This window comes from uncultured Pseudoflavonifractor sp., assembly GCF_944387275.1.
GTDB lineage: Bacteria > Bacillota > Clostridia > Oscillospirales > Oscillospiraceae > Pseudoflavonifractor > Pseudoflavonifractor intestinihominis.
Genome location: NZ_CALXEG010000017.1, coordinates 1 through 54291, shown reverse-complemented (window position 1 = coordinate 54291; position 54291 = coordinate 1). Strand labels below are relative to the sequence as shown.

Genomic DNA, 54291 nt, shown 5'->3' with positions numbered 1-54291 from the left:
TTTCTGCTACCCCCTTATGGTTATCCCACCTAAAGGGTAGCGTTTATTTCAGGTGCTGACAATGGCTCTTTTTATTTGCCATTGGGGTGCTCACTTTTTGAGTACCATTTGCTACATTTTCATTTTACCGAAAACAACCTTGTCAATGGATAAGTGGGGATTTTTCAAAATTTTTCATAGATTTTTGACTCAAACAGGTCATTTGAGGAAAATAAAAGCGAAATCCTTATTAAGCTCCTGTTTTTTCCATGTAGAATCAAATGGATCAGGAGACTGCACAGGTATATGAGCCTGTGATCCGTAAATACAGGGGCCATCCCAAGCTGGATGGTCTGGCATGCAAACTGCTGCACCGTACCAAAAGCGGGGTCTCCGGCATGCTGCCGGAGACCCCGCTTTTTCTCGTTTTCTCTTTATACCCCGCGCTTTTTGTCCTCCCAGTCTTTACGCTGGGCCGCCTCCTCGTAGAGACGGACATAGCTTGCGTGTCTGCTGGGCGCAATCTTTCCCTCTTTCAGGGCCGCAAGCACGGCACAGCCCTTTTCCTTCACATGTGCGCAGCCTGTGAACTGGCACTGGTCAAGGTAGGGGGCAAATTCCTGGAAGGTAGCCGCCAGGTCCTCTTTCCGGCAGCCCTCCATCTGCTCCGTGTCAAAGGAGGAGAAACCCGGCGTATCCGCCACAATGGCGCCGTTCTTCAGCCGGAACAGTTCCACATGTCGGGTGGTGTGCCGGCCGCGCCCCAGCTTGTCGCTGACCGCTCCCACCGGAAGACCGAAGCCGGGCTCCAGCGCGTTGAGAATACTGGATTTTCCCACACCCGAGTTTCCGGTAAAGGCAGATACTTTCCCTGCGATCATCTCCGCAAGGGCATCGATTCCCTCCCCCGTCTCAGCGCTGACCCGCAGCGTGGGAAATCCGGCGGACCGATAGATCTGGTAGAGAGACTGGGCGGAGTCCAGGTCGCATTTGTTGAGGCACACAATGCTGCTGCATCCCTTCCAGGCTGCCAGGGAGATCATGCGGTCGATCAGGAACGGGTCGGTCACCGGAATGGCGCCGGAGGCGATGATCACCATCTGGTCAATATTGGCCACCGCCGGACGCTGGAACTGGTTGCGGCGGGGCAGGATCTCATCCACCGAGCCGCTTCCGTCCGGAAGTTTGGTAAACTGTACGCGGTCCCCTACAAGGGGCGAAATTCTGGCGTGGCGGAAGCGGCCTCTGGCCCGGCAGGCCGTAGGAGGGGCGCCGCTGCCGTCGTCCACGTAATAGAAGCCGCTGAGGGCTTTTAAGATAATTCCTTCACTCATTTGACAAAATCAATATAGGTCGTACTCTGGAGCTGGTCGTCCAGGTAGACACACACCTCCGCCTGCATGGTGCCTTCCGGCGCGCTGAGGGGTGGCGTAATCACCCGGAACACAGTGTCCACGGTGTCGTCGTACTGGGTCTGACCGTTCACCGTCACCACCACATGGACCAGCGCACGGTCAGAGGGCAGCTCGATGCGGATGGTCTTCTGCACTGTGGGCTGGGAGGGCGACGGAGAGGTGCTGGGCGCCTGGCTCTCCGTGGGGGGCGTGGTGGGCTCTTCGCTCTCCGAGGGTTCAGGGGACTCTGTGGCCCCGGCGTTGGGGTCCGGCCCCTTACTGACCGTCAGGTTCACAATGGTCTTGGGCAGGACCTCGGTGTTGGGGTCCTTGTCCTGGCTGACCACATAGCCAGCGGGCTGAACGTCGTCATAGACCTCCACGGGTGTCCCCAGAATCAGATCCATCTTCTCCAGCCACTTCTTGGCCTGCTCCAAGGGCTGGCCCCGCAGATCAATCATGGCAATGGGCTCAAGGTCTGGCCCTGTACTCACAACCAGGGTAACCTCGTCGCCTGCCTTGAGTGCGGTCCCCTCCTCGGGCTGCTGGGAGATGATATAGTCCTTCGTGACCTCTTCCGAGGCCTGTTCCTCTACCTTTACCACAAGCCCCTTGCTCTCCAGCAGAGTCTTGACCTCATCCAGCTTTTTGTTCTCATAGTCGCCCATCTTGATGTCAGAGGAGCTGCCGCCGCTGACGGTCACCTTGATGGTACGCTCGCCGGACTGGACCTGAGTATCCGCCTTGGGGCTTTGGTCCATGATCTCCCCTTCCGGGTACTCGTCACTTTCCACTGTTTTTTCCAGTTCTACTGTAAAGCCATTTTCCAATATAGTGCTGCTATTCTGGGCTTCTTCCAGGGTCATACCCACCACACTGGGAGTACTATAGAGCGGAATGTCCGGGTTGAGCAGCGGGCCCAGGAAAGAGACCCACAAGAAGTATCCAATTCCCGCCAGGAAGATGATGATGGCGCCCACGGCCAGAATGACCGGAATGGGGCTGCCCCGGTCCGACCTGCCACGGCGCTCGTCGTAATCGTCATACCTGTCGTCATACTCATCGTCTCGGCTCTTCCGGCGGCGCGGATGCTCGGCTCCGTCGCTGCCCCGGCTCTGGACGTTACCGGTCGTCTGGCGGGCCGCTGCGGCGCTGCCGGAGCCGTGGAACGTATCCCCGGCCTTGCGTATCTGGGTGGGTTCGTCATTGCTGTCCAGCAGGTCCACGTCCCCGTAGTCAAAGTTGATGCTGGGGTTTTTCCGGAACTCCTCCAGATCCGCCAGCATGGCGTCGGCAGAGATATAGCGCTGGTCCACGTTGGAGGCCATGGCCTTCATGGTGATCTCCTCCAGCGCCTCGGGGATATCCGGATTGATCTCCCGGGGGGAAAGCGGGATGGAGTTGATGTGCTGGATGGCCACCGAGATAGGCGAATCGCCCTCGTAGGGCAGCCGACCGGTCAGCATCTCATAGAGCACCACGCCGGCGGAGTAGATGTCGCTGCGGGCATCGATATAGCTGCCTCTGGCCTGCTCGGGCGAGATATAGTGGACCGAGCCCAGAGCCTCCTGGGTCAGGGTATTCTGGGCCGCAGAGGCAAGGCGGGCAATGCCGAAATCGGCCACCTTTACACTGCCGTCCCGCAGCACCATGATATTGTGCGGCTTGATGTCCCGGTGGATGATGCCCCTGCTGTGGGCGTGGGAGAGGCCCTTCATGATCTGGGTGATGAAGTGCAGGGCCTCCCGCCAGTTCAGCGGCTCCCCTTTCTTCTGCATGTACTGCTTGAGGGTAATGCCGTCGATCAGCTCCATGACGATATAGTCCAGGTCATCGGAGTGGGAGACGTCGTACACCGCCACGATATTGGGATGGGACAGCATGGCGACAGCCTGGGACTCATCGTGGAACCGGCGGCGGAACTCGGCATCCTGGGCCAGATCGCTCTTCAGAATCTTGATGGCGACCAGCCGGTTGAGCCGGTGGCAGCGGGCCTTGTATACCACCGCCATACCGCCGGAGCCGATGCGCTCCAGGATTTCATATCGGTTATCGAGTAATTTACCTATGTATTGATCCATGGTAAATCTCCTCCTCGGGGGCCTTGTTCACATCAGGTGAGAATGGCCGGATTTTCGTGCGGCTGCGTATAGGGTCAGCGAGCCGCGGCGCTGTCCGTTCTGCCCGACAGCCGGCATCCGCCGCACAAGAGTGCGGCACAGTGCGTCACGTCTGGAGCAGTACTGCCGTCACATTGTCCGGCGCGCCACGGGACATGGCAATATCCAGCAGCCGGCGGCAGCAGTCCGCTTTCTCTCCGCCGTGGATGATCTCGTAGAGGATCTCCTGGTCGGTGACAATATTGGACAGTCCGTCAGAGCACAGCAGCAGGCAGCTCCCTTCCCTCAGATCCAGGTAGTACAGATCGGCCCTCACCTGTTCCTCCGCGCCCAGGGCCCGGGTGATCAGGTTCTTGCGGGGGTGGAGCCGGGCCTCTTCCGGCGTGATCCTGCCCTTCTGGACCAAATCCTCCACCACAGAGTGATCCCGGGTCACCCGGTAGATCCCCTCTTCGGTGGCAAGATAGCACCTGCTGTCCCCGATGTTGAGGATGTGGGCCCCCTGGCCGGTCACCAGCACAGCCACCATGGTGGTGCCCATGCCCTGACAGGCCGGATCGCTGCCCGCACGTTGGAACACCGCGGTATTGGCCAGCTCTGCCGCCCGGGCAAGTGCCTCATCAGGCCCCTGGGCGTCAATATTGCCGCTGCGCAGGGCCTCCACAAAGGTGTCTACTGCCAGTGTGCTGGCCACATTGCCCGCCTTGGCGCCGCCCATTCCGTCACAGACAACCGCCAGTGCCAGACCTTCGTCCGGAACGTCCAGGTAATAGGCATCCTGATTCTGATGTCTGACGGCACCACGATCTGTGATGCCCCACGCTTTTATCATGTCGATTGCCTCTTCTCTGCGGACAGTTTTCTCTCTGCCGCCCTCCGCACTGACGGCACCTTCTCTCAGCTCTCCTGCATGGCCTTTCTGCGCAGCTGGCCGCAGGACGCATCAATGTCCCCGCCCAGCTTGCGCCGCACCGTGACTGTAATCCCGTAGTGCTCCAGCCGCTTCTGGAACGCCTCCACCCTGCGGCTGGGCTTCAGCGGGCTCTCCTTTACCTCGTTGAGCGGGATCAGGTTCACATGTCCCGGCGTCCCTTTCAGGTGCTTGGCCAGCAGATCCGCCTGCCAGTCCGAGTCGTTGACGCCGTCAATCATGGCGTACTCATAGGAGATGCGCCGTCCCGTCTTATCAAAATACCGGCGGCAGGTGTCGAACAATCGCTCCACACCCACGGACTTGTTTACCGGCATAATACGGGAACGGGTCTCGTCGTCCGGCGCGTGCAGAGAGACGGACAACGTCAATTGTAACCGAAGATCGGCCAGTTTGTCAATTTTTTCGACCAGGCCGCAGGTAGACAGGGAGATATGGCGCATGCCGATATTGAGTCCGTCTGGGTGATTCACCAGCTCCAGAAAGCGCATGACTGTGTCGAAGTTGTCCAGCGGCTCACCGATGCCCATCAGTACGATGTTGGAGATGGGCACCCCGGAATCCAGCTGAGTAAAGAGCACCTGGTCCAGCATTTCAGAAGGTGTCAAGTTTCTTACCTTGCCGCCCAGCGTGGATGCGCAGAAGGCGCAGCCCATCCGGCAGCCCACCTGAGAAGAGATGCACACAGTATTCCCATGGTGGTAGCGCATCAAAACAGTTTCAATACAGTTTCCATCCCGCAGCCGCCAGAGATATTTTATGGTCCCGTCCTGGGCGGAGACCTGCTTGCGTTCCACCACAGGGACTGTGATATAGCAGCTGGCGCTCAGCTTCTCCCGCAGGCCCTTGGACAGGTTGGTCATATCATCGAAGGAGACGGCGCCCCGGTGGAGCCACTGGAACACCTGCTTGGCCCGGAAGGCCGGCTCTCCCAGCGCCCGGAAATAGTCGGCCATCTCCGCCTGATTCATGGATTTGATATCTGTCATTACTTCGTCGCTCCTCGAACCGGCTGCCGCCGCTCAGGTCTTTTTTCTCAGCTTCGCAACAAAGAAGCCGTCAGTCCCGTGGCGCTGGGGCCAGAAGGTGAACATGCCGTTCTCCGCCCTTCCAAGAGGCTCCGGCAATTGAAATTTCTCAAGTGTAAAGTCTTGATTCCTGTCAAGGAATCCCTGCACTACGTCGCCGTTTTCCCGCTCAAGCAGCGTGCACGTCGCGTAGAGCAGCACGCCGCCCGGCTTCACATAAGTGGCCACATTGTCCAGAATGGCGCTCTGCACCGCCGGCAGTCCTGCCAGCGGCTCCGGGTCCTTGTAGCGGATATCCGGCTTCTTGCGGATGATACCCAGTCCGGAGCAGGGCACGTCGGCCATCACCACATCAAAGGCATTTTCAAAGGCCGGACGGTGCTTTTTTCCGTCCATCACGGCGGTCTTGATGCAGGTGAAGCCCAGCCGCTCCGCGCCCGCCTGGATCAGCTTCTCCTTGTGGGCGTGGATGTCGCAGGACTGGATCTCCCCCTGGCCCTCCATCCGGATGGCGGCGGCAAAGGTCTTGCCGCCGGGGGCGGCGCAGGCATCCAGTACCTTCATTCCCGGCCTGGGGTCCGCGACCTCCACAGCCAGGCGGGCAGCCGGGTCCTGGATATAGAACAGCCCCTCCCGAAAGGCGGTGAGGTGCTCCAGGTTTCCCGTCCCGGACAGCACCAGACAGTTGGGCAGCCAGGGGTGGGGCTGGGCCTCCACGCCGGCTTCCGCCAGGCGATCCAGGGTCTGCTCCATGGTGGTCCGGCAGGTGTTGATCTGGGCGGTAATGGGAGGCTGGCCGTTGTCCGCCTCCAGCAGGGCCTCCGCCTCCTCGCTGCCCAGCAGATCGGTGAATTCCCGCACCAGCCACAGGGGGTGACTATACCGGATGGACAGGTACTCCTCCCGGCTGTCGCTCTCGATCACCGGCAGGCGGTCGATGTTCCGGGACACGTTTCGGAGCACACCGTTGACCATACCCGCAGCCCGGGGGTTCTTGCAGTGCTTCTTGGTCAGCTCCACCGACTCGTTCACCGCCGCATTGTGGGGGATCTTGGTCATAAAGGCCATCTGATAGACGCCCAGACGAAGGGCATTGCGCACCTTGATCTCCATCTTCTCCGGCCGGGTGGTGGAGAATTTTCCGATATAGAAGTCCAGCAGCATCCGGTTCTGAAGCACCCCGAAGCACAGCCGTGTGGCCAGGGCCGCGTCCCGGCTGTCCAGCCCGGCCTCCCGCAGTGTTTTTTTCAGGAACCCGTCGGACCAGGCCCCCTGCCGCTCACAGGCAGACAGCGCCAGCAGCGCGGTCTCCCGGGCAGTTTGGTCGGTGCTTGACATGGGTGTTCCCCTCTTTCTCTCTGTCTTTATGCGGCAGTTCGTCCATTATGCCGCTGTACTTTTGAAAAATCAGCTCTGAGGCTGGACGGCAATGGGGTGGCCCAGCAGATAGTCCGCCGCCTTCATCCGCTTTTTGCCGGGGGCCTGGAGCTCGGTGATGCGGAGCACAGTCCCCTCACCGCAGGCCACGTCGATGCCCTGCTTCCCGGCGGCCAGAACAGTGCCGGGCTGGGCCTGGGTCTTGGCCCCGGTCTCCTCTGTGCGGTAGACCTTGATGGTCTCCCCGGTCAGCCTGTCCGTGGACGCCACCGGCCAGGGCAGCAGGCCCCGGACCTGACAGTGGAGCGCGTGGGCGGTGCGGCTCCAGTCCATGGGGGAGAGCTCCTTGCCCAGCATGGGGGCCAGGGTGGCCTCCGCTCCGTTCTGAGGCGTCCGCTGGTCGATGCCCACCTCTATAGCGCTGACCGTCTGGACCAGAAGGTCGGCACCCAGAATGGACAGACGGCGGTACAGCTCTTCCGCAGTCTCATTGGGACCGATTTCTGTGGACTCCTGGGAGATGATGTCCCCCGCGTCCAGCTCGGTGGCCATGTGCATGATAGTCACGCCGGACACTGTATCCCCGTTGAGCACCGCCCAGTTGATGGGCGCCGCCCCCCGGTACTTAGGCAGCAGGGACGAGTGGACGTTGATGCACCCCTTGGGCGGGCAGGCCAGGATCTCGTCGGGCAAGATCCTGCCGTAGGCCGCCACCACGATCAGCTCGGGCGCCAGGGCCTGGATCTGGGCCAGGGCGGTACCGTCCCGCATCTTCACAGGCTGGAACACAGGGATATTATATGTGAGGGCGCATTCCTTTACAGGTGTTGGCTGGAGTTTGTTTTGATGCCGTCCCACCGGCTTGTCCGGCTGGGAGAACACCCCGCAGACCTCATGCCCGGCGGCCACCAGGGCCTCCAGCGAGGGGACGGCAAATTCGGGGGTGCCCATGAAGAGAATCCTCACGCCTGACCCTCCTGCTCCATCAGCTCCTCCAGTTCCTCGGAGGTATAGAGCTTGTCGGTCAGCTCCGTGAACAGGTGGCCCTCCAGGTGGTCCAGCTCGTGGCAGAAGCAGCGGGCGGTCAGGCCCTCGTCCTCCACCTCAAACCACTCGCCCTTCCGGTTCTGTGCCCGCACCTTGGCCTTCATGGGGCGCGTCACCTTGCCCCAGCGGCCGGGTACGGACAGGCAGCCCTCAAAGCCCACCTGCTCCCCCTCGGTGGCCACAATCTCGGGGTTTACCAGCTCAATGACCTGGTCCTCTCCATTGATGACCACCACCACCCGGCGGAGAATCCCGATCTGAGGGGCAGCCAGGCCCACGCCGCCGGAGTCCCGCAGGGTCTCCACCATATCGTCCAGCAGGATAGCCAGCTTGTGATCGAAATTGGTGACCGGGTGGGCCTTCTTCGTCAGCACCGGATCGCCTTTTGTAATAATGGTACGAAGAGCCATGTTATGTTCCTCCTTAATCCATGGGGTTTACGTCCGCAAACACGGACACCCCTTTCATTTCCTTATCGCTGTGTGCGGCGCAGAGCAGCGCCGCCACCAGGGCGCGCATGGTCTTGGAATTGTGTCCCGATATGGTTAGCCGGTAACGGTACCGGTTGTTTACCTTGGCCACCGAGGCAGGCGCCGGCCCCAACAGCTGGACGTCCAGCCCCTGATAGGCCGGGTCGGCAAACCAGCTCTCCAGTGTACGGCGCAGCCGGACGCACATCCGCAGCACCCGGCTCTCCTCCGTTCCGGAGGCGGTGAGCACGAACAGGTCCCGAAAGGGCGGGCAGCCCCGCAGACGGCGCATGGTGATCTCCTGCTGATAGAAGGTGTCGTAGTCCTGGGCGGCGGCGGTGGCGATGACCTCGTTTTCCGGCGTAAAGGTCTGGATGATGGCTCGGCCGGTCTTCTCCCCCCGGCCTGCCCGGCCCACCACCTGGGTCAGGAGGGAAAAAGTCCGCTCCCCCGCCCGGTAGTCGTCCACATACAGAGAGAGATCCGCTGAGATGACCCCTACCAGGGTGACATTTTCAAAGTCCAGACCCTTGGCCACCATCTGGGTGCCCACCAGAATGGGCACCTTCTCCTTCTCAAAGCGGGCGAGCAGCTTCTCGTGGGACTGCACGGCGGACACGGTGTCCGTATCCATCCGCATGACCTCGGTACCGGGAAACAGTTCCTCCAGCTCCTCCTGCACCTTCTGGGTACCGCTGCCGATGAAGTGGAATGCTCCGCCGCAGTGGGGACAGGCGTCCGGCAGCCGCTCTGAATGGCCGCAGTAGTGGCACATCAGCCGCCCATTGGCCGAGTGATAGGTCAGGTAGGCCGAGCACCGGGGACAGGACGGCACCTCGCCGCACTCGCCGCAGGCGGCCATCCGGCTGTTTCCGCGGCGGTTGAGAAAGAGGATGCTCTGCTCTCCCCGGTCCAGATTGGCCTTCAGCTCTTCCCGGAGCTGCTGGCTGATGTCGGAGCCGTTTCCACCGCGCAGCTCCCGCTTCATGTCCACGATCTGGACCTGAGGCAGGGCCCGGGTGTTGTACCGGCTGCGTAAGGTGAACAGATGATAAACCCCGGTTTTCGCCAGATACATGCTCTCCACAGAGGGGGTGGCAGAGCCCAACAGCAGCACCGCGTTGCTGCGGGCACAGCGGAACTTGGCCACGTCCCGGGCGTGGTACCGGGGGACATTTTCCGATTTATAGGTGTACTCCTGCTCTTCATCCAGCACGATGAGTCCCAGGTTTTGCAGCGGTGCGAACACCGCCGACCGGGTGCCGATGACCACTCTGGCCTTCCCGGAGCGCACCCGCTTCCACTCGTCGTACCGCTCCCCGGCCCGCAGAGAGCTGTGGAGCACGGCGATAGCGTCGCCGAAGTGGGAGGTGAAGATGTGCAACAGCTGGGGCGTCAGGGCAATCTCAGGCACCAGCACCATGGCCCCTCTCCCCCGCTTGAGCGTCTCCTCAATGAGGCGGATATAGACCTGGGTCTTGCCGCTGCCGGTCACGCCGTAGAGCAGGGCGGCGGCGGACTTCCCGGCCCCACACAGCCGGTCAATTCCCTCAAAAGCCGCCGCCTGCTCCTCGTTAAGCACCACCGGCTGCGCAGGCTCGGTCTGCTCCGGCGCCGCCCGGCGGAACACCTCCCGCTTCTCCATCACAGCGAGGCCGCTCTTTACCAGAGACCGCAGCGTGGCGGCCGACGCGCCGGTAAAGTAACAGATCTCCTTGGAAGAGGCCTGCCCCACAGCCGACAGCAGCTCTACCACCGCGTAGCGCAAAGGCGCTGTCTTCCGCTTGGGGGCCACCAGAGCCAGCGCCTCCTCCGGCGGGACGGCCAGGGACACCACCTGCTCGGTCTTGTCCCCCACGCCCCGGGATGCGCTGGTCTCCAGAGTCAGGACGCCCCGCTCCGTCAGCTGCTTCAGGGCCGGATTTGGGTCCTTGGTGCCAAACGCCGCCCGGATCTGGCCCATCTCGGCGGTGCCGCCGCAGGCGTAGGCCAGATCCAAAATCCGCCGCGCATGGTCGGACCGGCCGGCGGCCTCATAGGCCGCCTCCTTGTCCACTCCCTTGGCAATGCGGTACTGGTCCTGGAGGGAGAAGTACAGCCCCGCCGGGAGCATGGCCCGGGCCGCATCATACACAGTACAGAAGTACCGCTCCCGCATCCACAGGGCCAGCTGGATGCTCTCGCTGTCCAGCACAGGGGTATCGTCCAGCAGAGCGATGACCGCTTTCAGACGCGGGGCAGGCTGTCCCCGGCTCAGCGCCAGGATAATGCCCTCGATCCGGCGGTTTCCCGCCCCAAACGGCACCAGGACCCGCATACCGGGCGCGGCACTCTCGCGCAACTCGTCCGGAAGGAGATAATCGTAGGGCTTGTCGATCGCAAAGGTGGCCGCACTGAGGGCTACTTTTGCCAGAATGACCTGTTCCACGCCGCTGCTCCCTCCGGTGATGAGACTTGTCCAACTATCCCGCAAAAGGCAAGTGACAGGCGCTGCCGCCCTCTCACTTGCCTTCCGCAGAAATCTGTGTTTCGTTTACTCCTCATCCTCAGCGTGAGGAATGCACTTGCCCTCGGCCACTTCCCGCAGGGCCAGGGAGACCGGCTTGTCCTCCAGGGAGATGCCCTCCTCCTCCGCCTCGCTGGCGATCTGGCGGGCACGCTGGGCCACCACGTTCACCAGCATGTAGCGGCTGGGGATCTGGGCAAGAAGTTCGTTCATTGCGGGTTTCAGCATCATAAAGCATCGTTCCTTTCTTTGGGCCGCGCCCGCCGGAGCAGGGCGGTGCGCATCGTGGCAAAACAGCCTTGGGCTGTCAAATTCCGTCCACCAGGGCCAGACGGTTCCGGGTCCGGCAGTCCTCCGCCGTCAGGATGGAGATAATCTCCGCCGCCGCAGTGGAGACCTTGTCGTTGACCACCAGGTAGTCGTAGTTGGGAATCTGCCGGTACTCCTCCCGCGCCTTCTGGAGCCGGCCGGCAATGACGTCCTCGTTGTCGGTGGCCCGGCCGTGGAGCCGGCGGGAGAGCTCCTCAAAGGAGGGAGGGATAATGAAGATCAGCACAGCCTCCGGGCACTTGCTGCGCACCTTGGCCGCGCCCTGGACTTCGATATCCAGCAGCACATCGATCCCGGCGGCCAGCTTGTCCTGGATGACCTTCAGAGAGGTGCCGTAGTAGTTGCCCACATACTGGGCGTACTCCAGCAGCTCGTCGGCAGAAATCATCCGCTCGAACTCCTCTCGGCTGACGAAGTTGTAGTTTACGCCGTCTGCCTCACCCACGCGGGGGCTGCGGGTGGTAAAAGAGACGGAAAAATAGATGTCCTTCCGCTCTCCCAGGAGCTCGGCAATCACAGTGCTCTTTCCCACACCGGAAGGTCCGGAGAGCACGATCAGCTGGCCGCGGGTCTTCTTCTTTTTTATCATTCCTCATCCTCCTCCTCGGTTACCGGGTCCGGTGCGTCCTTGCCGCTCAGGCGGCCCGCCACGGTCTCCGGCTGAATGGCCGAGAGGACGATATGGTCGCTGTCCATAATCAGAACGGCGCGGGTTCTGCGGCCGTAGGTGGCGTCGATCAGCATGCCTCTGTCTCTCGCCTCCTGGATCATGCGCTTGATGGGCGCGGACTCCGGACTTACAATGGCGATGAGCCGCCCGGCGGAGACCATGTTGCCAAATCCGATATTGATGAGCTTCACTGCGCTCCGCCTCCTTACTCGATGTTCTGGACCTGTTCGCGGATCTTCTCGATCTCCGCTTTGATATCCACCACATGGCGGGCAGTCTCAATATCGTTGCACTTGGAGCCAATGGTATTGGCCTCCCGGTTGAACTCCTGGATCAGGAAATCCAGCTTGCGGCCGATGGCGCCGCCCTGGTCCAGCATATGGGACAGCTGGTCCAGATGGCTGCGCAGGCGGACCGTCTCCTCATCTACCGCCACCTTGTCCGCAAAAATGGCGGCCTCGGTGAGGATGCGGCTCTCGTCGATCTGGGTATTCTGGAGCACCTCGGCCATCTTGGCCTCCAGCCGGGCCCGGTAGTCTGCCACAATGCCGGGGGCACGTTCCTCCACCAGGGAGGTCAGATTGCCGATGGTGACGGCCCGGCTGCGGATGTCCTCCTCCAGCTTGCCGCCCTCGCGGGTACGCATGGCGTCAAAATCAGCCAGCGCCATATCCAGTACGGCGCAGATATCGGCGGCCACCGCCTCCAGGTCCTCCTGGCTCTTCTCCACCAGGAACACATCCTGGAACCGGGAGAGCAGCGAGACCGAGATATCATCCCGCAGGCCGTAAGTATCCCGCATCTGGCACAGAGCGGCGTAGTAGCCGTCCGCCACGCCTTTGTTCAGGGTAATGGACACGTCGCCCCCCTCGGACTGTCCGATGGTCACAAAGACGTCCACCTTGCCCCGGGAGATGCTCTTCTGCACCCGGGCCTTGATGGCGTCCTCTGCAAAGACATAGATCCTGGGCAGCTTGATGGTGCAGTCGAGATAGCGGTTGTTGACGGAGCGGACTTCCACCGTGATGGTACGCCCGTGGAGCGCCGCCTCACCTTTTCCATAGCCGGTCATGCTCTTCACCAAAGGGCTCGCTTCCCTTCTTTCGATTGTTTAGCAATATATTATATCAGATTTTTCCCGTTTTGAAAACCCTTTATCTCCGCCTTATTGCCCTGTCGATCCGGGCGGCGTAGAGCATCACCAGTTTGGAGAAGCCGTAGTCATAGATCAGGAACACCACGTTCCCGCCCACATAGAGCACCCACAGCTGCTCAAACACGGCGGGAAGCCCGGCCAGCAGCGCGTCACGCAGCACAAACCAGCAGAATGTCAGCACAACATTGAAAAACGCCAGCTTGCACAGCCACTCCAGCGGCGCCTTCCTCATCTGTTCGATCAGGCTCTTCACCATGGGATACAGGCCGAAAAAGACTAGGTAGAGCAGGACGTTCCCCTTGTCGGGCGAGAGGATCAGGCCCAGTATCCCGGCCACGGCCCAGCACAAAAAGCCGGCGTGGAGACCGCCGGAGATCACGGCCGCGGCGTTGACCAGTCCGGCCACCGCCACAATGCCCATCCGCCCCGACGGAGAGACGGACGCCAGCAGCAGGATCACCAGTGAAAGGGCCGCCAGAACGCCCACCAGCGCCACCCGGCCCGCCCCCGTATTTCGCCGCCCCATCTCAGTTGCAGCCCCCGCACAGGCACTGCATGCACATCAGCGTAGTACAGCAGTCACAGGCGTCCATGCCCATGCCTGTATTCCCATAGGGGCGGTAGGCCTGTCCGCCCTGCTGCATCATATTCAGCGCCTGGCGGTACTCCATGTTGCCCGGGTCGGCATTGCAGGCAATCTGGTACTGCTGCCGGGCCTCGTCCAACCAGCCGCGGCGGTAGGCGATGCAGCCGGAGAGGAAGTGCCACTCCGCGTCCTGCGCAGGCGCTTCCCGGAGCAGGCGCTCGGCGGTGTCAACATCCCCGGCGTTGATGGCCTGCCGCACCCGGCTGTAAAGGGTCCCTGCAGAGGAGGACTGGCGCTGCTGCTGGTAGCCGTAGCCATAGCTTCCGCTCTGCTGATAGGCGCTGCCGCCATAGCTCCCGCCGCTGTATCCGCCGCCGCTGCGCATCTTGTTGATGGCGTCGTAGGCCTCGTTGACTTCCTTCATCTTCTCCTCCGCCAGGTCGGCCAGAGGGTTGTTCTGGTAGTTGTCCGGATGGTATTTCCGGGCCAGCTCGCGGTATGCCTTCTTGATCTCCTCGTCGCTGGCGTTGGGAGATACTCCAAGTACGCTGTACGGATCGCTCATGTGTCTCTGTCTCCTGTTCTCAATCGTTGACCTCTAGTTCTGCCGGGCGCTGCCCGGCCCAATTCCCAAAACCGCCTGGCGCTTCATTTCCTTCCAGCAGCCGCGGAACACCAGTTCCTCCACCATGGGCATCCCCATATACAGGATATTGCCCAGTACCGGCCCCCAGCAGCCCCGGTCCAAAAGGGCAAAGGCCGAGAGCGCCAGATTGCGGGAGTGGAGCAGCGTGGTGCGCAGGTAATCCTGTTCCTCTTCCTCCCGGCCGCCGAAGCGGGCATGGATGGGGTTATATCTTCCGGCGGCCACGTCCTCCCGCAGATCGTCCCACGCGTCCACCAGATAGATCCAGCGGCCCACATGGTAGAGCAGCTGTTCCAGCGCCCGGTCCTCTGTCTCATTTCCCGTCTTGGGAGCCGCGGCGCGGAGAATCCGGGCAAAGGTGTCCGCCGTCCGGTCCAACGAGGGTGCGCGTTCCTCCTCCAGCCGGTGCAGCGTCTCCAGCTGAAGCCGGACCTCCCGGTCGAACTCCGGCCGTGCCGCCGCCGCCCGGCGGTATCCCCGCCGGAGCAGCAGGGACAGCGCCCCGGCGCCCAGCCGCTCCCAGAAGCCGCCGTCGGCCATGCTGTCCTGCACCTTCCAGTAGCTGAGGATCACGCTCTCATCCGCCGCCGCCTCCAGCCACGGGCCGGACGCGCAGGTGCACTTCTTCCGCAGGAAAAGCTTGGCCGGACAGCGGCGCATGCAGGTGGACGGCCTGGGATCTGGCGGCGAGAGCAGCATGGCCAGAAAGGTAAAATCGTAATTCAGGAGCATCCGCGCTGTAAAGCCGCAGCGCTTGCCCATGACCTGGCACAGTCCGCAGTACATGGCCTGGTAGTTCTCCAGCTCCCGGACCTTCAGTTCCTCCCGGCAGGGGCGAATATATCCGAACATCTCAGCTTCGCCTGCCGATCATATTCCCGCTCTGTCTCAAACCGGCGGTCTCCGCCATAGTGCTGCCTCCTGCCGTTATTCTGCCAGAGTGAAGTTGACCAGGACGTCGTACTCGCCGCCCAGCACGCCAACATCGCTGCTGCCGTCTATGATGACCTGGGCCTGGACGGTCTGCCGTCCTGTGGCCAGCTGGGCCTGGGACAGGTCCACCACAATCCGCAGCTGGGACTGGAACAGGGCGTCCACCGCCTCCTCCGGGCCGCGGACGGTCACCAGCCGGGACTCGGTCACCAGCTCGGCGTTATACCCGTCCGGCTTATTGATCATCTGGATGTTGTCTACAGTAAACTCCCGGGTGGTCAGCTTGGTGTCGTCAATGGTGACCGTCACATCCACCGAGCTGATGCCGCTCTCATTGGTGAAGTCCTCATTGAGGGTGACCGGGAAGTTGAAGGTCTCCTGGGTGTACACCTGGGAGAGGTCGATCTCGCCCAGGACGATCTTGTCGTAGGCCTCCAGCTCGTCCTCCGGGCCGGAGATGGTGAGGTACATGACCGTCTCATGGTTGACGCCGTAGGTGACGTTCACATCGTCCTCCGTGGCGCCGCCGCCGGGGATGATATCAACGGTCACCGGGACCTGCTTGGTCTTGACAATGGGGTATTCCACGTGGACGGTGTCCACATTGGCGGTCACCGCCAGATCCGTCAGCTCCGTCCCGTCGGCGCTCACGTACACAAAGGGCAGATCGCCCTCATAGCTCTCGCTCATATCCTCGATGGTGAGCAGCACCTTGGCGTAGGCCACCTGATTCACCAGCTCCTGCTGGCCGCTGATGTTGATGGTGCCCGGCGTGATGGTGGGCTTGCCGGCCATATAGTCCTCGGCGTAGCTGCCCTTGAACTCCAGCCGGACAGGGATCTCCTTGCTCTCCAGCTCGGAGACGGTGAACTCCACATAGAGGTCGGAGACATCGTTGTTCACCGTCACGTCCAGCTGGTTGACGTTGATGGGATAGCTGGGCTTCACCAGCAGGCGGTAGGTGCCCGCCTCCGAGATCTGAGACACATCCACGCTCAGGGTAATATTCTCCCGGCTCAGCTTGGAGAACACGTCCGACTTCGCCTCCAGGTCCAGCGTCATGGTCTGGTCGGCGCCCTCGGAGATGATCAGATTGCGGGCCGCCAGGATCTCCGTTCCGGTAAAGGTGATGGGGATGTTGGAAATGGAGCGCTCAATCGCGGGATTTGCCTCCTTCACCACATAGATCCACAGGACAGAGGCCATCAGGAGAGAGAGGACGACGTAGAGCCACTTACTGTCTTTTATCTTCTTCCACATCTGCCTTCTCCCCTTTCTTTGACTTCAAGATGATATTGAGGAAGTTGAATTTGGTCTTATCACTCTCGTCATTCTGGGGCAGAAGCTCGTTGCGCAGCAGACGGTCCAGTGTCTCAGGCGCCAGATGGCGCTTCAGCATGCCGCCCACCGCCACGGAGATGGAGCCCGTCTCCTCCGAGACAATGGCCACCACCGCGTCCGAATGCTCGCTGGCGCCGATACCGGCCCGGTGGCGCATGCCCAGTTCCCGGGAGAGATTGACGTTTCCGGACAGCGGGAGCATGCAGCCCGCGCCCACGATCCGGCCGCCCCGTACGATCACCGCGCCGTCGTGGAGGGGCGCCTTGTTCCAGAAGATGTTCTTCAACAGCTCGGCGTTGACCACGCAGTCCAGCGCGGTACCGGTCTTGATGGAGTCGTCCAGCTGGTTTTTCCGCTCAAAGACCATCAGCGCGCCGGTCTTGGTCCTGGAGAGGTCCGTGTAGGCCAGGACGGTCTGGGTGATGGCGTTTTCCAGCTCGCCGGGGGTCTCCTCCCGGACGAATACGCTGCCGATACGGCTGCGGCCCATCTGCTCCAGAAAGCGCCGTATCTCAGGCTGGAACAGAATGACCAGCGCCAGAACGCCGTACTCCAGCACCTTGCCCATCAAATAACTGAGCATCCGAAGCTGGAATGCACTGACCACCACAAAGGCCACAATCACAAGGAGCACGCCCTTCATGACCTGACCTGAGCTGGTCCGGCGGACGATCATCAGCAGCTTATAGAAAATAAACGCCATGATAAGGATATCCAGGATGTCCGCTATACCAATGGGAGGGAAGCCCATAAAGGTCTCCTGAATCCGTTGTATGATCTGTTCCATTCTTCCCTTCACCTGCACTTTAGCTGTCCGGGCGTCGATTTACGGGCAGATCGGGGCCCTGTTCTCATACTCTGCCTATTTTAAAGATTATACTTTATCGCTGGGGAAATGGCAATACGGCAGTCATGAATTTTCTATAAATTCCCCCGACTCCCCCGCAGGAGGCAGCATCTCCCGCATTTTTACGTATAAAACCCGCTATGCCTTGGACTGCAAGGCATAGCGGGTTTTTCACCTCCGGCCGCAGGTCCCTGCGCGGGCGGCGATGCAGCCCACGGCGCGGACAAAGCGTTCGGTTTCACAGAGGGTATTGAAGACGGAAAAGCTGGCGCGAATTGTGCCGGTCTCCAGCGTGCCCGCGGACTGGTGGGCCAGAGGAGCGCAGTGCAGTCCCGCCCGGACCGCGATCCCCATCTCTCCCAGCGCGGCGCCCGCCTCCTCGCAGTCCATCCCACGGATCCGGAAAGACAGCACCCCCGCCTGCCTCGTGCCCTCCCCCGCCGCGTATACGGTCACACCGGGAATCCCGGCCAACGCCCGGGCTGTACGCCGGGTGAGCCGCTCTTCATGGGTAAATATCTTGTCTGGCCCCATGGCGGAGACATACCGGATGCCCTCCAGCAGTCCGGCGATTCCCGCGATGTTATGGGTGCCCGCCTCCAGACGGTCAGGCAGAAAGTCCGGCATCTCCTGTAAAGCCGACAGGCTTCCGGTGCCTCCCTCCAGCAGGGGCTGCGTCTCCGCGCCGCACAGCAGCAGCCCGGTCCCCTGGGGGCCGTATAGCCCCTTGTGTCCCGGCATGGCGATAAACGCCGCACCCAGCTCATCCATGCGTACCCGCAGGCAGCCGGCGGACTGGGAGGCGTCCAGGATAAACGGAACGCCCCGCTCCCTGCACAGCGCGGCGATCCGGTCCACAGGGAGAATATAGCCGAACACATTGGACACGTGGGTGCAGATCACCGCCCGCACCTCACCGGTCAGCTGCTCCTCAAATGTCCGGTACATCTGGTCCGGGCAGAACAGCGGCCCGGAGGCCACCCGGATCTGTACGTCCTCCATACAATGGAGCGGACGGGTCACCGCGTTGTGCTCATAGCCGGAGATGAGCACCGTGTCCCCCGGATGGACCAGGGACTTGATCGCCAGATTGAGCCCATGGGTGGCGTTCATGGTAAACACCACCTGCTCCGGGTTCTCCACCCCGAAGAGCCAGGCGGCCGCCTGGCGGCATGCAAAAGCCGTATCCGCCGCCAGTGCCGCCGGCCGGTGGCTCCCCCGGCCCGGGCTGGCCATATGGCCCATAGCATAGGCCGCCGCCCGGGCCACGGACGGCGGCTTCTGCATGGTGGTGGCGGCGCTGTCCAGATAGATCATAGCAGCCGCACCTCTTTGTAGCTCCCATCGGCGGCCTGGAGCAGGACCCGTTTAGGAGCCAGGCCCACCCGCCCCAGAATCGCCAGGGCGTCCGCCAGATTGCGCTCTGACACCTTCACCGCGTGGCTGCATCCCTCGCCGGAGACGCTTCTGGGGGAGCGCAGAATGTGGGCAGTGATACCGGCCCGCTCCAACGCCTGAGCGGTCCGCTGGGCATAGGTCAGGGAGCGGCAGATGATCAGGTAATATACCATCAAGCATGACCATTCCTTTCCTGGGTGTTTCTCAATGGCCGAAGCCTTCTGAGAGGAATGTCACCATTGCATGGGTTCTGCGCTGCCCCTGCCGGGCGCGGCGGGATAAAACGCTCCTCTCGCCCCAGTATATGCCGTCCGCCGGAGCCCGGTCACCGGATATGAGAAGAGGCGCCGCCGTCCGGCAGCGCCTCTCATCATACCTCTTCCAGCAAAACCACCGCGTGGGCGGCGATTCCCTCCCCGCTGCCGGTGAAGCCCAAGCCCTCCTCTGTGGTGGCCTTCACATTCACCCGGCTTTCGGGAACGCCCATATGCTGCGCCAGCACAGCCCGCATGGCGGGGATGTGGCCCGCCAGCTTGGGCCGCTGGGCCAGGATGGTCATATCCGCATTCCCCAGCCGGAAGCCGCCGGCATGCACCCGGTCCATCACCCGGTCCAGCAGCACCAGGCTGGAGATTCCCGCAAAAGCCGGATCGTTATCGGGGAACAGCTTTCCGATATCCCCCAGCGCCGCAGCGCCCAGCAGAGCGTCCATCAGCGCATGGGTCAGCACGTCGGCATCCGAGTGACCCAGCAGCCCCTTCTCCCAGGGGATCTCCACCCCGCCTAAAATCAGCTTCCGCTCCGGCACCAACCGGTGCACGTCATATCCATGTCCGATCCGCAATCCCACTCGCTCCTTTTCCTCCTGCCTGTCCGGGCAGCAGTGATATTCTTATGTATCCCGGCTGTGCAGGATGGCCTCTGCCACCAGCATATCCGCGGGCGTTGTGATCTTGATGTTCTCATAAGAGCCGGCCGTCAGGCAGACCTTCATGCCGATCCGCTCCACCGCGCCGCAGTCGTCGGTAATGGCCGCGCCGTCTTCCACGGCCTTGTGCAGCGCCCCCAGCAGCAGATCGCTGTCAAACACCTGGGGCGTCTGGATGGCAAAGAGCTGGGCCCGGTCCGGGGTCTCCACCACCACGCCGTCCACAGCCCGCTTGATGGTGTCCTTCACCGGAACCGCCGGCGCGGCGGCGCCGCACTCCGCGGCCTTCCGGATGGCCTCATCGATGACCTCCACCGTCACCAGGGGACGGGCGCCGTCGTGCACTGCGATGAGCTCCGCACGGGCGCTCACCTCCTCCACGCCGGCCAGTACGGAATCCGCCCTGGTGGCGCCGCCCACCAGCACCTTTGTCACCTTGTCCAGCCCGCAGTCCCGACAGAGCTGCCCCACCGGTACGATCAGATCTTCCCGGGTGACCACCACGATCTCCCGAATCCGCTCCGAGGCGCTCAGGGCCTGCAGCGTATGTACCAGGACGGGAACGTCATCCAGGGGCAGCAGGATCTTGTCCTGCCCCTCCATCCGCCGGGACGAGCCCGCCGCAGGTACCACTGCCGCACACCAGGGCCCCTGGGATTCCTGCTTTTTTCGCAGCCGTTTCAGCAGTCCCACGTCTTTTCTCCCTTCCGGGGCAGCCTGCCCCATTTACTTCTCCGTCACACGTCTCACAATAAAAGAGCACAACTCCCTCCCGGCCCTTGACGCCCCCGCGTCAGCCGAGGGGAAGTTGTGCTTCCGGCAAGCCGCAGGTTTCCCTTCCCACGGCAGATAATCGTTTCCTTCTATTCCTATTAGGCCATCGCGCCGTTTATGCGCGCCTCCACGTCCTCATAGCTGGCATTCTGGGAGAGGACAATCTCGGAAATCAGGATCTGCTTGGCAGAGTGCAGCATCTTGCGCTCCCCGGTGGAGAGTCCCCGGTCCACGTCGCGGCGCATCAGCCCCTTGACCACCCGGGCCACCTCCAGCAGGTCGCCGCTCTTCAGGCGCATCATGTTTTCCCGGTAGCGGCGGTTCCAGTTCTGGGTCATGTCCACCTCAATGTCCGGTATGGCGGCAAGGACTCTGTCCGCTTCGTCCCGCTGGCAGACAGGGCGCACTCCGATCTCCTCGCTGTTCTCCGTGGGGACCATGACCAGCATACCGCCCACAGGCAGTTTGAGGATATAGTACTCTCTTACCACGCCGTTTACCTTCTTGCGGACAATGCTGTCCACGACGCCTGCACCGTGCATTGGATGGACGATTTTGTCGCCTACCTGAAACATGTTACACCTCCAATTACCGCTCATACCTCCACTATACCTTATATGGTTATATTATAGTCATTTTTCGCTCGTTTTGCAAGGGAAAAACGGCAGAATCTACATTCAAACTGTAAATATTGTGAAAAAAGCGGCCTGTTTTCAGCTGAAAACAGGCCGCTCTCGGATTTGCTGTTGTGGAATTACTCCGCGTCGGTACCAGCGAAGTCGCCGGAGACCTCGGTACCCTCGCTGTCGGAGGTGGCAACCAGAGTGTCGGCGCCGTCGGCAGCAGCGGCGGAAGAGCGCTGGGCATCCTCCAGCAGAGCGCGGATGGACAGGGAGACCTTCTTGCGGTCCATGTCGATGTCGGTGATCTTCACGTCCACCATCTGGCCCTCGCTGAGCACATCGCCGGGCTTGTCGATGCGGTGATCGGCAATCTGGGAGATGTGAATCAGGCCGTCCACGCCGGGGACGATCTCGGCAAAGGCGCCGAAGGTCATCAGCTTGACCACCTTGACGTTGGCGGTGTCGCCCACGCTGTACTTGCTGGTGAACACGGTCCAGGGATCCTGGCTCCGGTCCTTCATGCCCAGGGAGATCTTCTTCTTCTCCTTGTCGAAGGAGATGACGTACACCTCCACGGTGTCGCCCACCTTCACCACCTCAGAGGGGTGCTTGATGCGGCTCCAGGAGAGCTCGGAGATGTGGACCATGCCGTCCACGCCGCCGATGTCAACGAAGGCGCCGTAGGAAGTCAGGGACTTCACGGTACCGGTGTACTTCTTGCCCTCCTCGATGTTCTCCCACACCTCGGCGGCCTTGGCGGCGCGCTCCTCGGCGGTGACAGCGCGGATGGAGCCCACCACGCGGCGGCGGGCACGGTTGACCTCGGTGATGCGGAGACGGACGTGCTTCTTCAGCAGCTCGCTCATGGGAGTCTCGCGGGGCAGGCCGGTCTGGGAGGCGGGCACGAACACCCGGACGCCCTTGATGCTGACCACGACGCCGCCCTTGTTCTCCTCGGTGACAACGCCCTCGACAGTGGTGTGATCCTCACGGGCCTGCTCAATGTCGTCCCAGCTCTTGACGGTGTCGAGACGCTTCTTGGACAGGGTGACAACACCCTCCTGATCGTTGACGCGCATGACATAGGTCTCGATCTCGTCGCCCACGTGGACCAGATCTTCGACCTTTACAGTGGGATCGTCGGTCAGCTCAGACACCGGTATGTAACCGGCGTGCTTGGTGCCGAGATCAACATAGATCTCAGTGGGCGTAATGCCAGTGACAACGCCTGTAACCTTCTCCCCTGTATTTAAAGTTTTGATCGATTTCTCCAGCATTTCAGCGAAGGATTCCTCGATCTCCATGGTTTCGTCGCTCATTTTGTCATAGACCTCCTTTATAATCCACCCGGGCGTGGACGCACCCGCGGTGATTCCAATAGAAGCCTTCCCGTACAGGTTGGAAGGTTCCAGATCCTCCGCCCCTTCGATCCAGAGGACCTGAGGACAGAGCGCTGCGCACAGCTCCGCGAGCCGTCTTGTGTTGGAGCTCTTGCGATCTCCGATCACAATCATGGCGTCGCTTTGGGCGGCCAGAGCCTGGGCCGCTTCCTGGCGCTTGCACGTAGCACTACATATTGTATCAAAAACTTTTAAATTTGTACACTCTTTTTTTGCTTTTTCTACGCACAAATCCCAACTTTTTCTGGTAGCGGTGGTTTGAGACACCAAAGTAAGGGGCTTTTTCCGGTTTTCGGAATCTTCATCCAGCCATTTTTCCAGCGCCTCCGCGTCCGCCAGGACCACGGGATGGGCGCACCACCCGGCGATCGCTGTGACCTCCGGATGGTTGGGCGTACCGATAATCACCGGCTGCCGCCCCGCCTGTTCCGCCTCCGCCACGATCTTGTGGATACGGGAGACGTTGGGACAGGTGGCGTCCAAAATCTCTCCCCGGGCGCTGAGCGCCTCATAGACCGCTTTGGGCTCACCGTGGGAGCGGATGATCACCGTGGCCCCCTCCGGGACCTCCTCGGGCCGCGCCACGCTGGTGAGTCCCATGGACTCCAAACGGCGCACCACGCTGTCATTGTGGATCAGGCTGCCCAGCATCACGCACCGCTTCCCGGACGCCGCCGCCTGCTCTGCCATCTCCACCGCCCGCTTGACGCCGTAGCAGAAGCCGGCGTGCTCCGCCATTGTCACCCTGCTCATGCGGCCTTGGCCCCCAGGGCGTGGATGCGCTCCATCAGCTCCTCGGCGATTACCTTATACTCCTCGGCGGTGCCCTTCTTGCTCTCCACCTGGGGGTAGTAGGGCTCGCCAATGACGATGGTGGTGAAGCGGAACCAGTTCTTCTTCTCGGGGATGTAGACCGGCACAATGGGCACGCCGGTACGGACGGCCAGCATCGCCGCGCCGCTCTTGGCCTCGCTCTCGTGGCCGTACTTGTCCACCCCGTCCTTTACCCGGGTGCCTTCGGGGAACAGCAGCACCTTCTCGCCGCTCTTGAGGTACTTGATGGCGGTCTTGATGGCGCCCACGTCCGACTTGCCCCGGTCAACGGCAAATACACCCGCCTTTTTCAGCAGCCAGCCCAGCACCGGGATGTTCATGAACTCCGACTTGGCCATGGGCCGCAGCTGGTACTTCCGCCCCAACGCCATGACCAGGCAGACCGGGTCGTTCAGGCAGGAGTGGTTGGCACAGAACAGGGCCCCGCTCTGGGGCAGATTCTCTTTCCCGATGGCCCGGCAGGGGTGGCAAAGGCTGAAGAAGGGCCAGATGATGCTCCACAGGATGGAATACACGGTATGAATGCTTTTCATGAGTCCAGACGCTCCTTAATGGTTTTCAGCAGCACCTCGAAGCTCTCCTCCAGGGAGTTGCCGGTGGTGTCCACAGGGATGGCATCCTCCGCCTTGCGCAGGGGCGCTGCGGCCCGGCGGGTATCCTTTTCGTCCCGGGCCACGATCTCAGAGAGCACAGTGTCGTAATCGCTGTCCACACCCCGCTCCTTCAGCTCGGCGTACCGGCGGCGGGCCCGGTCCTCAGAGGTGGCGGTGAGGAAGATCTTCACGTCCGCCTCAGGCAGCACCACAGTGCCGATATCCCGGCCGTCCATGATCACGTTCTGCCGCCGGGCCAGCTCCCGCTGCATGTCCATCAGAAAGGCCCGCACCTCGGGGATGGCAGACACCATGGAGGCATACCGGGAGATCTCAGGCAGACGGATCTCCTGGCTCACGTCCTCATTGTCCAGGTACATATGCTGGAGGCCGTCCGTGCCGTGGCGCAGATCAATGGACAACCCGGGCAGCATGCCGATGACGGCGGCGCTGTCCTCCGGCGAAATGCCGTTGCGGTAAGCGGCCAGCCCCACCGTGCGGTAAATGGCGCCTGTGTCTACATAGAGGTATCCAAGGGATTTGGCCAGCATTCTGGCCAGCGTGCTCTTTCCCGCGCCGGACGGTCCGTCCACCGCAATGCTTCTGTACTTCAACACAAATCTCCTCCCGCCTGTAATACGGCCTCTGCGGCGGACTCCCCCGCCGCATGACCGGTAGACCACGCAATCTGAAGATTGAAGCCGCCGGTATAGGCGTCCACATCCAGCACCTCACCTGCAAAGTAAACTCCCTTTACAAGTTTTGACTGCATTGTCTTGGGGTCCACCTCGGTGACCTTGATGCCGCCGGAGGTCACAATGGCCTCCTCCACCGGCCGGGGACCGGCGATCTCCACCGGGAAACCTTTCAGCAGCTCCAGCAGCCGGCGGCGGCCCTCCCGGGTCACGGAGTTGGCCTTTGTCCCCTCCGGAATACCGGTCAGTTCCGCCAGCACCGGCACCATCAGCCGGGGCACCAGCCCGTCCAGCACATTGTGGAACGCCCGGTTGGGGTTCTCGCCCAGGTCCCGCAGAAGGCGGGCGTCCAGGGTCTTCTCGTCCAGGGCCGGCTTCATGTCAATCCAGACGGTGTAGTGTTCCTTGTCAAAGTCCCGCATATGGGCGCTGGCGCTGAGAATCAGAGGGCCGGAGAGGCCAAAGTGGGTGAACAGCATCTCCCCCTGCTCGTGGAAGATCACCTTTTTCTTGCTGTTCTTCACCTTGATCGCCACATTTCGCAGGGACAGCCCCTGCATTCTGCGGCATAGGTCTCCCTCCGCCACCAGGGGCACCAGGGAGGCCTTGGGCGGAATGATGGTATGGCCCAGTGCCGCCGCCATCTGGTATCCGTCGCCGGTGGAGCCTGTCAGAGGGTATGACACACCGCCGGTGGCAAGGATAACCGTCTTACAGCGGTACTCCCCCCGCTCGGTGCGCACCCGCAGGCCCTCTCCGGCGGAGCGAATGTCCGCGGCCCGCTCCTCCCGAATCTCCACCCCCGCCCGGCGCAGGCCCATCAGCAGGGCGTCAATGATATCCGCCGCCTTGTCTGACTGGGGAAAGACCCGGTTGCCCCGCTCGGTCTTGAGTTTCACGCCCAGGGAGGTAAACAGTTTCTTCACCGACGTAGGCGGAAAGCGGGTCACCGAGCTGGTGAGAAACCGGCTGTTGTGGGGGATGTTTTTCAATACCTCGTCAGGGGCGCAGTCGTTGGTCACGTTGCAGCGGCCCTTTCCGGTGATGTACAGCTTGCGGCCCAGCTTCTGGTTGCGCTCCAGGAGGATGACGGACGCCCCCTTCCGGGCCGCAGTCAGGGCGGCCATACAGCCTGCCGCGCCGCCGCCGATGACAATGATCTCTGTATCTATGGTCAAGTTCCCGCGCTCCTATCTGTCCCATCTTCAATTTTTTCATAGACCTCGTACTCGTCCCAGATCTTCTCCAGTTTTCCGAAGGTCTCGGAGAGGTCGTCATTCTTCTTCCTGCCCACTGCCACGATCAGGGCGTTGACCAGGGAGAGAGGCGCCACCAGGGAGTCCACAAAGGAGGCCATATCACTCTTGGCCAGTAGGGCATGGTCGGCAATGGCGGCCAGGGGTGAGGCCTCGCTGTCGGTAATGGCCAGCACCGTGGCCCCCTGCTTCCGGGCAAACTCCATGGCCCGCACGGTCCGCCGGGAGTAACGGGGAAAACTGACGCCGATGATCACATCCCCCTCCCCAACCCGCAGCAGCTGTTCAAAGAGCTCGCTGGCGGCAGAGGTGTGCACCACCACCACGTTGTCGAAGATCAGGTTGAAATAGAACCCCAGAAAGCTGCTGATGGCCGACGCGGAGCGGATGCCCATGATATAGATCCGCCTGGCCGACACAATGGCGTCCACCGAGGCGGTAAAGGCCTCACGGCTGGTCTCCTCCATGGTCAGACGGATCTTCTCCATATCCGCCTGCATCACCATGGAGAGGATGTCGTGGTCGCCGATCCGATCGTTGGACACCTCGATCCGCTGGATGCTGGTCAGCTTGTTGCGGATTATCTCCTGAAGGGCCTTCTGCATGGCCGGATATCCGTCGTACCCCAGCTCCGCGGCAAAGCGGACCACTGTGGACTCGCTGACGTTCACCGTCTTGCCCAGCTTGCTGGCCGTCATAAAGGCGGCCTTGTCGTAGGACTCCAGAATAAAATTGGCAATGAGCTTCTGTCCTTTGGAAAAGGTGCTCATATTGGACTGAATGGATGATAAAACATCTCTCGGCATGAATGCGACCTCCTGCGTTTGCGCAATGAAGCCGCCCGCATCCGGCTTCTGAATTTTACGGAAAACAGCCGGAACATCCCCCGGCGCAGGCCGGTAGGTCCGTCTGCGCGCAGGGCATGCGGCAAAGAACCGCGCATCAGCCGTGCGCCGGGGCTGATGCGCGGGCAAGCCGCAGCGCGGCTCACAAGCGGCAGGCACTGTCCGCCTGCTGCGGTCGTTCGGAAAAACAGCGCGGCGTTTACGCCGCGCGGAGACAGCCGCTGTGAAAAAGCGGCTGATTTAATGATAGCGGTTATCCCGGAGAAAATCAACTGTCTTTTCCCGCCGGGTCACTCCCCATCTCCGCTCTGGCCCAGCGCCAGGCGGAGCTCCTGAGGCGTCAGACGCCGCCACTCCCCCGGATGGAGCCTGCCCAAGGTCAAGCCGCCCTCCCGCACCCGCTTGAGACGCTTTACCTCCAGTCCCGCCAGGGCGCACATCCTGCGCACCTGCCGGTTGCGTCCCTCGTGGATGACAACAGACAGCCGGGCCCGGCCGGCCCCTTCCCTGCTGAGCACCCCAATCCGGGCGGGTGAGAGCGGCACGCCGTCCAGCTCCATGGGGCCGGACAGCACGGGGATGGCCCGGTCCACATCTCCCTCCACCGTCACCAGATACTCCTTCTCCACCTGGTGGCTGGGATGGATCAGCCGCTGGGTAAAGTCCCCGTCGTCGGTCATCAGCAGCAGGCCCTCGGAGTCCAGGTCCAGCCGTCCCACCGGCCAGACCCGGGCGCCGCAACCAGACACCAGCTGGGCCACGGTCCTGCGCCCCCGCTCGTCGGAGAGGGTGGTCACGTAGCCCCTGGGCTTGTACAGCATCAGGTATGTATGGGCGCCCGCCGGGCGAACGGGCTTCCCGTCCAGCCGGATGTCGTCCCGCTGGGGGTCCGCCTTTTCGCCCAGTGCGGCGGTACGGCCGTTGACCGTCACCCTGCCCGCCGAAAGATATTCCTCCGCCCGCCGGCGGGAGGTCAGACCGGCCGCGGACAAAATTTTCTGGATTCTCTCTTCCATGCTGCCTCCCGGTTTTGTCAGCTCCACTGTCGCTCACAGTAGGAATCTAATATTTGCGGATAGAACGCCGCCTTCACGCCCTCTCCGTCTCTGCGGAACAGGGACAGGATGCGGTCCAAAATGCTCTGGGACCGGGCCACGTTGCTCTCCACGCTGTGGGAGTACACCAGATAGGTGCTGCCCACCTCTTTGCCGTCCACATAGTAGGTCAGGCTTCCGGCGATATCGCCCTCTTCCACAGGGGCCTCCACCACATCCGGCAGGTCGATTTTGGCCGTCACCCGCTCATGCTCCGCCAGGGGGTAGCGGACATTCCGCTCAATCTGGACCGGCACAAACCGGACCAGGCTCCCGGTGACAGGCAGGGACCGGAAGTCCCGCCCGGCAGACGCCAGCAGAATGGACGGCCACTGGGAGAAACCGTAATCGAACATGGCCGCGTGGTCCGCCCAGTCGTTGGGCGCGTTGAGGGTGACCGCGATGAGCCGCTGGCCGTCCCGCTCCGCGCAGGAGACCAGGGTCCTGCCGGCCGCGTCGGTATAGCCGGTCTTCATGCCCACGCAGCCCTCATACCGCCAGAGCAGCTTGTTGTGGTTGGTCATGGTCCGCCCCGCCAGAGTGATGGACTTGGTACCCACAATCTCAGCCAGGTCAGGCTGCTCCATGACCACGATGGCCAGCTTGGCCATGTCCGCCGCGGTGGAGTAGTGCCCCTCCGCCGGCAGGCCGTTGGGGTTGACGAAGTGGGTGTGCTCCATGCCCAGCTCCTGGGCCCGCAGGTTCATCCACTCCACAAAGGTATCCACATCCCCGGCGCAGAAGCCGGCAATGGCCAGGGCCGCGTCATTGCCCGACACCAGCAGCAGGCCGTAGAGCAGCTCCCGCAGGGTCAGCTCCTCCCCTTCCCGCAGGTACATGGAGGAGCCCTCCGCCAGGGTCCACTCCTTCTGAATGGTCACAGTCCTGTCCAAGTCGGAGGTGGACTCCGCCGCCACCAGGGCGGTCATCAGCTTGGTGATGCTGGCAATGCCCCGCTCCTCGTCCGCGTTCTTCTCCATCAGCACCCTGCCGCTCTCCGCGTCCACCAGGATGGCGCAGGAGGCCGAGAGCTCCGGTTCCCCGGCGCCACGGGCGGTCAGGGGCAGACAGGTCAGGCACAGCACTGCGGCCACTGCGGCCGTGAAAACACGCTTCATACAGCATCACCTCAGAGCGCCCGCCAACTGTACAGTGCAGGCGCAAGTTGATGCTAGTATGGGCCGAATGGGGCCGGAACATACCTGGGATCAGAAGGAATCGGTCTCCGCCTTTTTCTCCTGCTGCTTCTCGATAAAGCCGGTCACCTTGTCGATGACCTCGGGCACCATCTCCACCACCCGGTCCACCGCGGTTCCCGGCGGAGGCGCCACGGGCAGCATGCGCACCGTGTCCCCCTTGACGATCAGGAAGGCGATGGGCATAATGTTCACGCCGGCGCCGCTGCCGCCGCCAAAGGCGTTGTCCGTGTCGGGCTTCTGGTTCTTGGTGGTGAAGTCGCTACCGCCGGAGGCAAAGCCGAAGCTCACCTTGGACACGGGAATAATGGTCACGTCCCCAGCTTCAATGGGCTTGCCCACAATGGTGTTGACGTCCACCATCTCGCGGATCTTCTGCATGGTGGTGCTCATCAGGTCGCCGATGGGATGCTGCTTGTTTTCCATAGTCAGACCGCCTCTTTCTTTGTTTGCTCTTGGTTCCGTCCGGACCACAGCTTCAGAAATTTGATCCCCAGCCTCAAGGCCAGCGATACCGCCTGCCCCAGGCGCAGGGAGAAGGACCCGTAGAGATAGGCCTCCGGCTCGGTCAGATTGAAATCCACTCTGGTTCTGACGCGCCGGTCGCCAATATTGAAATTATTCTCCAGCAGGGGCCAGATCATACCGATTGCCGCGTTTACGCCACCAAAGGCCAGGGCTGCCGCCGCCGGATCAGGGGCCGCCGCCGTCACGTCCAGCAGCAGCCTGTCCACCCGCACCTTGCGCCGCAGCTGTCCCGCCGCGTCCGCCACCAGCGGGAGCACCGCCTTCAGCGCAGAGAGCTTTCCGCCCGGCTTGGGCTCCGGCTGCTCTTTCTCTGGCTTCCGGCCCTTCTTTCGCCGCTTTTCCGCCTTGGGCCTCTTCTCTCCGCTTTTTTTCTTGGGCTTGGGCGGATACACTCTGATGCGCAGCGGGCCAAACCGCAGATGCACCAGTGTGCCGGAACGGCTGTACTCCACCGTGCCGCCTATCCGGACCAGGGAGAGCAGCACCAGCGCCGCGGCGATTGCCCCCAGGACAATCCATACCGTCATGCACTCACGCCTCCGTCTCTCCGCTGTCCCAGGCTTCTTCCTCTGTCTTCGCGGCCTCCTGCTCCGCCTTCAGCCGCTCCAGGTTGGCCTGCATCTCCATGGTGATCTGTCCGTCCTCCGGGCTGGCGCTGGGGAGCTCGGGCAGGTCCTCCAGGCTGCTCAGGCCGAAGGACCGCAGAAAGGTCTGGGTGGTGCGGTAGAGGATGGGCCTGCCAGGCACCGCCAGACGCCCGCACTCCTCGATCAGATCCCGCTCCAGCAGCAGTCCCACGGTATAGGCGCTGTCCACGCCGCGGATCTGGTCCACATAGGCCCGGGTGGTGGGCTGGTAGTAGGCGATGATGGCCAGCACCTCCAGGGCGGGCTGGGACAGCCGGGCAGGCCGCCGGCTCTCAAATGCCCGGCGGATGCAGTCGGCATACTCCGGCGCAGAGCAGAGCTGATAGCTGTTCTCCAGCCGCAGCAGACGCACGCCGCGCCGCTCATAGCTGTAGTAGTCTGCCAGGCGCTGGCAGACAGTGTCCACAGTAGCCCGGTCCAGGTCCAGCGCCATGCACAGCCGCTCCACCCCCACCGGGTCCCCGGCGGCAAAGAGAATCCCCTCGATGGCCGACTCTATCTCCTTCACTTCCATGCGCAGCCCTCCGTGTGTCGTCAGTTCACGTCCGTGGTAAACTCAAAGTCCTCCGCCGCCTCGTCGGTGCAGGTCACCGTGCAGTCGGTCTCCGTGCCCGCCAGGCGCACCCGCCGGGCCCGGCACAGCTCCAGCACGGCGATAAAGGTGGCCACAATCTCGCTGCGGCTGCGGTTGCCCTTGAACAGAGCCCGGAACCGGGTCACGCCGAACCGGATGAGCTGCCGGAGGATCTCCCCCGCCTTCTCGGCCACCGGGTAGGGCTCCCGGCCCACAATGCCCTCAAAGGCGGCCATGGGGGGCGGCAGCCGGTTGTCCGACCGCTCCAGCACCGCCAGCATGGCCCGGCGCAGATCCTCCCCCTTGTGGACATAGCGGTATACTCTATTGGCCGGAAGGGCTTCCGGCATCTTGGTGATGTAGTCCCGGCCCACCTCGTTGCGGTCGGCCAGCGTGGGAATCACCGCCTTGATACGGTTGAAGCTCTCATGGCGCTGGTGCTCCTCCAGGGAGGCGATGAGCTGTTCCATCTCGGACAGGGCCTCCTCATCGTGGATAGAGAGGAGCATTCTGGTCTTGATGAACACCAGCTGGGCCGCCATGGCCACAAATTCGCTGGCCACCTCCAGATCCAGCTCCTTGCGCTTGTTCATCCAGTCCATGTACTGGTCCAGGATCACCGCGATCTGGATGTCCTTGATCTCCATCTTGTTCTTGGCCAGCAGGCTGAGGATCAGGTCCAGAGGGCCGGTAAAGTCCTCCATGTCCTCTGCCTTGGCCTTGACCACCTTTTCCAGATGAAAAATCGGCGTCTCTATGTCACTCACCCCAGAAAATCCAGAATCTGTGAGCCCACCACCAGGGCCTCCCAGGGCAGACCGGTGACGCGGCACAGGAATTGCAGCACGCCGTTGATGCAGAAAGACAGCGGTCCGTCCAGCACATTGAAGAACACCAGCGCAATGACCGCGATCATGATATACCGCTCATAGCGCAGGATGGTGTAGTACGCCCGGTCGGGCAGGAAGGAAAAGAGCACCTTGGAGCCGTCCAGGGGCGAGATGGGGATCAGGTTGAACAGCCCCAGGCCCACGCTCAGAATCGCCACATTGCACAGGAAATAAAACGCCACCAGCAGCACCATGCTGTCCGTGGGCAGCAGCAGATGGTACACCAGGGAGCAGATCAGCATGGTCACGATGGCCATCAGGAAGTTGGAGATCGGCCCCGCCAGGGCGGTGATGGCCATGCCCCGCTTGGGGTTTTTGAAATAGCGCATATCCACCGGCACCGGCTTGGCCCAACCTACCCCCACAAAGATCATCATCAGGAAGCCGATGACATCCAGATGCTTGATTGGGTTGAGGGTGAGCCGGCCCATCCGCTTGGCGGTGGGGTCCCCCAGGCGGTAGGCCACATATCCGTGGGACAGCTCATGGAAGGTAATGCACACCAGGGCCGCTGCCGCGCTCACCAGCAGAGAGAGCAGCCCCATCCAGTTCATATTTGCCATATAGTCCATTACTCTATGCACAAAAAAATCCCCTTTCGCGGGGGCCGGCCGCCCCACAGCACGGGCTTTCCCCCAGGAACCGCTCCCAACCGGAGCACAGAATTCATCGTAGAGAAAATATTATACCAAAGGTAAACGGAAAATACAAGAAAAAGCCCCCTTCATCAGCTTTTTTCAAGTTTTTACCGGCTGCCCCGGGGACAAAAGAGCCGGTCCGGAGACAGATATCTATCCCCGGACCGGCCGCTCTTTACCGGATGTAGGTGCGCAGAATGCCGATGCCCTCGATCTCTACCTCCACCACGTCGCCGGGCTTCATGGCCCCGATGCCCGCAGGGGTACCGGTGGTCACCACGTCGCCGGGCTCCAGGGTCATGGAGGCGGTGATGAACTCCATCAGCGCCGGGAGCTTGGTCATAAACAGCGAGGTCCGGGAGCTCTGCACGGTCTCGCCGTTGAGCCGGGTCTCGATCTTCAGGTCGGAGCCATCCACCTCGTCGGTCACCAGAGGGCCGATAGGGGCAAAGCCGTCCATGCTCTTTCCCCGGCTCCACTGGCCGTCCGACTTCTGTACGTCCCGGGCGGTCACGTCGTTGAGGCAGGTATAGCCCAGGATATAGTCGGCATACTGGGCGGCCTTCACGTTCTTGGCCCGCTTCTTCACCACAAAAGCCAGCTCGCCCTCGTAGTCCAGCCGCTCCACAAAAGCGGGCGCGGACACCTCGCCCTCAGGGCGGTTGACCGTGTTGGGCGCCTTGATGAAGAGAATCGGCCGGTCGGGCACGCCCTCCCCCATCTCCACGGCGTGGTCGTAGTAGTTCTTGCCCACGCAGATAATCTTGGTGGGCTCGCAGGGCGCCAGCAGCCGGCACTCCGCCAGCGGCAGCCGCCCGCCGTCAAAAGACAGCTCCTCATAGGGCGCCTTATCCAGCGTCAGGACCTCGTCCCCTTCCAGAGCGCCCCAGACAACCTTTCCTTCCCGGTCAATCCGCACCAGCTTCATTCCGATTCCCCCATACTCTTCAGAATTTCACTCAGCAGCTCCTGCCGCCCGTCCCCCTTCTCCACTGAGAAGGCAATTACCTTTACATTATCCGGCAAACCAAGGGTTTCCCGGATGCGGGTCAGGTTGGGCTCGATCTCGCTCTTGCGGAGCTTGTCCAGCTTGTTGGCCACCACTAGGAAGGGCTTTCCGCTCTGCTTGAACCACTTGCCCATGGTGCAGTCGTCCGCCGTGGGCTTGTGGCGGGCGTCCACCACCATGATACCCAGGGTCATCAAGGCGTTGTCTGCGAACCAGCTCTCGATCAGCCGGCCCCAGCGGTCCCGCTCCGCCTGGGACACCTTGGCGTAGCCGTAGCCCGGCAGGTCCACCAGATAGAGCTTCTCGTCAATGAGGAAATAGTTGATGTGGGTGGTCTTTCCGGGAGCCGCGCCCACCCGGGCCAGGTTCTTCCGCAGCAAAATCTTGTTGATCACCGAGGACTTGCCCACGTTGGACCGGCCGGCAAAGACCACCTGAGGCAGGCCGTCCCGGGGAAAATCTGCCGCTTTGGCGGCGGAGCGAACAAATTCCGCCCGCTGCAAATTCAAAGCCATGGTTCCGTGCCTCCCTTACTGCTTGATGCGGACGTCGCCGTCCGCCCGATGGGACTCCGCCAGTGGGGCCGCCGGGGCCACTTCCCCACCTGCGCAGTCCTGGCACAGCGCCTCGGCCAGAGCCTGATCCGCCTCTTCAATGGACACAAAGTGCAGCGCCCCGCGGACCGTCTGGTCGATCTCCTCCAGGTCCTTCACATTGTCTGCAGGGATCAGTACCGTGCGGATACCGTTGCGCAGGGCGGCCATGGTCTTCTCCTTCAGGCCGCCGATGGCCAGGGCTCTGCCCCGTAAAGTAATCTCGCCTGTCATCGCTACATCCTGCCGCACCGGCGTACCGGTCAGAGCGGAGACCATGGCCACAGTGATGGCAATACCGGCAGAGGGTCCGTCCTTGGGCACCGCGCCCTCGGGGAAATGGACGTGGATGTCCTTTGTCTTATAGAAATCGGCCTCAATGCCCAGCCGGGCTGCCCGGCTGCGGATGTAGGTGAGAGCCGCGTGGGCCGACTCCTTCATCACGTCGCCCAGGTTGCCGGTCAGCTCAATCTTGCCGCTGCCGGGCACCACATTGGCCTCCACCTCCAGCAGTTCGCCGCCCACCTGAGTCCAGGCCAGGCCGTTGACCACGCCCACCAGGGCCTGCGTGGGCCGCTTCTCCGGCTGATAGCGGCGCACACCCAGCATGCTCTCCAGGTTATCTCCTGTAACGCTTACAGACTTTACACCATCTGTCACAACGCGCATTGCCGCCTTGCGGCACACGGCGGCCAGCTGCCGCTCCAGCACGCGGACGCCGGACTCCCGGGTATACCCGGAGATGAGCTCCCGGATAGCGTCGTCCGTCATGCGCAGCTGGCTGCGCTTGAGCCCGTGGCGCTTGAGCTCCTTGGGCAGCAGGTGCTGCTTGGCAATCTGCAGCTTCTCCTCGTCGGTATAGCTGGTCAGCTCAATGACCTCCATCCGGTCCAGCAGAGGCCGGGGAATGGTGTCCATGGTGTTGGCGGTTGTGATGAAGAGCACGTCGGACAGGTCAAAGGGCAGCTCCAGAAAGTTGTCCCGGAAGGTGCTGTTCTGCTCCCCATCCAGCACCTCCAGCAGCGCCGAAGAGGGGTCCCCGTGGATGTCGGAAGCCAGCTTGTCTATCTCGTCCAACAGCAGTAAAGGATTATTACTTCCCGCCTGTTTGATGGCGGTGATGATGCGTCCGGGCATGGCGCCCACATAGGTCTTGCGGTGGCCGCGGATCTCCGCCTCGTCGTGGACGCCGCCCAGAGAGATGCGGGCCAGCTTTCGGTTTGTGGCTCGGGCCACAGACATGGCGATGGAGGTCTTGCCCACACCGGGCGGGCCCACTAGGCAGAGCACCTGTCCCTTCAGCTCGGGGGCAAGCTGCTTGACGGCCAGGAACTCCAGGATCCGCTCCTTCACCTTCTCCAGGCCGAAGTGGTCCCCGTCCAGCGCCTTCCGGGCCGCGGCCACGTCCACCCGTTCCTTTGTCTTTTTATTCCAGGGCAGCTCCAGGCACACGTCCAGATAGTTGCGCAGCACTGTGGCCTCGGCGGAGCCGAAAGGCTGCTTCTCCAGCCGCCCCAGCTCCTTGGTCAGCTTCTCCTCCACCTCGGCGGGCAGCTTGGCGTGGGCGATCTTCTGCCGGTACTCTTCGATCTCACTGTCGCCGTCAACATCCTCGCCCAGCTCCTGGCGGATGACCTTCAGCTGCTCCCGCAGCACATAGTCCCGCTGGCTCCGGCTCAGCCCCTCCCGCACCTTGTTCTGCATGGACTGCTCCAGCTCCAGGATCTCCACCTCCCGGCGGAGCATCTGCTGGAGCTTCTCCAGCCGGCGGACAGGGCGGAGATCTTCCAGAATGACCTGCTTGTCCTCCGCCCGCATGACAATATTCTGGGCGATATAGTCGGCAATATAGCCGGGGTCGTCGCTGGCCATCACGCTCAGCAGCACATCCGGGGTCATTCTGGGGGCCAGTTCGGTGTAGGACTCAAACAGGTCGTAGGTCTGGCGGATGAGGGCCTCGGTCCTGGGAGAGTTCTTCACCGGCTCTCCCACCTCGATCTCCCCCACCTGGGCCTGGAGATAGGGCGTGGTCTGGAGCAGAGCCTCCAGTCGGCCCCGGGCCACGCCCTCCACCATGACCCGCACATTGTCCCCCGGCATCCGCAGGATCTGCCGCACTGTGGACACGGTGCCGATGGTATACAGGTCCTCCTGCCGGGGGTTCTCCACCATCAGATCCCGCTGGGCCACCAGGAAAATAGGCTGGCTGTTGGTCATGGCCTCGTCCAGCGCCTTGATGGAGGCCTCCCGGCCCACGTCAAAGTGCAGGAGCATGTTGGGGAAAATGGTCAAGCCGCGCAGCGCCAAGGTTGGCATGACGGCGGATATCTTCTGTTCAGACATGGATTTCACTTCCTTCTCAGGGAATGCGAAAGGGGCGGGAGCCACAATCCCCCGCCCCTCAAAATGTTACAGCTGTCTCCCCGTGAGGACGGGCCGGACGCTTTTTTCAAATTCAGGACACGTTGCCCTGGGCCGGCATACCGCCCCGCTCCGCACGGAGGGCCGCGCCGCCAAGGCGGGGCCGCTCGGTCCGGCTGGGGTCCCGCTCAATGATGGGCTGGGCGTGGTTCCGGATGGTGTCCGCCGTGATGGTCACGGCGGTGATGGTGGGGTCGGAGGGCACGTCGTACATGACCTGGGTCACGCTCTCCTCCAGTACGGCCCGCAGGCCGCGGGCGCCGATCTCCCGCTCAATGGCCTTGTCGGCCGCGGCCTCCAGGGCCGCGGGCTCAAAGCGCAGGGCCACGTTATCGTACTCCAGCAGCTTTTCGTACTGCTTGACCAGGGCGTTCTTGGGCTCGGTGAGGATCTGCACCAGCTGCTCCTTGCTCAGGGCCCGCAGGGTGGTCACCACCGGCAGACGGCCCACCAGCTCGGGGATGATGCCGAACTTGATGAGGTCGTGGGGCTGGACGTCCTTGAGCACGGCGGAGTGGTCCATCTCCTTCTTGCTCTTGATCTCCGCGCCGAAGCCCATGGTCTTCCGGTCCTGCCGCTGCTCGATGATCTTCTCCAGACCGTCAAAGGCGCCGCCGCAGATGAAGAGGATGTTCTTGGTGTTGAGCTGGATGAACTCCTGGTGGGGATGCTTGCGGCCGCCCTGGGGCGGGACGTTAGCAACCGTGCCCTCCAGGATCTTCAGCAGCGCCTGCTGGACGCCTTCGCCGGACACATCGCGGGTAATGGAGGTGTTCTCGCTCTTGCGGGCGATCTTGTCCATCTCGTCGATATAGATGATGCCGCGCTCGGCCAGCTCAATGTCAAAGTCGGCGGCCTGGACCAGACGCAGGAGGATGTTCTCCACGTCGTCGCCCACGTAGCCGGCCTCGGTCAGAGTGGTGGCGTCGGCAATGGCAAAGGGCACCTTCAGAATCCGGGCCAGGGTCTGGGCAAAGAGGGTCTTGCCGCTGCCGGTGGGACCCACCAGCAGAATGTTGCTCTTCTGGAGCTCCACGTCCTCCCCGCCGCCGAAGTAGATCCGCTTATAGTGGTTGTAGACCGCCACCGACAGGGCCACCTTGGCGTCCTCCTGGCCGATGATATACTGGTCCAGCACATCCCGGATCTCTCGGGGCGTGGGGATCACGTCGGGGATGTCCGGGCTGGTCTGCTGCTCCTCCGGGTCATAGGTGTCGTCCAGAATGCTCATGCACAGATGGACACACTCGTTGCAGATATAGGCGCCGGGTCCCGCGATGATGCGGGCCACCTGCTCCTGATGCTTGCCGCAGAAGGAACAGCGGACCGATTTCTTTTCGTCGTTTTTTGCCATATTGTTACCTCTTGACTCTCTGTTCGATTGCGGCGGCGCCGGGTGGAGCCTGCCCGGCCTGCATCTGCCGCGGATTCTGCCCGCGGGCCGCCGCCGAAGGAATGCTGGAACAGCGCGGGGGCACAGAATGCTCCCGCGCTGTCTTGGGGGTTATCTCTGGTAGATGACCTTGTCGATCAGGCCATACTCGCAGGCTTCCTCCGCGGACATGAAGTTGTCGCGCTCACAGTCGGCCGTGACCACTTCCACCGGCTTGCCGGTGTTGTCGGCCAGGATCTTGTTCATCCGCTTCTTGATGACCTCCAGGCGCTTGAGGTGGATCGCCATGTCGGTAATCTGGCCCTGGGTGCCGGCGGAGGGCTGATGAATCATAATCTCGGCGTTGGGGAGCGCCAGACGCTTGCCCTTGGTACCGGAGGACAGCAGGAATGCGCCCATGCTGGCCGCCATGCCGATGCAGATGGTGGACACATCGCACTTGATGTACTGCATGGTGTCGTAGATGGCCATGCCGTCGGTCACGGAGCCGCCGGGGCTGTTGATATAGAACTGGATGTCCTTGTCCGGGTCCTGGGCCTCCAGATAGAGCATCTGGGCCACGACCAGGCTGGCAGTGGTGGCGTTGACCTCCTCGCCCAGGAAGATAATGCGGTCATTCAGCAGGCGGGAAAAGATGTCGTAGGAGCGCTCGCCACGGTTGGTCTGCTCCACTACATAGGGTACTAAGCTCATGGTTCATGATCTCCTTTGTTGGATGTAGGGACGCGGGAAGAGGTCTGCTTCCCCGTCCGGCACGTCCGCTCCCATCTCACCCCAGGGCACACACGCCCCTGGAGAAACGGCGGGCAGTCATACTGCTAAAGTATACCCGCCGGCTGGAATCTTATTCCTCGGTCTTGGGCTCCTCGCCCTCAGCCTTGGGCTCCTCAGTCTCAGCCTTCTTGGTGGCCTTCTTCCGGGGAGCGGCCTTCTTCTTGGGCTTCTCCTCGCCCTCGTCCTTCTTAGCCTCGCCCACCTTGCCGCTGTTGTAGACAACCTCGGCGGCCTTCTTGGTCCGCAGCTCGCTGACCAGATCGCTCTCGGCCACAGCGGACTTCACCTGCTCGGCCTTCATGCCATACTGCTCGGCCAGGCGGTTGTACTCGGCCTCCTTCTCCTCGTCGGAGATCTCGATGTTCTCCGCGTCGGCGATGGCGGCCAGGGCCAGCTCCACCTTGATCTGATGGAGGGCGCCCTCCTTGGCCTGCTCACGCATGGCCTCCTTGGTCATACCCATCATCTGCAGGTAGTTGTCAAAGGGGATGCCCTGGGAGGTAATGCGGCGGGCATAGTCGTCCATCATCTGGTCAGCGCGGTAGTCCACCATGGCCTCGGGGACCTCGACCTCCATGTTCTCCACGGCCTGCTCCAGCAGGGCGTTCTCATAGTCGTCCTGAGCCTGCTTCTCGCGGCGCTCAGTCAGCTTCTTGCCCAGGTCGGCCTTGAACTCGGCCAGGGTCTGGAACTCGGACACGTCCTTGGCGAACTCGTCGTCCACGGTGGGGACCTTCTTCTCCTTGACCTCGTTGATCTTCACGTGGAAGACAACGGGCTTGCCGGCCAGGTCGGCGTGATAGTCCTCGGGGAAGGTGATGTCGATGTCCTTCTCCTCACCGGCCTTCATGCCCACCAGCTGATCCTCGAAGCCGGGGACGAAGGAGCCGGAGCCCAGCTCCAGGCTGTGGCCCTCGGCCTTGCCGCCGGCGAAGGGCACGCCGTTGTCAAAGCCCTCGAAGTCCAGCACCACGGTGTCGCCCAGCTGAGCCTCACGCTCCACGGTCACCAGGCTGGTATCCCGCTGGATGTAGGGCTTGAGCTCGTTGTCGATGTCCTCGTCAGTGACGGTGACCTCGGCCTTGGGGGCGGTGAGGCCCTTATACTCGCCCAGCTTCACCTCGGGGCGCACGGTGACGACAGCCTTGAAGGAGAAGCCGTCCTTGCCGGCGTCCAGGATCTCCACCTCAGGCCAGGCCACCACGTCCAGGTTCTCCTGCTTCACAGCCTGGCTGTAGGCCTCGGGATAGATCTCATTGATGGCATCTTCGTAGAACACGCCGGAGCCGTACATGCCCTCGATGATCTTGCGGGGGGCGTGGCCCTTGCGGAAGCCGGGGACAGCGATCTTGCCGCGCTGCTTCTTATAGACCTTGTCGATGGCGGCCTCGAACTCCTCGCCGCTCACCTCAATGACGAGCTCAACCTTGCTCTTCTCCTGCTTCTCTACGCTTTTGACATTCATCTTGTTATTTCCTCCTGTCAGCACCGGGGCAAAAACTGTGCTCACCCGGGTGCCTATTTGCGTTATCCGATTTATACTACCAGATATTTTTCTAAATTACCAGTCTTTTTTCGAATTATTCACAGATTATTTGCGGCTCGAAGTTCAGGTAATCCGCCGACACCAGGTGATACTCCACCCCGCCGCACTTTCCCTCGATGGCCAGCCGGTGGCTGCCGCCGTGGAGATGGCCGTAATAACAGCGCTTCACGCCGTACCGCTCCAGCAGCGCGATGATCTCAGGACAGGTGTATCCCTGATACCGGGGCGGATAGTGGAGAAAGCAGAGCTTCTCCCGCTCCCCCGCCGCCTTCAGGGACGCCTCCAGCCGGATGAGCTCCCGGTTGAACACCTTTTCGTTGTGTCCGTTCTGGTCCTCCTCGTAGAACCAGCCCCGGGTGCCGCAGAGGGCCACGTCCCCGTACTCCCCGCAGTTGTTGTGGAGGATGCTCAGGGTGGTAAAGCCGTTCTCCGTGAAAAACCGGTTCATCTTGGCGGCAGTGGTCCACCAGTAGTCGTGGTTTCCCTTTAAAATATACTTCTTCTTTCCGGGCAGGGCGTCCAGGAAGGCAAAGTCCTCTCTGGCCTGCTGGAGGCTCATCCCCCAGGACAGATCCCCGCAGAGCACCACAGTATCCTCCGGCCCCACCCGCTCAAAGCCCCGCTTCAGCTTGTCCACATATCCCGTCCAGTTGCCGCCGAACACGTCCATGGGCTTGTCCACGGCCAGGGACAGGTGGGTATCTCCGATTGCGTAAAGGGCCATGCCATACCTCCAGGGAAAATTTTCTTCAGCGGAGGATATCCAGGACCGCGTCCACCATGTGGTCCTTGGTGACGGTCTTGTCAAACCGCAGGGCCTTGCCGGCCAGACCGGCCAGAGGCGCGGGGGCCTTCACGCCGGTCTTCTTGGCCAACTGGGCGATGATGTCGGTGCTGGAGGCCAGCTCCGTCACGCCGAGGGCCCCCAGGACCGTGTCGCAGAACTTGAAGGGGCTGGCGGTGGACACCACGATGGCAGCGGTATTGTCCCCGCTCTCCCTGCGGTACTGCTCCAGCACGTCGTAGGCCACAGCAGTGTGGGGGTCGATGAGGTAGTGGAACTTGTTCCACACCTTGGCGATGACCTTCTGGGTCTCGGCGTCGTCGCAGTAGCCGGCGGCAAAGAACTTGCCGATCTTCTTCTTGATCTCCTCGCTGACCTCATAGCGGCCGTCGGCGGCCAGCTGGGCCATGTAGCCCCGGACTTCCTCGTCGTTGTTGTTGCTCAGCTCAAAGAGCATCCGCTCCAGGTTGGAGGAGATGAGGATATCCATGGAGGGTGACATGGTGTTGTAGAACTTCCGGTTGCGGTCGTACACGCCGGTGTTCAGGAAGTCGGTCAGCACGTTGTTGCGGTTGGAGGCGCAGATCAGCTTCTGGATGGGCACGCCCATCTGCTTGGCATAGTAGGCGGCCAGGATGTTGCCGAAGTTGCCGGTGGGCACGCAGACGTTCACTGGGTCGCCCAGGGTGATCTTCTCCTCCCGCACCAGGTCGCAGTAGGCGGAGGCGTAGTATACGATCTGGGGCAGCACCCGGCCCCAGTTGATGGAGTTGGCGCTGGAGAGGAAGTAACCCCGCTCTGCCAGCTCCGCGCGCAGCTTCTCGTCGGAGAACAGCCGCTTGACGCCGGTCTGGGCATCGTCAAAGTTGCCCACCACGGAGCAGACGCCCACGTTCTCGCCCTCCTGGGTGTTCATCTGCAGCTCCTGGATGGCGGAGACGCCGTCCTTGGGGTAGAACACCAGGATCTTGGTGCCGTCCACGTCCCGGAAGCCCTCCAGAGCGCCCTTGCCGGTATCGCCGGAGGTGGCCACCAGGATGCAGGCCGTCTTCTTCTCGTCGTTCTTCTTCAGGGAGGCGGTCAGCAGATGGGGCAGCATCTGGAGCGCCATGTCCTTGAAGGCACAGGTGGGGCCGTGCCACAGCTCCAGGCAGTAAGTATTGTCGTCCACCTTGCGGACAGGGGCCACCTCGCGGACGTCGAACTTGTCCTTGCTGTAGGCCTTGGCCGCATAGGCGGCCAGCTCAGAGGCGGTAAAGTCGTCCAGATAGGGCTTCATGATGTACACGGCCCGCTGCTGGTAGGACATATCCGTGAGGGTTTTCAGTCCGTTCTGGGACAGCTTGGGAAACACCTCCGGGGTCAGAAGGCCGCCGTCCTCTGCAAGCCCCTGTGCGATGGCCTGAGAAGCGGCAAGCCGCATCTGCTTGTTTCTTGTGCTCACATAGTACATACTTCACTCACAACCCTCATCAGATTATTGAAGAACACATCGCGCACCAGCGCTTCCGCATAATTGCGCCGCAGGAGCCGCTCGTACAGCTCCGCCATATCCTGAATGCCGGACATTCCCCGGGGCATTCTGGAGATCCCGTCCCAGTCCCCGCCGATGGACACGCTCTTCTCTCCCCCCAGGGAGAGGAAGTGCTCCAGATGGGCGATGACCGTGTCATAGTCCGGGTCGGCCCCCAGGAAGTCGGCAAACATATTCAGCCCTGCCACACCATGATGTTCTATTATGGCAGTAAATTGCCCGTCGGTCAAGTTTCTTGGCACAGAAAATACGGCGCGGGCATTGGAATGACTGGCAATGAAGGGACCTTTACACAGCTCCGCCACATCCCAGAAGCCGGGCTCGGACAGGTGGGACACGTCCACCAGCATGCCCAACCGGTCCATCCGGCGGACAAACGCCTTGCCCCGCTCCGACAGCCCCCTGTCCTTCTCCTCCGCGTTGGACCCGGACAGGACGTTGGCGTGGTTCCAGGTGATGTTCACCGCCCGGACCCCCAGGCGATAGGCCTCATCCAGCTTCTCCAGGTCGCAGTCCAGCAGTTCCGCCCCCTCCACCGAGAGAAAAGCGGCGCACTTCCCCGCCCGGAAGGCGGCGTCCGCCTCCTTAGCCGTGCGACAGTGCACTGCAAAGTCGCGGTTGGCCGCCATCTCCCGTCGGAAAACGGCGTATTCCGCCTGAAACAGCTGCCACGGCGGTAGCTCTGCTCCGTCAGCGGTGTCGCCAAAGATGGCAAAGAACTGGGCGTAGGGCCCAAAGGCCGCTGTCCGCTCCAGGTCCAGATGGCCCTCGCTTCTGCGCAGGCCGCCGCCTGATACCAGGCAGCGGGAGATGGTGTCGCAGTGGCCGTCAAACAGGCATACTCGCTCCGTTGGAATCACTTCCCTCTCCGTCCCGGCTGGCGGGACGGACTAAAATGCGTTCTCAAGATAGATGATGCGGGGCTGGGCCGTGGCCGTCCCCTGGGGGGCATAGACCTCCACCACGTCAAACCGGGGCTGCCGCTCTGTGGGGTTCTGGGCCAGATAGAGCTCCGCTGTGGTGCGCAGGCGCGCCTGCTTGCCCCGGTCCACAGCGGCCCGGCCGGGGGCGAAGCGGTCGCTTTTGCGCAGCTTGACCTCTACAAAGAGGAGATACGGGCCGTCCTCCGCAATGAGATCGATCTCCCCGAAGCGGGTCCGGTATCCCGAGGCCACCACCCGGCAGCCCCTCCGCCGCAGCTCTTCCGCCACCAGGGACTCCCCCCAGCGGCCCAGCAGGCTGGTGTTCATACGCCCTCTCTCCTCTTTTTACTGTAAAGCTTTTCTGCTGTTCAGTTGTTGTCCTGAGCGGCCTCCAGTTTTTTCAGAAAACTCTTTCTATGGATCGGGCAGGGACCGTATTTCATCAGCAGCTCAAAGTGCCGCTTGGTGCCGTAGCCCTTGTGCCGCTCGAACTCATACTCCGGGTACAGCTTCGCCATCTCCTCCATGTAGCGGTCCCGGCTCACCTTGGCCAGGATGGATGCAGCGGCGATATTGGCGCTCCGCCCGTCTCCCTTGACCACGGTCTCGTGGGCGATGGTGATGCCATTGTCCCGGTTTCCGTCGATCAGGGCGTAGTCCGGCGCGGGGTCCAGGGCCTGAATGGCCAGCTCCATGGCCTTCATGCGGGCGTTGAGGATGTTGATGGCGTCAATCTCCTTCTCGTCCACCGACGCCACCGCCCAGGCCGCTGCCTTCTCCCTGATCTCATCAAAGAGCCGGTCCCGCCGCTTGGGGGTCACCTTTTTGGAGTCGTTCAGCCCATCCAGAATCAGGCCTTCAGGGAGGATCACCGCTCCGGCGTACACCGGACCGGCCAGGGGGCCCGCCCCCGCCTCATCGGCGCCGCAGATGAGCCGGTACCCCCGCTCCTTGCAGGCGCGTTCGATCTCCCACAGGTCAACCTGCACCGTCTGCTTCATTCTGCTTCCTCCGCAACCGTCTGGGGTTTCTCCAGTGTAAAGCGTCCTAGCTTTCCAGCGCGGAACTCATCCAGCAGCACCTTTCCCATCCGCTCCGTGTCCGGCTCGCCGCCGGAAATGAGGAATCCACGCTTCCGGGCCGCCTGCTCCAGGAGGGCATAGCCGTAGGCAAGGCCCTCCTCCTCGCCCCGCTCCGGCACCGCCACCTTGTAGCGCTCCGTCAGGGCGGCGGGATAGGCGGCCGCCAGCTCCTCCATCAGGTGGCAGGCCAGGGTCTCGGTGTCCATGATCTCGTCCTTCACCGCGCCGGTAAAGGCCAGATGGAGGCCGGTCTGGGGGTCCTCAAACTTGGGCCACAGGATACCCGGCGTGTCCAGCAGGTCCAGGCCGGAATCCACCGCCACCCACTGCTTGCCCCGGGTGACGCCCGGCTTGTCGCTGGCCTTGGCCGACTTCCGGCGGGCTACCTTATTGATAAAGGTGGACTTGCCCACGTTGGGCACGCCCACGATCATGGCGCGGATGGGCCGCCCCACCTGGCCCTTGGCCTGCCACTGCTGGATCTTGTCCTTCAGGACCTCCTTGACCACGGGAGAGAACTGGTTGATCCCTTTCCCCTCCTTGGCGTCGGTCTCCAGCACGGACCAGCCCTTGCCCCTGAACCAGTCCCCCCACAGGCGGTTGCCCGCAGGGTCGGCCTGGTCGGCCCGGTTGAGCACGATGAGGCGGGGCTTCTCCCCCACCAGGGTGTCAATGTCCGGGTTGCGGCTGGAGACAGGGATGCGGGCGTCGATCACCTCGGCCACAATGTCCACGTACTTCAGGTTCTCGGCGATCATCCGCTGTGTCTTTTTCATATGGCCGGGAAACCACTGAATATCCATCTTATTTCCTCCGTATTTCTCAGGCCGCCAAAGGTGCGCTTCTGCGGCCGCAGACTCTGCTTCCTCTATCCGGGGCGCTTCGCCCAGTGGATTTCATTATACACAACTCTACCGGAAAATGGAACCCTGTCCGGTTTGTTTTATAAGAATGCAAATGGGGAGCCGCCTCCCGGCGGCTCCCCTTCTGCGGTTCTGGATTAGAGCTTCTCCTTGATCTTGGCGCTCTTGCCCACGCGGTCGCGCAGGTAGTAGAGCTTGGCACGGCGGACCTTGCCGTGACGGACGACCTCGATCTTCTCGGTGGAGGGAGCATGGATGGGGAAAACCTTCTCCACGCCAACGCCATAGGAGACACGGCGAACCGTGACAGTCTCCTCAATGCCGCCGTGCTTCTTGGCAATCACGGTACCCTCGAACACCTGGGTACGCTCGCGGTTGCCTTCCTTGACCTTGATGGACACGCGGACGGTGTCGCCCACTTCGCACTTGGGGGGCTCGGCCTTGAGGTGCTTCTCGGTAAATGCCTTCATGAGATCCATTATAATTTCCTCCTAGTTTATAGGCGTTCATGCCCGCTTTCTGTCGCCAGGCACAGTTCCCGGCAGCGGCAGAGGACCACCCTTTATTGAGACTGAAATATGATATCACAGGCTTTTCCAAAATGCAAGAAAAACTTCTGTTTTCCTGTTTTTCTTTCTCCTTTACACCCTGCGTGGTGTCTGGATTTCTCCGCTTCACTGGCACCTGCGCCCTTCTCTGCATAGGATATGGCAAAAAGGAGGTATCCCCATGCCCAAAATCTATCTCTCCCCCTCCACCCAGGAGAACAACCTCTACGTCAACGGCGGCACGGAAGAGGAGTGGATGAACCGCCTGGCCGACGCCATGGAGCCCTATCTCGTCTCCAGCGGCATCCAGTTCACCCGCAACACGCCGGACATGACCGCCGCGTCCTCCATCACCGCCTCCAACGCCGGACAGTACGACCTCCATCTGGCCCTCCACTCCAACGCCGCCCCTGACGGGCAGTACGGCCAGATCAGGGGCATTATTGTCTTCTACTACCCCACCTCGCCCAGGGGAAAGCGGGCGGCGGTCATCATGGCCGACAATCTGAAGACCATCTACCCCCTTCCCAACAACGTCCGGGCAGAGGGCACCACCTCCATCGGCGAAGTGCGCCGGGTCAGAGCTCCGGCGGTCTTCCTGGAGCTGGGCTACCACGACAACCCGGACGACGCCGCCTGGGTGAAGAACAACCTGGAATCCATCGCCCGCAATCTGGTTCTCTCCCTCACCGAGTACTTCGGCATCCCCTTCCTCACCCCGATCCCGCCCCGGCAGGGTGTCGTGGATGTCAACTGGGGCTATCTCAATATCCGCAGCCGCCCGGATACCTCCGGCCAGGTCATCGCCAAGGCCTACGACGGCACCCGGCTCACTGTGGTGAACCAGTGGCAGGGCTGGTATCTGGTGCGGTTTGACGGCGTGGTGGGATACGCCAGCAGCGACTTCATCACCCTGCTCTCCTGAGCGGGAGGACGCGCCATGGTAATCCATGTGGTCGCCCCCGGCGACACCCTTTTCTCCATCTCCTCCACTTACGGCGTCCCGCTCTCCCTGCTTGCCATTGACAACGGCCTGTCCCCTCCCTACCGCCTGGCAGTGGGGCAGGCGCTGGTGGTGCAGTTTCCCCGGCTGACCCACACCGTCCGCCCCGGCGAGACCCTCTCCGCCATCGCCGGTCGGTACGGCATCTCTCTCCGGCAGTTGCTGCGCAACAACCCGGTTGTGGGCGGCGGCTCCCTCATCTACCCCGGCCAGACCCTGGTCATCGCCTTCCAGGGCGAGAAGCTGGGCGCCCTCACCGTCAACGGCTATGCCTATCCCTTCATCGGACAGAGCGAGCTTCAGTCCCTTCTCCCCTACCTCACCTACCTGACGCCCTTTACCTACGGCATCACCCCTCAGGGCGGGCTGATCCCGCCCGACGACAGCCAGCTGACCGCCGCGGCGCTCCAGGGCGGCGCCGCCCCGCTGCTCCACCTCTCCACCCTGACGGAGGACGGCAGCTTCTCCAACCAACTGGCCGGCCTGGTGCTCCGCGATATGGCCGTGCAGGATGCGCTGATCGACAATCTGGAGCGGACTGTGCAGGAGCAGGGCTATCGGGGGCTGGACGTGGACTTCGAGTTTGTACCCGCCCAGGACGCGGGCGCCTATGCGGACTTTCTGGCCCGACTGTCCCACAGATTCAACCCCATGGGCTGCCTGGTCGTCGCCGCGCTGGCCCCCAAGACCTCCGCCGAGCAGGAGGGGCTCCTCTACGAGGGCCACAACTACCGCGCCATCGGCCAGGCCGTAGACCGGGCGTTTCTCATGACCTATGAGTGGGGCTACACCTACGGCCCGCCCATGGCGGTGGCGCCGCTGCCCAACGTGCGGCAGGTGGTGGAGTACGCCCTGACGGAGATCCCGGCGAAAAAGCTGTGGCTGGGCATCCCCAACTACGGCTATGACTGGACGCTCCCCTTTGTCCAGGGAGAGAGCCGGGCCAAATCCATCTCCAGCCAGGAGGCGGTGGCCCTGGCGGTCCAGTACGGCGCAGAGATCCAGTACTCCCCACAGGCCCAGTCCCCTTTCTTCCAATACACCGACGAGGCCGGCGCCGTCCACCAGGTCTGGTTTGAGGACGCCCGCAGCATCCGGGCCAAGCTGGCCCTTGTGCCCCGGTACGGCCTGAGCGGCGTGGGCTACTGGAACCTGATGCGGGCCTTTCCCCAGAACTGGCGGGTGCTCAACAGTCTGTACGATATTCTGGACCCGTGAGCCCGGCGAATCGGAGCGGATTTTATCATTCATAATTTGTTCACGCCTCGTTCGTAATCTGTCCATCACTTTCCAGACGGATGTGGTATCCTTATCATCGTCAGGAACCCATACAACTGACCTCCTCCCTCTCTTTTTTCCAGGAACCTACACTGTCTCCCCGCAGAGTGGCAATCGCTCTCTGCGGGGATGACAGACCAAAATCACAGCGTCCCAGCGGGATGCTTTTATCAGGATATGACTTGAGACGCGGCTCTGCCACGTCTCTTTTTGCCCTCCTATCCCCGGAGGAAATTTTTTCGGGAAATTTGAAATTTCCTCTTGCATTCCATCTCTTCCTGTGATATTATAATCAAGTCGTCAGCGAGCGGTTATAAAAATCGCCAGCAAAGCGATATGCGGCTGTAGCTCAGTTGGATAGAGTGACTGGCTACGAACCAGTAGGTCGGGGGTTCGAATCCCTTCAGCCGTACCAATAGGCTTCTGAAATCGTAAGGTTTCAGAAGCCTATTGTTTTACTCTCAGAAGTTTTTCGTTTTTTTCTCATTTTTTTACTTGCATTCTCTCCTCCCCTGTGGTATTATAGGTAAGCTGTCAGCAAGAGATATGCAAAGCAGTATGCGGCTGTAGCTCAGTTGGATAGAGTGACTGGCTACGAACCAGTAGGTCGGGGGTTCGAATCCCTTCAGCCGTACCAATAGGCTTCTGAAACCGCAAGGTTTCAGAAGCCTATTGCTTTATCTGTCCTGCACGGATTTTATCCCATATTTGACGGTAAAGCGCCAGAAGCGTCTGAGATAAGACGCTTCTGGCGCTTTATTTTTCCAATCGTTCCTTTTATCGGCCGGCAATGTTTTGGATCTCAGCGCAGAGCTGTCCCAGATCATACTGCCCGGAGACTATGTGAATCTGATGGACCTTCTTGTCAAAGCAGCCGTGCTTCCGCTCCAGCATGGCCGCCACAGGCGCGGGCAGCGTCCCGTGCATGCGGAGTGCAAATCTGTCTTTGATCGTATCCAGATCCGCTGTCACCAGAATGCGAATTGCCCGCTCCGGCAGCAGCGCTAGATGCTCCTGCTCGGAGATGACGTAAATCACGCTCTCGCCCTCCACAGCCTCCTGGAGCTTTTTGCAGAAGAGCTTTTGGGCCACAGCTTCATTGCCGGAGAGGCGCAGATAGTCCCTGCCTGTATACACCTGGGCGTGAAAAATATCCTTCAGCTGGTCCGCCAGAAAAGACTTGCCGGTGCAACTCTCTCCCATGATACCGATTACCATATTGCTCGCCTCACTGCTGATTCTGTTTTTCGATCTGTTCCGCCAGGTCGTTGAGGTAGACCCACCGGTCCATCTTCTCCTCCAGCTCCCCTTCCAGCTGGGCCTGCTCCTCCTGGAGCTGCTGGAGGGCCACATAGTCGCTGGCGCATTCCTCCTGCCGGCGCTTCACGTCGGCCACCTTCTCCTCCAGAGCGGCGATCTCGCCGTCGATGGACTCGTATTCCCGCTGCTCCTTGTAGCTGAATTTCAGCTTTTTGGGTCCCTGGGGCCTCTCCTGCTTCTTCTCAGCTGCCGGAGCTTTGGTCCTGGCCTTCTCCTCCGCCTGCCGGGCGGCCAGGTACTCGGTGTACCCGCCAGGATAGGCCCGAACCACGCCGTCCGCCTCCACGGCGAACACCCGGCGCACCACTTTGTCCAGGAAAAACCGGTCGTGGGAGACCGTGACGACCGCCCCGGGGAAGGTCTCCAGATAGTCCTCCAGAATGGCCAGGGTCTGGATATCCAGGTCGTTGGTGGGCTCGTCCAGCAGCAGCACGTTGGGCGCCGAGGCCAGCACTGCCATCAGGAACAGCCGCCGCTTCTCCCCGCCGGACAGCTTGGAGATGGGACTGTACTGGATGTCCCCCGGGAACAGGAATTTGTCCAACAGCTGGGTGGCGGTGAGAGTGCCCTCAGGGGTCTCGATATAGTTTCCGATCTCCTTGACGTAGTCGATGACCCGAGTCTCCGGGGGCATGACGGGGTTTTCCTGGCTGAAGTATCCGATGCGTACCGTCTCGCCCCGCTCAATCTCTCCCCTATCCGGGGTCAGCCGGCCGGCGATCAGGTTGAGCAGCGTGGACTTGCCGCTGCCGTTGGTGCCCACAATGCCGATCCGGTCGTCCCGCAGGAGCATGCAGTCAAAGTCCCGCAGCACTGTCCGCCCCTCAAAGGACTTGGTCACCCCCCGCAGCTCAATGGTCTTCTTCCCCAGGCGGCTGGAGATGGCCGACAGGGTCAGCTCAGCCCGCTGCTCCGGGCCCTTCTGCTCCTTCAGGGCCTCGTACCGCTCCAGGCGCTCCCGGCTCTTGGTGCCTCTGGCCGTGGGCCCCTGCATCACCCACTGGTACTCCCGCCGGAGGATGGACTGCCGCTTGCGCTCGCTGGCCTGGGCCATCTCCTCCCGCTCCGCCCGGATGCGGAGGTAGTCCTCGTAGTTGCCCTCGTAGAAGTAAAGCTTACCCCGCTCCACCTCCGCCATCTGGGTGACCACCCGCTCCAGGAAGTAGCGGTCGTGGGTCACCATGGCCAGAGCCCCCTTGTACTGGCGGAGATAGTCCTCCAGCCAGCGGACCATCTCGCTGTCCAGGTGGTTGGTGGGCTCGTCCAGAATGAGCACGTCGCTCTCGTGGACCAGGGCGGAGGCCATGGCCACCCGCTTCCGCTGGCCGCCGGACAGGGTGCCCACACGCTGGTCAAAATCCGTGATGCCCAGCCGGGTGAGGATGGTCTTGGCCTCGTACTCCGCCAGCTCCCGGGCCTCGGGAGAGAGCCCGGCGAACACCTGCTCCAGCACGGTGCGGCTCCCCTCAAAGGCCGGGTTCTGGGGCAGGTACTCCACCCGCACATTGGGGTCCAGAGAAACGGCACCCTCATCCGGCTCCTCGGCCCCTGCCAGGATCTTCAGCAGCGTGGATTTTCCCGTGCCGTTGATGCCGATGACCCCCAGCTTGTCCCCCTGGTTCAGGTACAGGGACACCCCGTCCAGCAGCACCTTGGTGCCGTATGCCTTTTTGATGTGCTCCGCCGACAAGAGCATATGTCATTCCCCTTTCTGGGTTGCGTTTTTTGCTTACAGTCTCTCCAGCCTGGCCCGGAAGGAGATCCGCCTGGGCGTGGCCACCTCGTCGAACTGGACCACGTGGGCGCCCCGCTCCCTGTCCACCTCCACAATCGTGCCCAGGCCGAACATCTGGTGCCGCACCCGCTGGCCTACGGAGAAGACAATGGCGCTGTCGTTCTCCGGCAGATAGCGCTGGCTGGCGGCGATGGCGTTCTGGGCCTCCCGGATCAGCCCCTCCTCCGGCGGCCTGGTGTAGGTGAGCAGCTCCTGGTCGATGTCCAGCAGGAACCGGGACGGATAGCGGGGCGAGCCGTCGAAGTTGCGCCCGTCCGCCTCCGACAGGTAGAGCCCCTTCTCCGCCCGGGTCAGGGCCACGAAGGCCAGCCGCCGCTCCTCCTCCATCCCCTGGAGGGTGCGCACCTTCCGGGAGGGAAAAATCCCCTCGTTCATGCCGCACAGGAACACATAGGGAAATTCCAGGCCCTTGGCGGCGTGGACGGTCATCAGCTTCACCTTGTCCCCCTGGTCCCCGGCGTCGCTGTTGCTGAACAGGGCGATGTGGGCCAGGTAGTGCTCCAGGGTGGTCTCCTCGCCGCAGGTGGTCTCGTACTCATACACCGACTGCTTCAGCTCCGCCAGATTGTCCAGCCGCTCCTGGCTGCCCTCGGTGCGCAGCATCCGCTCATAGCCGCTCTCGTTGAGGATAGCGGAGAGCACCTCCGAGATAGGGCGGCCCTCATATCCGGCGGCAAAGGTCTCGATCAGAGAGACAAAGGCCTGAGCTTTTGTGCCCTTGAACACCGGGTCCTCCAGGTTGTCCAGCAGGCTCTGGTAGAGGGTCTTTCCGTGCTCCGCCGCGTACTCCTCCAGAAAGGCCATCCGCCGCTTGCCCAGGTTCCGCTTGGGCACGTTGGCGATCCGCCGGAAGGACAGGTCATCCTTGTAGACCATCATCCGCAGGTAGGACAGGGCGTCCTTGATCTCCATGCGGCCGAAAAACTGCACGCCGCTGTAAATGGTATAGGGGATCTTGGCCTGGAGCAGCACCTCCTCCACCGAGCGGGACACATAGTGGGCCCGATAGAGCACCGTCATGTCCCGGTACGGGACCCCCTGGCCCCGGAGCTGTTCCATCTCCCCCACCATCCATTTCGCCTCCGCCTCCTGGGTCTCCCCCAGGTGGCACAGCACCGGGGCGCCCGGCGGCAGGGTGGGAATCAGATCCTTCCGGATGCGGTACTTGTTCTTGTCGATCAGCGCGTTGGCTGCCGCCAGAATCTCCGGCGTGGAGCGGTAGTTCTCCATCATCATGATGGTTTTCACGTTGGGAAACCGTCGGTCAAATTCCAGCAGGTACTTCACGTCTGCGCCCCGCCAGGTGTAGATGGTCTGGTCCGGGTCCCCCACGATGAACAGGTTCTGATGGTAGCCGCAGAGCACCTCCATCAGTTGGTACTGGAGCTGGTCGATGTCCTGGAACTCGTCGATCATGATGTACTCCAGCCGCTGCTGCCACTTGAGTTTGATGTCCCCGTGCTCCTGGAAGATGTAGAGAGAGAATTTGATAAGGTCGTTGTAGTCCAGGCCGAAGCATTTCTTCTCCTGGTAGAGGTAGCCGTAGAAAATGATGTCCCCTGTCTTTTCAGCGCTGAGATACTTCTCCTTCAGGGTGTCCAGGGATAGATTGATCATGTCCTTATAGTAGTCCGGCATCCGGAACAGCTTGTAGTTCTCGATCATATCCCGGGCGGCGGCAAAGGTCATGTCCCGCAGGGTCAGTCCCCGCTCCTCGTAGATGATCTGAAGCATGGCGTCAATGTCGGAATTGTCCAGCACCAGAAAGCTCTTGGGGTACTGGACCGCGTGGCTGTCCTCCTGGAGGACGGAGACGCAGAAGCCGTGGAAGGTGTTGATGTACCCGGTGTCGTTGTCCCCGGTGAGCTGGTGGATGCGCTGGCGCATCTCGTTGGCGGACTTGTTGGTGAAGGTGACGCAGAGGATGTTGCCCGGCAGGATGCCCAGCTCATTGACCAGATAGGCAAAACGCCGGGACAGCGCCCGGGTCTTGCCAGAACCCGCGCCCGCAATGACCCGGACAAAGCCCTCGGTGGACGTGACCGCCTCCCGCTGGGCGTGGTTCAGGCCCTCCAGAATATCCGTCATCCAGCTCCCCCCTTATTAGAACAGGTGTTTTCTTCATATTATATCAGGAATCCGCCGGACCCTCAATAGCGGGCATTGAAAAAGGGTCCGCGGCAGCTGCCTGCCACGGACCCTCTGTATGTGTCAGGGAAGCGTCAAGCGCCGGCGGAAATTTGTGATCGTCCCCTTCCAACCTGGTCGTTTGTCCGACCATTTTGACCGCCGGACGCTCGCCCCATCTTTTTCTCCAAAAGTTCAAAATTGAACTAAATTAAGCCAGAAACCGGGCAAAGAAGCAAAAAGAAATAAAAAAAGAGCCCGGGGAAACGAATTTCCTCGGACTCTTGTGGGAGTCATTATTGGGGGACAATGTGCTTAGTTGCGGAGGGATGAGCACATGGTACCTAAGGGAAATCCGTTTCTTTTTAAAGTATTATAGCACTTTCTTGCCCAATTTACAAGCCATAAGTAGTACCAGAGCATGGAAGAACTGCCCGCCAATAGATTTGAGCCGACTTGCGTATTATAAACTCAAATCTACGATTGTTAAAGGTAGGTAACTATAATGTATCCACCTCAAATCCCAATGGACGGAATCTACCGTACAAAAATCCTTGCAGTCAGACAGGATGATGCGGCATATTGGCTACGCTATGGCATATCCGTTGGCCCATGTGTGGGATGGGCTACCTACATGTATCAGCAGACCGGCAAGTGGCCTCTGATCTGGAGATTAGATAAGCGTAGGGGTACCACTGCTATCCGGTGTGCACTGGACGCACTCCACCGCAGTGGTTACTCCGATATGCAATCATTGGCGCAGGCAGCGGGACATTATATATGCCTTGGCCAATTCGCTGTCCAGTTCCGGGGTGCGCTCCTCGGCAGGAATCGCTTCCAGGGTATCAATTACCTTCTGCGCTTCATCCTGTTCAAACCATTGCTGACATTGTTCCAATAATTCCATATCCGTACCTCCTTATTTCGGTTCTCTATATGGTTGTTGTTTTACCGTAAATTATCATTCAAATATCCCAGTCTATGAAATCTTCACGGTTCAATACAAAGTGCTGATACAGGCACT

The 54291-nt window shown here is 61.7% G+C and carries 53 protein-coding genes and 2 tRNA genes; 4 read left to right on the top strand and 51 right to left on the bottom strand.

The window, feature by feature from the left end; all coding sequences use genetic code 11:
• Window positions 1-413 precede the first annotated feature (413 nt).
• From rsgA to rplS, 47 genes are all read right to left on the bottom strand, one after another.
• A complete protein-coding gene (gene rsgA / locus Q0K23_RS06115) occupies window positions 414-1313 on the bottom strand; it encodes a ribosome small subunit-dependent GTPase A (RefSeq protein WP_294519279.1) in 900 nt (299 codons plus the stop codon).
• The gene (gene pknB, locus Q0K23_RS06110; RefSeq protein ID WP_294519276.1) at window positions 1310-3454 is read right to left on the bottom strand and encodes a Stk1 family PASTA domain-containing Ser/Thr kinase; all 2145 of its coding nucleotides are present in this window, start codon (window positions 3452-3454) and stop codon (window positions 1310-1312) included. The genes rsgA and pknB overlap by 4 nt, the downstream gene beginning before the upstream one ends.
• A 145-nt stretch (window positions 3455-3599) precedes the next feature.
• Window positions 3600-4325: a Stp1/IreP family PP2C-type Ser/Thr phosphatase gene (locus Q0K23_RS06105; protein ID WP_294519273.1), complete on the bottom strand. Its 726-nt coding sequence runs from the start codon at window positions 4323-4325 to the stop codon at window positions 3600-3602.
• Between the two features lie 65 nt (window positions 4326-4390).
• The gene (gene rlmN / locus Q0K23_RS06100; protein ID WP_294519269.1) at window positions 4391-5413 is read right to left on the bottom strand and encodes a 23S rRNA (adenine(2503)-C(2))-methyltransferase RlmN; all 1023 of its coding nucleotides are present in this window, start codon (window positions 5411-5413) and stop codon (window positions 4391-4393) included.
• Between the two features lie 33 nt (window positions 5414-5446).
• Entirely contained in the window at window positions 5447-6790 is a 1344-nt protein-coding gene (gene rsmB, locus Q0K23_RS06095; protein ID WP_294519266.1) for a 16S rRNA (cytosine(967)-C(5))-methyltransferase RsmB, read from the bottom strand.
• A 69-nt stretch (window positions 6791-6859) separates the two neighbouring features.
• Window positions 6860-7795: a methionyl-tRNA formyltransferase gene (gene fmt / locus Q0K23_RS06090; RefSeq protein WP_294519263.1), complete on the bottom strand. Its 936-nt coding sequence runs from the start codon at window positions 7793-7795 to the stop codon at window positions 6860-6862.
• A complete protein-coding gene (gene def / locus Q0K23_RS06085; RefSeq protein WP_294519260.1) occupies window positions 7792-8286 on the bottom strand; it encodes a peptide deformylase in 495 nt (164 codons plus the stop codon). The genes fmt and def overlap by 4 nt, the downstream gene beginning before the upstream one ends.
• 13 nt (window positions 8287-8299) lie before the next feature.
• Window positions 8300-10774, bottom strand: coding sequence for a primosomal protein N' (gene priA / locus Q0K23_RS06080; RefSeq protein ID WP_294519257.1), 2475 nt, complete (start codon window positions 10772-10774; stop codon window positions 8300-8302).
• A 105-nt stretch (window positions 10775-10879) separates the two neighbouring features.
• The gene (rpoZ, locus tag Q0K23_RS06075; protein ID WP_294519254.1) at window positions 10880-11083 is read right to left on the bottom strand and encodes a DNA-directed RNA polymerase subunit omega; all 204 of its coding nucleotides are present in this window, start codon (window positions 11081-11083) and stop codon (window positions 10880-10882) included.
• Window positions 11084-11159: 76 nt separating this feature from the next.
• Window positions 11160-11771, bottom strand: coding sequence for a guanylate kinase (gene gmk / locus Q0K23_RS06070; protein WP_294519251.1), 612 nt, complete (start codon window positions 11769-11771; stop codon window positions 11160-11162).
• Window positions 11768-12043 carry an extracellular matrix/biofilm regulator RemA gene (remA, locus tag Q0K23_RS06065; RefSeq protein WP_294519249.1) on the bottom strand — a complete coding sequence of 92 codons (276 nt, stop codon included), beginning with the start codon at window positions 12041-12043 and terminating at the stop codon, window positions 11768-11770. Before remA ends, gmk begins: the two co-directional genes overlap by 4 nt.
• Before the next feature lie 14 nt (window positions 12044-12057).
• Window positions 12058-12924, bottom strand: a complete 867-nt coding sequence (locus tag Q0K23_RS06060; RefSeq protein ID WP_294519289.1) for a YicC/YloC family endoribonuclease — start codon at window positions 12922-12924, stop codon at window positions 12058-12060.
• A gap of 82 nt (window positions 12925-13006) precedes the next feature.
• Complete coding sequence (locus Q0K23_RS06055) at window positions 13007-13534, bottom strand: hypothetical protein (RefSeq protein WP_294519246.1); 528 nt, start codon at window positions 13532-13534, stop codon at window positions 13007-13009.
• A 1-nt stretch (window position 13535) separates the two neighbouring features.
• Entirely contained in the window at window positions 13536-14159 is a 624-nt protein-coding gene (locus Q0K23_RS06050; protein WP_294519243.1) for a J domain-containing protein, read from the bottom strand.
• A 33-nt stretch (window positions 14160-14192) separates the two neighbouring features.
• Window positions 14193-15092 carry a DUF5685 family protein gene (locus Q0K23_RS06045; RefSeq protein ID WP_294519240.1) on the bottom strand — a complete coding sequence of 300 codons (900 nt, stop codon included), beginning with the start codon at window positions 15090-15092 and terminating at the stop codon, window positions 14193-14195.
• 75 nt (window positions 15093-15167) lie between these two features.
• Complete coding sequence (locus tag Q0K23_RS06040) at window positions 15168-16433, bottom strand: YbbR-like domain-containing protein (protein WP_294519237.1); 1266 nt, start codon at window positions 16431-16433, stop codon at window positions 15168-15170.
• Window positions 16408-17265 carry a diadenylate cyclase CdaA gene (gene cdaA / locus Q0K23_RS06035; protein ID WP_294519285.1) on the bottom strand — a complete coding sequence of 286 codons (858 nt, stop codon included), beginning with the start codon at window positions 17263-17265 and terminating at the stop codon, window positions 16408-16410. The genes Q0K23_RS06040 and cdaA overlap by 26 nt, the downstream gene beginning before the upstream one ends.
• Window positions 17266-17532: 267 nt before the next feature.
• Entirely contained in the window at window positions 17533-18678 is a 1146-nt protein-coding gene (locus tag Q0K23_RS06030; protein ID WP_294519234.1) for an aminotransferase class V-fold PLP-dependent enzyme, read from the bottom strand.
• Window positions 18675-18932 carry a DUF3343 domain-containing protein gene (locus Q0K23_RS06025; protein WP_294519282.1) on the bottom strand — a complete coding sequence of 86 codons (258 nt, stop codon included), beginning with the start codon at window positions 18930-18932 and terminating at the stop codon, window positions 18675-18677. The genes Q0K23_RS06030 and Q0K23_RS06025 overlap by 4 nt, the downstream gene beginning before the upstream one ends.
• 197 nt (window positions 18933-19129) lie before the next feature.
• Window positions 19130-19609: a 2-C-methyl-D-erythritol 2,4-cyclodiphosphate synthase gene (ispF, locus tag Q0K23_RS06020; protein WP_294519231.1), complete on the bottom strand. Its 480-nt coding sequence runs from the start codon at window positions 19607-19609 to the stop codon at window positions 19130-19132.
• Window positions 19610-19651: 42 nt separating this feature from the next.
• Window positions 19652-20380 carry a 2-C-methyl-D-erythritol 4-phosphate cytidylyltransferase gene (ispD, locus tag Q0K23_RS06015; protein ID WP_294519228.1) on the bottom strand — a complete coding sequence of 243 codons (729 nt, stop codon included), beginning with the start codon at window positions 20378-20380 and terminating at the stop codon, window positions 19652-19654.
• A gap of 179 nt (window positions 20381-20559) precedes the next feature.
• A complete protein-coding gene (locus tag Q0K23_RS06010) occupies window positions 20560-21036 on the bottom strand; it encodes a CarD family transcriptional regulator (protein WP_294519225.1) in 477 nt (158 codons plus the stop codon).
• A 179-nt stretch (window positions 21037-21215) separates the two neighbouring features.
• Window positions 21216-23237, bottom strand: a complete 2022-nt coding sequence (locus Q0K23_RS06005; RefSeq protein WP_294519222.1) for a bifunctional 4-hydroxy-3-methylbut-2-enyl diphosphate reductase/30S ribosomal protein S1 — start codon at window positions 23235-23237, stop codon at window positions 21216-21218.
• Window positions 23234-23851 carry a 1-acyl-sn-glycerol-3-phosphate acyltransferase gene (locus Q0K23_RS06000; protein ID WP_294519219.1) on the bottom strand — a complete coding sequence of 206 codons (618 nt, stop codon included), beginning with the start codon at window positions 23849-23851 and terminating at the stop codon, window positions 23234-23236. The genes Q0K23_RS06005 and Q0K23_RS06000 overlap by 4 nt, the downstream gene beginning before the upstream one ends.
• Complete coding sequence (gene cmk / locus Q0K23_RS05995) at window positions 23848-24528, bottom strand: (d)CMP kinase (protein WP_294519215.1); 681 nt, start codon at window positions 24526-24528, stop codon at window positions 23848-23850. Before cmk ends, Q0K23_RS06000 begins: the two co-directional genes overlap by 4 nt.
• Complete coding sequence (locus Q0K23_RS05990; RefSeq protein WP_294519212.1) at window positions 24522-25784, bottom strand: NAD(P)/FAD-dependent oxidoreductase; 1263 nt, start codon at window positions 25782-25784, stop codon at window positions 24522-24524. Before Q0K23_RS05990 ends, cmk begins: the two co-directional genes overlap by 7 nt.
• Window positions 25781-26668: a MurR/RpiR family transcriptional regulator gene (locus Q0K23_RS05985; RefSeq protein ID WP_294519209.1), complete on the bottom strand. Its 888-nt coding sequence runs from the start codon at window positions 26666-26668 to the stop codon at window positions 25781-25783. The genes Q0K23_RS05990 and Q0K23_RS05985 overlap by 4 nt, the downstream gene beginning before the upstream one ends.
• A 329-nt stretch (window positions 26669-26997) precedes the next feature.
• A complete protein-coding gene (locus Q0K23_RS05980) occupies window positions 26998-27723 on the bottom strand; it encodes a pseudouridine synthase (RefSeq protein ID WP_294519205.1) in 726 nt (241 codons plus the stop codon).
• Between the two features lie 17 nt (window positions 27724-27740).
• On the bottom strand, window positions 27741-28919 hold the full coding sequence (locus Q0K23_RS05975) for a D-alanyl-D-alanine carboxypeptidase family protein (protein ID WP_294519202.1): 1179 nt from the start codon (window positions 28917-28919) through the stop codon (window positions 27741-27743).
• Between the two features lie 90 nt (window positions 28920-29009).
• Complete coding sequence (gene ytfJ / locus Q0K23_RS05970; RefSeq protein ID WP_294519198.1) at window positions 29010-29423, bottom strand: GerW family sporulation protein; 414 nt, start codon at window positions 29421-29423, stop codon at window positions 29010-29012.
• A 2-nt stretch (window positions 29424-29425) separates the two neighbouring features.
• Window positions 29426-30052, bottom strand: a complete 627-nt coding sequence (locus Q0K23_RS05965) for a DUF2953 domain-containing protein (protein ID WP_294519194.1) — start codon at window positions 30050-30052, stop codon at window positions 29426-29428.
• Window positions 30053-30056: 4 nt separating this feature from the next.
• A complete protein-coding gene (gene scpB / locus Q0K23_RS05960; protein WP_294519191.1) occupies window positions 30057-30686 on the bottom strand; it encodes an SMC-Scp complex subunit ScpB in 630 nt (209 codons plus the stop codon).
• A gap of 20 nt (window positions 30687-30706) precedes the next feature.
• A complete protein-coding gene (locus Q0K23_RS05955) occupies window positions 30707-31513 on the bottom strand; it encodes a ScpA family protein (RefSeq protein ID WP_294519188.1) in 807 nt (268 codons plus the stop codon).
• A complete protein-coding gene (locus Q0K23_RS05950; RefSeq protein WP_294519185.1) occupies window positions 31510-32220 on the bottom strand; it encodes a site-2 protease family protein in 711 nt (236 codons plus the stop codon). The genes Q0K23_RS05955 and Q0K23_RS05950 overlap by 4 nt, the downstream gene beginning before the upstream one ends.
• A 229-nt stretch (window positions 32221-32449) precedes the next feature.
• A complete protein-coding gene (locus Q0K23_RS05945; RefSeq protein WP_294519182.1) occupies window positions 32450-33202 on the bottom strand; it encodes a fumarylacetoacetate hydrolase family protein in 753 nt (250 codons plus the stop codon).
• Window positions 33199-33798, bottom strand: coding sequence for a ribosome biogenesis GTP-binding protein YihA/YsxC (gene yihA / locus Q0K23_RS05940; protein ID WP_294519178.1), 600 nt, complete (start codon window positions 33796-33798; stop codon window positions 33199-33201). The genes Q0K23_RS05945 and yihA overlap by 4 nt, the downstream gene beginning before the upstream one ends.
• A gap of 15 nt (window positions 33799-33813) precedes the next feature.
• Entirely contained in the window at window positions 33814-36219 is a 2406-nt protein-coding gene (gene lon / locus Q0K23_RS05935; RefSeq protein WP_294519175.1) for an endopeptidase La, read from the bottom strand.
• Window positions 36220-36331: 112 nt separating this feature from the next.
• Entirely contained in the window at window positions 36332-37651 is a 1320-nt protein-coding gene (gene clpX / locus Q0K23_RS05930; protein ID WP_294519172.1) for an ATP-dependent Clp protease ATP-binding subunit ClpX, read from the bottom strand.
• Between the two features lie 150 nt (window positions 37652-37801).
• On the bottom strand, window positions 37802-38383 hold the full coding sequence (gene clpP, locus Q0K23_RS05925) for an ATP-dependent Clp endopeptidase proteolytic subunit ClpP (protein WP_006572465.1): 582 nt from the start codon (window positions 38381-38383) through the stop codon (window positions 37802-37804).
• Between the two features lie 151 nt (window positions 38384-38534).
• Window positions 38535-39929 (bottom strand): trigger factor, encoded by a 1395-nt coding sequence (tig, locus tag Q0K23_RS05920; protein ID WP_294519168.1) that lies wholly within the window; start codon window positions 39927-39929, stop codon window positions 38535-38537.
• Between the two features lie 115 nt (window positions 39930-40044).
• Complete coding sequence (locus Q0K23_RS05915) at window positions 40045-40734, bottom strand: metallophosphoesterase (RefSeq protein WP_294519166.1); 690 nt, start codon at window positions 40732-40734, stop codon at window positions 40045-40047.
• A 25-nt stretch (window positions 40735-40759) separates the two neighbouring features.
• A complete protein-coding gene (thrC, locus tag Q0K23_RS05910) occupies window positions 40760-42247 on the bottom strand; it encodes a threonine synthase (RefSeq protein WP_294519164.1) in 1488 nt (495 codons plus the stop codon).
• A complete protein-coding gene (locus tag Q0K23_RS05905) occupies window positions 42235-43188 on the bottom strand; it encodes a dipeptidase (RefSeq protein WP_294519161.1) in 954 nt (317 codons plus the stop codon). Before Q0K23_RS05905 ends, thrC begins: the two co-directional genes overlap by 13 nt.
• 30 nt (window positions 43189-43218) lie before the next feature.
• Complete coding sequence (locus Q0K23_RS05900) at window positions 43219-43578, bottom strand: YraN family protein (RefSeq protein ID WP_294519157.1); 360 nt, start codon at window positions 43576-43578, stop codon at window positions 43219-43221.
• Window positions 43579-43619: 41 nt separating this feature from the next.
• The gene (locus tag Q0K23_RS05895) at window positions 43620-44252 is read right to left on the bottom strand and encodes a ribonuclease HII (RefSeq protein ID WP_294519154.1); all 633 of its coding nucleotides are present in this window, start codon (window positions 44250-44252) and stop codon (window positions 43620-43622) included.
• A complete protein-coding gene (ylqF, locus tag Q0K23_RS05890) occupies window positions 44249-45136 on the bottom strand; it encodes a ribosome biogenesis GTPase YlqF (protein WP_294519151.1) in 888 nt (295 codons plus the stop codon). Before ylqF ends, Q0K23_RS05895 begins: the two co-directional genes overlap by 4 nt.
• A 197-nt stretch (window positions 45137-45333) precedes the next feature.
• The gene (rplS, locus tag Q0K23_RS05885; protein WP_294519148.1) at window positions 45334-45675 is read right to left on the bottom strand and encodes a 50S ribosomal protein L19; all 342 of its coding nucleotides are present in this window, start codon (window positions 45673-45675) and stop codon (window positions 45334-45336) included.
• 250 nt (window positions 45676-45925) lie between these two features.
• Here rplS and Q0K23_RS05880 point away from each other — a divergent pair, with 250 nt between their 5' ends.
• The 4 genes from Q0K23_RS05880 to Q0K23_RS05865 all read left to right on the top strand — a co-directional run bounded on the left by Q0K23_RS05880 (window position 45926) and on the right by Q0K23_RS05865 (window position 48662).
• Window positions 45926-46669 (top strand): N-acetylmuramoyl-L-alanine amidase, encoded by a 744-nt coding sequence (locus Q0K23_RS05880; protein WP_294519146.1) that lies wholly within the window; start codon window positions 45926-45928, stop codon window positions 46667-46669.
• 15 nt (window positions 46670-46684) lie between these two features.
• A complete protein-coding gene (locus Q0K23_RS05875; protein WP_294519143.1) occupies window positions 46685-47965 on the top strand; it encodes a LysM peptidoglycan-binding domain-containing protein in 1281 nt (426 codons plus the stop codon).
• Window positions 47966-48363: 398 nt separating this feature from the next.
• Window positions 48364-48440 (top strand) — tRNA-Arg (locus tag Q0K23_RS05870).
• Between the two features lie 145 nt (window positions 48441-48585).
• A tRNA-Arg gene (locus Q0K23_RS05865) sits at window positions 48586-48662 on the top strand.
• Window positions 48663-48802: 140 nt separating this feature from the next.
• Here the strand turns inward: Q0K23_RS05865 and Q0K23_RS05860 are convergent.
• From Q0K23_RS05860 to Q0K23_RS05845, 4 genes are all read right to left on the bottom strand, one after another.
• Window positions 48803-49243, bottom strand: coding sequence for a hypothetical protein (locus tag Q0K23_RS05860; RefSeq protein WP_294519140.1), 441 nt, complete (start codon window positions 49241-49243; stop codon window positions 48803-48805).
• Between the two features lie 10 nt (window positions 49244-49253).
• Window positions 49254-51041, bottom strand: a complete 1788-nt coding sequence (locus tag Q0K23_RS05855; protein WP_294519137.1) for an ABC-F family ATP-binding cassette domain-containing protein — start codon at window positions 51039-51041, stop codon at window positions 49254-49256.
• A gap of 33 nt (window positions 51042-51074) precedes the next feature.
• A complete protein-coding gene (locus tag Q0K23_RS05850) occupies window positions 51075-53228 on the bottom strand; it encodes an ATP-dependent helicase (protein WP_294519132.1) in 2154 nt (717 codons plus the stop codon).
• Window positions 53229-54018: 790 nt separating this feature from the next.
• Window positions 54019-54174 carry a hypothetical protein gene (locus tag Q0K23_RS05845; protein WP_294519129.1) on the bottom strand — a complete coding sequence of 52 codons (156 nt, stop codon included), beginning with the start codon at window positions 54172-54174 and terminating at the stop codon, window positions 54019-54021.
• Between the last annotated feature and the right edge of the window lie 117 nt (window positions 54175-54291).

Bases quoted from the DNA above. Each gene is read 5' to 3' on its own strand.
- Q0K23_RS06000 (WP_294519219.1), bottom strand. From the start codon at position 23,851: ATGAAAAGCATTCATACCGTGTATTCCATCCTGTGGAGCATCATCTGG.
- scpB (WP_294519191.1), bottom strand. From the start codon at position 30,686: ATGGAAGTGAAGGAGATAGAGTCGGCCATCGAGGGGATTCTCTTTGCC.
- rsmB (WP_294519266.1), bottom strand. From the start codon at position 6,790: ATGTCAAGCACCGACCAAACTGCCCGGGAGACCGCGCTGCTGGCGCTG.
- Q0K23_RS06010 (WP_294519225.1), bottom strand. From the start codon at position 21,036: ATGTTTCAGGTAGGCGACAAAATCGTCCATCCAATGCACGGTGCAGGC.
- lon (WP_294519175.1), bottom strand. From the start codon at position 36,219: ATGTCTGAACAGAAGATATCCGCCGTCATGCCAACCTTGGCGCTGCGC.
- Q0K23_RS05895 (WP_294519154.1), bottom strand. From the start codon at position 44,252: ATGAAGCAGACGGTGCAGGTTGACCTGTGGGAGATCGAACGCGCCTGC.
- Q0K23_RS05845 (WP_294519129.1), bottom strand. From the start codon at position 54,174: ATGGAATTATTGGAACAATGTCAGCAATGGTTTGAACAGGATGAAGCG.
- Q0K23_RS05875 (WP_294519143.1), top strand. From the start codon at position 46,685: ATGGTAATCCATGTGGTCGCCCCCGGCGACACCCTTTTCTCCATCTCC.
- Q0K23_RS05850 (WP_294519132.1), bottom strand. From the start codon at position 53,228: ATGACGGATATTCTGGAGGGCCTGAACCACGCCCAGCGGGAGGCGGTC.
- Q0K23_RS05980 (WP_294519205.1), bottom strand. From the start codon at position 27,723: ATGGAAGAGAGAATCCAGAAAATTTTGTCCGCGGCCGGTCTGACCTCC.
- Q0K23_RS06055 (WP_294519246.1), bottom strand. From the start codon at position 13,534: ATGGGGCGGCGAAATACGGGGGCGGGCCGGGTGGCGCTGGTGGGCGTT.
- Q0K23_RS06030 (WP_294519234.1), bottom strand. From the start codon at position 18,678: ATGATCTATCTGGACAGCGCCGCCACCACCATGCAGAAGCCGCCGTCC.
- rplS (WP_294519148.1), bottom strand. From the start codon at position 45,675: ATGGATCTCATGAAGGCATTTACCGAGAAGCACCTCAAGGCCGAGCCC.
- Q0K23_RS06060 (WP_294519289.1), bottom strand. From the start codon at position 12,924: ATGACCGGCTATGGAAAAGGTGAGGCGGCGCTCCACGGGCGTACCATC.
- rpoZ (WP_294519254.1), bottom strand. From the start codon at position 11,083: ATGATGCTGAAACCCGCAATGAACGAACTTCTTGCCCAGATCCCCAGC.
- Q0K23_RS06005 (WP_294519222.1), bottom strand. From the start codon at position 23,237: ATGAGCAGGGTGACAATGGCGGAGCACGCCGGCTTCTGCTACGGCGTC.
- Q0K23_RS06050 (WP_294519243.1), bottom strand. From the start codon at position 14,159: ATGAGCGATCCGTACAGCGTACTTGGAGTATCTCCCAACGCCAGCGAC.
- Q0K23_RS06040 (WP_294519237.1), bottom strand. From the start codon at position 16,433: ATGTGGAAGAAGATAAAAGACAGTAAGTGGCTCTACGTCGTCCTCTCT.
- gmk (WP_294519251.1), bottom strand. From the start codon at position 11,771: ATGATAAAAAAGAAGAAGACCCGCGGCCAGCTGATCGTGCTCTCCGGA.
- ytfJ (WP_294519198.1), bottom strand. From the start codon at position 29,423: ATGGAAAACAAGCAGCATCCCATCGGCGACCTGATGAGCACCACCATG.
- Q0K23_RS05915 (WP_294519166.1), bottom strand. From the start codon at position 40,734: ATGGCCCTTTACGCAATCGGAGATACCCACCTGTCCCTGGCCGTGGAC.
- Q0K23_RS06025 (WP_294519282.1), bottom strand. From the start codon at position 18,932: ATGGTATATTACCTGATCATCTGCCGCTCCCTGACCTATGCCCAGCGG.
- Q0K23_RS05855 (WP_294519137.1), bottom strand. From the start codon at position 51,041: ATGCTCTTGTCGGCGGAGCACATCAAAAAGGCATACGGCACCAAGGTG.
- rlmN (WP_294519269.1), bottom strand. From the start codon at position 5,413: ATGACAGATATCAAATCCATGAATCAGGCGGAGATGGCCGACTATTTC.
- Q0K23_RS05945 (WP_294519182.1), bottom strand. From the start codon at position 33,202: ATGAAGCTGGTGCGGATTGACCGGGAAGGAAAGGTTGTCTGGGGCGCT.
- Q0K23_RS06105 (WP_294519273.1), bottom strand. From the start codon at position 4,325: ATGATAAAAGCGTGGGGCATCACAGATCGTGGTGCCGTCAGACATCAG.
- Q0K23_RS05900 (WP_294519157.1), bottom strand. From the start codon at position 43,578: ATGAACACCAGCCTGCTGGGCCGCTGGGGGGAGTCCCTGGTGGCGGAA.
- thrC (WP_294519164.1), bottom strand. From the start codon at position 42,247: ATGTACTATGTGAGCACAAGAAACAAGCAGATGCGGCTTGCCGCTTCT.
- Q0K23_RS05975 (WP_294519202.1), bottom strand. From the start codon at position 28,919: ATGAAGCGTGTTTTCACGGCCGCAGTGGCCGCAGTGCTGTGCCTGACC.
- yihA (WP_294519178.1), bottom strand. From the start codon at position 33,798: ATGGCTTTGAATTTGCAGCGGGCGGAATTTGTTCGCTCCGCCGCCAAA.
- Q0K23_RS05985 (WP_294519209.1), bottom strand. From the start codon at position 26,668: ATGCCGAGAGATGTTTTATCATCCATTCAGTCCAATATGAGCACCTTT.
- tig (WP_294519168.1), bottom strand. From the start codon at position 39,929: ATGAATGTCAAAAGCGTAGAGAAGCAGGAGAAGAGCAAGGTTGAGCTC.
- Q0K23_RS05860 (WP_294519140.1), bottom strand. From the start codon at position 49,243: ATGGTAATCGGTATCATGGGAGAGAGTTGCACCGGCAAGTCTTTTCTG.
- cdaA (WP_294519285.1), bottom strand. From the start codon at position 17,265: ATGGGCTTCCCTCCCATTGGTATAGCGGACATCCTGGATATCCTTATC.
- ylqF (WP_294519151.1), bottom strand. From the start codon at position 45,136: ATGGATATTCAGTGGTTTCCCGGCCATATGAAAAAGACACAGCGGATG.
- Q0K23_RS05965 (WP_294519194.1), bottom strand. From the start codon at position 30,052: ATGACGGTATGGATTGTCCTGGGGGCAATCGCCGCGGCGCTGGTGCTG.
- def (WP_294519260.1), bottom strand. From the start codon at position 8,286: ATGGCTCTTCGTACCATTATTACAAAAGGCGATCCGGTGCTGACGAAG.
- Q0K23_RS05880 (WP_294519146.1), top strand. From the start codon at position 45,926: ATGCCCAAAATCTATCTCTCCCCCTCCACCCAGGAGAACAACCTCTAC.
- pknB (WP_294519276.1), bottom strand. From the start codon at position 3,454: ATGGATCAATACATAGGTAAATTACTCGATAACCGATATGAAATCCTG.
- clpP (WP_006572465.1), bottom strand. From the start codon at position 38,383: ATGAGCTTAGTACCCTATGTAGTGGAGCAGACCAACCGTGGCGAGCGC.
- Q0K23_RS06045 (WP_294519240.1), bottom strand. From the start codon at position 15,092: ATGTTCGGATATATTCGCCCCTGCCGGGAGGAACTGAAGGTCCGGGAG.
- rsgA (WP_294519279.1), bottom strand. From the start codon at position 1,313: ATGAGTGAAGGAATTATCTTAAAAGCCCTCAGCGGCTTCTATTACGTG.
- clpX (WP_294519172.1), bottom strand. From the start codon at position 37,651: ATGGCAAAAAACGACGAAAAGAAATCGGTCCGCTGTTCCTTCTGCGGC.